Genomic DNA, 42,011 nt, shown 5'->3' on the forward strand with positions numbered 1-42,011 from the left:
AGGACAAACTCGACCGGCTGCACGCCTGGGATCTCGACAGCCGCCTCGAATTGGCGATGGACGCCCTTCGCTGCCCCCCCGGCGACACCCCCGTCGCCATCCTCTCCGGCGGCGAGCGTCGCCGCGTCGCCCTCTGCAGGCTCTTGCTGCAAGAGCCAGACATCCTCCTCCTCGACGAACCCACCAACCACCTCGACGCCGAATCGGTGGAATGGCTGGAGCAGTTCCTGCACCGCTACACCGGCACCGTGGTGGCCGTCACCCACGACCGCTACTTCCTCGACAACGCCGCCGAGTGGATCCTCGAACTCGACCGCGGCCGCGGCATTCCGTGGAAGGGCAACTACACCGACTGGCTCGTGCAGAAGGACGAGCGCCTGAAGCAGGAAGAGTCGTCGGAAAAGGCGCGCCAGAAGGCGATCCAGAAAGAATTGGAGTGGTCGCGGCAGAACGCCAAGGGCGGCCGCAGCAAGGGCAAGGCGCGTCTGGCGCGGCTGGATGAACTGCAGTCGGTCGATTACCAGAAGCGCAACGAGACCAATGAAATCTTCATCCCGCCGGGCGAACGCCTCGGCAACTCGGTGATCGAGTTCAAGAACGTGTCGAAGAAGTTCGGCGACCGCCTGCTGATCGATGATCTGTCGATGATCATCCCGCCGGGCGCCATCGTCGGCATCATCGGCCCGAACGGCGCCGGCAAGTCCACGCTGTTCAAGATGATCACCGGACAGGAGAAGCCGGACTCGGGCGAGATCAACATCGGCCCGACCGTCAACCTCGCCTACGTCGACCAGAGCCGCGGCGCGCTGGAAGGCAATCACACGGTGTTCCAGGAAGTCTCCGGCGGCCTGGACATCCTCAACATCAACGGCGTGGAGATCCAGTCGCGCGCCTACATCGGCCGCTTCAACTTCAAGGGCCAGGACCAGCAGAAGCTGGTGGGCTCGCTGTCCGGCGGCGAACGCGGCCGCCTGCACATGGCCAAGACCCTGCTGCAGGGCGGCAACGTACTGCTGCTCGACGAACCGTCCAACGACCTCGACATCGAGACCCTGCGCGCGCTGGAAGACGCGCTGCTGGAATTCCCCGGCAATACCTTCGTGATCAGCCATGACCGCTGGTTCCTCGACCGCATCGCCACCCACATCCTCGCCTTCGAAGGCGACTCGCACGTGGAGTTCTTCCAGGGCAACTACCGCGAGTACGAGGAAGACAAGAAGCGCCGCATGGGCGACGACGCCGCACCGAAGCGCCTGCGCTTCAAGGCGCTGAAGTAAGTAAACACGATGAAATGCAACAGAACGCCGGGTTTTCCCGGCGTTTTTGTTTCTGTCATTGGCAAGCTCAAAGCTCTCGCAGGCGGCTCCAGCGTACCGCCCTCCTCCGACTTGCACCCTAAAATCAACCGGACTAGACTTAGTCAAACCCGTTTAGAAATAGGTAACGCCCGTGCGTACTGCCATCAACATCCATGAAGCCAAAACCCACCTGTCTCGTCTGGTGGAACAGGCCAGTACTGGCGAGGAAATTATCATCGCCAAAGCGGGCAAGCCCATGGCGCGGCTGGTACCGCTGGCGCCTGCGGTCAAGCCCAAAAAACTGGGGTTGCTGCAAGGGAAAATCGGTATTGCGGCCGATTTCGACGCCCCGCTACCGGCGGACTTCCTACTGACTGGCAGCAAGCCCTGATATGCCTCTGTTGCTGGATACGCATGTCCTACTGTGGGTGCTAAACAATCCCGCCAAGCTGAGCAAAAAGACCCGCAACCTAATCGAACGCTCCGAAGTCCTAGTCAGCGCAGCGTCACTTTGGGAAATCAGCATCAAGGCAGCACTTGGCAAGCTGAAGGCCAACCCACAAGACATCTTCGACGCCATCAAACCTTCCGGTTTCGACATCCTTCCGGTACAGGCGGAGCATGCCATCGCGGTATTCTCCCTAGGCACCGTGCATGGCGACCCCTTCGACCGCCTACTTGTTGCGCAGGCGATGAGCGAGCGCATCAGCCTGCTTACACTCGACGACACCTTGCTCGGCTACGGGCCATCGGTTCGTCTGGCGGAATGAATACTCCTCACCGCATCTACCAAACTCCAGCTGCGCCTATGCGACAATCCCCGCCCATGACCTTCGCCCACAAACTCCGCACCCGCTGGCAGCAGGCCAATACCCTGCTCTGCGTCGGCCTTGATCCCGATCCGGCCAAGTTCCCGGACCGCTTCGTCGATGACGACGATGCGCTGTTCGCGTTTTGCCGCGACATCGCCGATGCCACCGCCGAGTACGCCTGCGCGTTCAAGCCACAGATCGCTTATTTCGCCGCGCACAACGACGGCGAGGCACAGCTGCAGCGCCTGATCGCGCACATCAATGCCGAGCATCCCGACGTGCCGGTGATCCTAGATGCCAAACGCGGCGATATCGGCAGCACCGCCCAGCAATACGCCTGCGAGGCGTTCGAGCGCTTCGGTGCCGACGCGGTGACGCTGAACCCCTACATGGGCAAGGATTCGGCCGACCCGTTCCTGGCCTATAACGACCGCGGCTGCGTGTTCCTCTGCCATACCAGCAACCCCGGCGCGCGTGATTTCCAAGAGCTCCTCATCGACGGCGCGCCGCTATACCAGCACGTGGCGCGCAGCATTGCGCAAGACTGGAATGGCGATGGCAACTGCGCGCTGGTGGTCGGCGCGACCTTCCCGGAAGAGCTCAAAATCATTCGTGGCATCGTGGGCAACATGCCGCTGCTGATCCCCGGCGTGGGCGCACAAGGTGGCGACGTGGAAGCGGTGGTCAAGAATGGCCAAACCACTGACAGCACCGGGCTGATGATCAATTCCTCGCGCGGGATTTTGTACGCCTCACGCGGCGCGGACTATGCCGAAGCCGCGGCCACGGCGGCGCGTGAACTGCGCGACGAAATCAACCGCTACCGCTAAGCGCTCACGCTCTGCACACGTGCGTTGCGCCACGCTGGGCTCCTTCAGTTCAAGGAGCCCCGTATGGACAGCAGCATGTACCCCACGCCTTCCGCCGAGCTTGCGCGCAAACGCCGTGAGCTAGCGCCGAAGCAGCTTGAAGCTTTTCGTAATTTCAGCGCCTCCGTATTTGCCGACGGTGCGCTGCCCAATGTCACCAAACAGCTGATCGCGGTAGCCGTTGCGCACACCACGCAGTGCCCCTACTGCATCAAGGGGCACACAGAAGAAGCGCTCAAGCACGGCGCTACCGAAGCACAAATTATGGAAGCAATTTGGGTAGCGGCAGAAATGCGTGCGGGCGGTGCGTATGCGCACTCCAACTTAGCGCTTGATGTTATGCACCAACATCAACCTTCCGCCTGATGCGCTAACCCTTCATCGCTGCGCGCAGCACCGCAATAGGGAAGCGCCCCCAAATCATGGCAAACACCGCGCAGCGCATGATGACGCTGCATTGCGGCGCTTCAAATTTGCGAAAATAGCGCCAGAGTCCACGGTGTTTATGCCGCTCCACAAACAGCGGCCTGCGCCGCGATGACACACCGCGCACATGCAGTACTTCTACCGTATTAGCCACCGCTACGGCGCTGCCTGCTAAGCGCACGCGACGGCAGAAATCGAGGTCTTCGGCGTGCAGGCGGTAGCCTTCATCAAACCCTTTGATCGCTTCGAATAATGGGCGCGGCAATAGCATCAATGCGCCGGAGATTGCATCGACGCGCTGCAGCGGCTGCGTGGCATCTTCTGGAATGCTCAAATCACGCGCTGCAGAAGAACGTAGCATCGCGACAAAATTCGGATCGCGCCGCCGCGCCGCTGCATCTAACGCACCATCTTCACCGCGCAGTTGGCCGCCCACCAGCGCAGAACCAAGCGATGCTGCCGCAGTGCGCAGACGCGATAAGGTGTCGGCCTCAACAAAGCAGTCTGGGTTGATAAATGCCAGCCACTCGGCTTGGCTTGCATGTGCGCCTTGATTGCACGCTACAGCAAAACCGGGGTTATCGGGGTTTGCAACAAAACGCACGCGTGAATCGGCAACCGCATGGCGCTGTACGATTTCTATCGTTTCATCTTGCGAGTTATTGTCGATGACGCGAATTTCCGCGACCTCCTGCGCCGCACGCAGGCGCTGTAGGCATTCATCGATGGTTTCTTCGCTCGCATACGTCACCACGACGGCGGCGATACCTGCACTCTTCATTGCACTTCAGTAAAAAGATCCTGCTGCGGCGGGCGCTGCTGCAACCGCTGCACCGCAACTGTTAATTGATTGCGCAGCGTCAACAAAGGATCGCGCATGAGCCACTGCGCAATACTCGCGTTCCACGCGGGCCAGCGTGCCGATAGCGCATCCATATCGCCTTCGCTTGGCCGATCTTCATCTTTACGAAAGACAAAAGCCGTGTCGCACAGCACGCTGCGTCCACCCAAACCTGCCATGCGCAGCGATAAATCCATCAGCGCAGCATACCAAGAGCCGAAACTGGCCGCATCCAACCCGCCTGCCTGCACCCGCGCACTGCCGCGCAATAACACCGCATGGCTCACCGCCGCAGGCAGCGCAGGATAATTGGGGCGCAGCTGCGCGCAGGCTTCTGCCAGTAGCGCTAGAGGCTGCTCCATCGGCACCACTTCACCGATGCGCGGCCACGCGACGGTTTCCCCCGCATTGCACCAAGGTATCGCCGCTGCGATGTGTGCATCGCTACGCAAGCAGGCCAGCAAGCGCTCTAGCCAGCCTTGCGTTGGCTGCGTGTTACTGGGCAGAACGGCCACATCGCCACTCCCACACGCACGCAACGCTTCGTCTAAATGCCGACTCTCGCCAATGGGGTTTGCGCGTCGCGTATGTGCGGCATTCAACCGCGTTTGTGCCAGCCAGCGCTCGATAATGGCCACCCCGCGCGGCCCCGCCTGCGCGTCATCGGCAAGCCAGACGCGCGTTCCCACCGGAGTACTTGATTCCAGCGCCGCAAGGCAGGCGTCTAGCGCGTCCTCGTCGGTGCCGATGGGCACGATCACAATGGGCAGGTCTGCCGCGTTCAGGCTCACTTTTCCTTCTTGCGATAAATGGGATCCAGCGCGCGGAAGCGGCTTCCGTACTCATCTGTCAGCGCACGTGCTTCCAGTGGATTACGCACCACAGTGGGGGTGATCAAAACCACTAATTCATCGCGCGACTTGCCGTTGCCTTGCATCCCAAACAACCCACCGATAATGGGAATCCGGCTTAGACCCGGCACACCCGTCGAGTTTTTCGACTGCCCGCTGCTGATTAACCCAGCTAGCATCACCGTTTCCCCGCTTGCGGCCACGGCGCTGGTGGTGACTTTGCTGGTATCAATGCGCACGTTGCCATATTTATCGGCCACACCGGTGGGCTTGCTCACTTCTTGCACGATATCAAGAAACACCAAGCCATCGCGGGTAATGCGCGGCCGCACCTTCAAAATAATGCCCGTATCTAGGTATTGCACTTGGCTATAAGTGCCATCGCCACCACCCGTTGTCGGGTTGAAGCTGACAGACGCCACCGGAATTTTTTGCCCCACATTGAGCGTGGCTTCGCGGTTGTTTTGTGCCATGATCGAAGGCGAAGACAGCGTACGCACATCGGTGACGCTATCCAGCGCATTGATGATCGCGGCCGCGTCTTTGCGCAAGAACGTCCAACTCAACAGGTTCCCAGCGCCTCCGGTTGAAGGGCTGACGCCACCTGCATAACTGCCCCAGCTATTGCGCCCGGTGGGGTACGGCAGGCCGTTTTGTGCCAATGCGTTATCGAAGAACCAGCTCACGCCATATTGCAGGTCACCCTTTAACGCCACGCTGAGTACCTGCGCTTCGATATGTACTTGCGAAGGCAGCACGTCGAGTTGGTCAATGACATCGCGGATGGACTTCCACTGCGCAGCGCTTGCGCGCACTAGCAGCGAATTGGTGTCTTCCACCGCCGAAACACCCACCTCTGTGCCACCAATTTTGAGCACGACACGGCCGTTGCCGCTATTTGCCTGCGGCAGTGCAGCCCCTTCTCCCAGCCCTGTTTGGCTAGAATTGGCTGGGTCACGCGCATCGTTACTGCGCTGTGTATTGGCCGACAATCCTGGCATCAGCGACACGCTGTCGCGCCCACTACTACCACCAAATACTTCGGCTAGGCGGTCGGCCAAGTCACGTGCCTTGATGTATTTCAACTCATACGAGAACAAACGGCCCTCGCCGCTACCGCCTTCGATGCGGTCGATCCATTTGCGGATCTCTTCGAGGTAACTTGGTTGGCTGCAGATCACCATCACCGCATTGGTCGATTCCAGCGGCATAAAGCGGAACATCCCAGCGACGGGGCTATTACCCTGTTCGCCAAACACACGCTCTAGATCTTGCACCACATCCACCGCGCGCCCAGATTGCAGGGGATACACGCCCACCGACATGCTGGCCATCCAATCCACATCAAACACTTGGATGGTGCGTAGATAGTTTTCTAATTCTGCACGTGTCCCTGCGACGGTAATTAAATTACGCGCACCATCCACAGTCACGATGGAGCCTTGCCGCGCATACGGCTTCAGAATTTTTTCCATTTCCGTGGCCGACACGTAGCGCAGCGGCACCACGCGCGACTCAAACCCACGCGCAAGTGCTGGTGACCCGGTGCGCGGCACCACACCGCTTTGCAAGGCTTGGTCGGCAGGTACGATGTTATAGCGGCCATCGCTGTACACCATGCGCGCATTATTCTGCGCGAGCACTTGATCGAGTAGCGCCAGCGCCCCAGCCGAACCCACCGGCTTCTGCGTGGCCACGGTTACCGTGCCCTGCACGCCGGGGGCGATGCTGTAACTTTGCCCCAACATGTCGCCCAGAATCGCCTTCACCACGGCCTGCAGCGATTCGCCTTCAAAATTAAAGCTGGCTTGCCCGCTGCTGGCTAATGCGGGTGGCGGCGTACTCGCCAATTTTTGGTTGAAGGGTTGGCTGCTGGCACGGCGAATCACCGGCTGCGGGCCGTCTTGACCAAGTTCTTGCTGCACTTCACGGCGCACCTCTTCTGCCCGTGTGGCCGCGCTCTCTTGCTCGCCATGCAGTGATTGCGTGCGACGCATTTGCGCCTGCGGTGCGCTGGCGCAGGCAGCAAGCCCACCTACTAATGCGGCGATCGCGAGCAACCGCCAATGCGTCGATGAATTCTTGTGTGTCATGCGTGGCATACCCATCATTATTTTTCTGGCTCCGACACGAGGCGTAGTCCGCCGCTGCCGTTTGATTTTGTTTGCTGCTGAAGCTCAGCGCGGCGCGCTTCGATGCGGCGCCGAATGTCTTCAACGCGTGATTGATCCGTGCTTGCTGCGCTCGATGGCGGCGGTGGAGGTGGGGGCGGTGGTACAGCACCAACGGCGGCCGCTTCAGCATCCATACTCGTTGCCTTCCCTGTTCCACCTTGGGTGCGCAGATCTAGCGTTACTTGCCCGCCCGGCCCCTCGAACACCGCGCGGCGCGGCTGCACTTCAAGCAAGCGCCAGCCCGTTGCACCTTCTGGTTCGGCGCCTTCACGCACGCGCTGCGTATCGCCACCACCACTTGGCTGCAACATGGCGAGGCGTGCATTGGGGCTAATCAACACGCCGGTGAGCATAAAATCTAGCGCAGCGGCCTCACTGTCTGCGCCTTCGCCCATCACCGCTGCAACAAACGCGCGCGGCCGCCGGTTTTCGGTAAACAGCGGCCGTTCAACCGCCTGCGCATATTGCGATAGCGAGCCCACGCGGTTCACTGTTTGCGGCGTGATCTGCGGTAGTGCCTTGCCAGTTTCGGCAGGCAACTCCGGCGCGTGACGTGCAAGCCCCAACAGCGCTGCGAGCCATAGCAGCAGCGCCGCGCCGCAACCGAGTGCGAGCAACTGCGTCACTCCGCTGATCTGCGGCAGCGTGTGTTCATCCTTGCGCTTATTGGCCATTCCTAACTCCCGCGCTGGGGCGTAGATAGCCAAACAAATTGAAGCTCACATCCAGCCCGCCTTCTTGTACTTGCTGCGCGCCGGGGATAGCGAAGTAGCGCTGCGCAGTGATGCCCAGCGCATCCACAAAGAGGAACGGTTGTGCCGACTCCAACGCATGCAGGACGGCCACCGTTTCGGCATTGCCGCAGCGCAGACGCACTTGCACGATGACTTTTTGATAGCGCCCGGCTTGGCTTTCATTCTCCAAAGGCGTGCGGTTGACGATGGCGCAGCCGCGCCCACCGCTCTCGGTCACAATGCCTTCCAGCTGTTGGATCAGCGCCGCCGTGGCTAGTTCAGCAGTAGGTTCGGCCAAGAAGCTCGCACTACTGCCGCGCGTCTGCAGAGCCTGCACGCGTTGTTGCACCTGCGCTTGCTGCAGCAGCAATCCGCGCAGCCTTGCGTCACGTTGCTGCAGATCGGTAATTTTTGCATTCACTGTGTGCAGCGGCGCAATGAACAGCGGCTGCAGCAATAACCCATAGACCGCAGCCAGCACCGCAAGCAGCAGCGCCAGCGCCAGCCAGCGGTCGCGATTAGTGCGTGGCATGGGCGGCCTCCTCTGGTGCAGCGGTTGTGGCCACTTTGAGCTTGGCCACTAGGGTAAACCGATCCATTCTGGTTCTCGGTTCCTGCTGCAGCGGCCCACTCAGCGCAGGCGAGCTCCACTGCGGCGCGCCCTCAAGCTGGCCCACGAGCGCCGCCGCCTGATTGGATAGCCCAATCAAGGTTAACTGGTCACCGTCGATGGACAGTTTTTCCAGATAGGTACCATCCGGCATGCGCTGCGCCAATGCGTCGATCACTTCCACCGCTGAGGCGCGGCCATTGCGCTGTTGGGCCAAGTGCGCGCCTCCTTCAACCGCATCCATGATCTGCTGGCGCTGCGCGCTTACACTGCGCGCCTGCGGCTCACGCTGGCTGATTGTTTTTTGCAGTTCGGCCGCTGCCGCCGCGCGGTTATCCAATAGCTGAGATAGCGCTGCACAGAGAGCGAATACGGCAAGCAGCAGCAAGCCAAGATTCCATAGCCGCCATGGATTTTTTCGCCGCGCACGCTGCGCCTGCGGTAAAAGGTTGACGCCTAGCGGCCTGCCGCTTTCTGCGGCTAGGTCCAACCCAGCCAAGGCTAAATCAACACCCGGCCAGCGCGCGGTGGCCGCCGCCAACTGTGCGCGCGGCAATACCACCAGCTCCGCCTGCAATTGACCGTCCGCACGCGGGTGCAGTACGCGGCCATCGTAGAGGACATCTGCAAGTGCAAACGGCGTTTGCCGCTCTACTTCAAATGTCAGTACATCACGCAGACGCTCGCGGGCAGCGGCAGGCAGGGTGAGTTCTCGGCGCAGCCCGAGTGATGCAGGCAGCGCCAGCCAGCGTGGCAGGTTCGCGACGCGGCCAGATAGCAGGACGGCAAGAGGATCACCGCCTTGCGGCAGCGGCAGCGGTAATTCACCTAATGGGTGTAAGCGCTCTTCACGCTGTAGCACGAGTTGCAGAGTCTCGTTTGGGTGCAGCAGCACGCGGTCTTGGCTCACACCCAGCGTGCGGCGTAGCGAAACCGGCAGCCACTCCAGCAAGCTTCGGCCCCACCATGCAAAAAAACGACGCAGGTAGGTTGTTGGCATCGTGCTCACGACCCCACCCTCGTCTGCTGCCAGTGCAGCGTTGTATAAGTTGACCCCGGCAAACCACTTCCCCCTAATCGAATGACGGCCGAAAGCCGCGTACCGCGTCCATCGGCAAGCCGGGCCACGCTGTCGATACTATACGTGCCGCTGCCCGAAATCGGCGATGCCTGCGTGCTATCTGCCGGGCTTTTTTCTGGCAGCCCCATAGCACGCCGTACCACCGCGTCAGCCCAATCCCCATTGGGCTGCGCCTGCCCAGAATACACGGTCAAATGCGTGGCCGCGGCCGCATACAGCTCGCGCCGCATTCCAAGCACTTGCTGCAACTCCGACACGCTCTCGAACGGAGCATCTTTCGCCCCCCAAGGCAGCCCTTCTGCAGCATAACTAGGATCTTCTGCACCGCCTGCCGGTTGATTTAGGTGGTCGGGATCGCGCCAGTCCAACACCGCACCCGCCAATTGCGTCGCGCCTTCACGCGGCTCACCCAGTGCTATGAAAAACGCCTGCAACAAATCGAACGAGGCGGCATTGAGGTCAATTTTGCTGGCTTCATCATGCAGCCGAATGACAATTGCGGCATCGGCAAACGTCCATTCGTGGACGCGGCCATCGAGACGCCACTGCTGCGCCGGGTCTTGCTCTAAAAGCTTGGAAACGGCCAGCTCAAGCCCCGCGCGCGCCGCCTCTTGGCTCACCAGCGCACGTGCCGCGCCATTGCCCTGCATGGATTCGATACGTGCGGTCAGCGCATAGCCTGCCACCAGCATCGATAGCAGCAAAATGCACCAAAGCACCAATAGCAGGGCGGCTCCACGTATGCGCTGCATTAGGGCGTCCTCTGCATTGCGTTGACGTAATTCCCCGCCAGCGGCAACGTAACCAGCACTTGTGGCCACACCTCTTTTTTGTCTTGAATCCGCACCCGCACCTGCAGCGGCAGCGCTTCTGGAAACGGCCACTGCGCCTGCCACGGCGTGAGTTGACCGTTTTCACCCAGCCCTCGGTATTCAAGCTGCACCGCTTTTGCATTGATCAAAAGCGCCTCAGTAGGGACCGCCGCCGGTAACACTTGCCCACCCGATAGCGCTTGAAACCCGACCTCCAACACCACCGCATTGCTCTGTTTTTTAATGTGAAAGGTTTGCAGATAGGGGCCACCACGACCGAAATAATCTGGCAGTTCGGCGACAAAACGCATTGAGGTCGCATCGCCAACAAAGCGGAGTGAACGCCCGGTTTGTTGATCAAACCCAAACACAATGCCCTGCGTGCTGTGTAGGCGCGCACGCAGCAGCGCCGATACGCTGCGCATCTGTTCATTGTGCTGGCTCAGTGTCTCGCCACGAGCAACGGTGGCTCCTGCTGCGCGCAGCACGCCAAATACCAGCAGCAGCGCCGCCGCCAGCAAGGAGGTGGCCAGCAATACCTCCAACAGAGAAAAGCCGCGCGCCCGCCGCATTACAGCGCCACGCTTTCAGCAGGGGGCAAGGCAAGGCGCAGCGAGCTGATCTGCAACTGCTCGCCGATACCGCCATCGCCCCAATGCACCTGCAACTGGACATGCAGCAAACGCGCCGCAAACGGGTCTTGTATCTGCGGCTGTCGCGGATCGGCCCATGGTTTAACCTCTAGCTGCCAACGGTAGCGGCCATTCTCGAATTGCCCGCTTTCCCGTAACGGCTTTTGTAGCATCAACAGGTGTTCGTCCAGTAGTGACTGCGCGTAAAGTGCCGCGCGCCCGGCATCACCCGCCTGCCGCACCTGCTTGCTGGCACCTGATAGCGTCCCTAGAAGTAGGGTCAACCCTAGCGCCAACAGGCCAAAGGCCACCAAAATCTCAAGCAAGGTAAACCCTGCAGCGCGACGCGGGCTCATGGCATCGCCTGTTGCATACGCTGCACGCGCACTTCGCCAGTAAGCCAAGCCACATTCACGTCCCAGCCGCCACCGTTGGCGGCCAGTCGCACGCGCCCACCACTTGCGGCACCGTCGGGAAAGAAACGCACCTCGCCCTTCACCGTAGAGTGCTGAAGCTCGCGTGCGCTGGTGAAATCGAGCATTCCGATATCGGGCAACTGGCCATGCCGCCCGTTTGCCGCCTGCCAGCGCCGTGTCTGCGTATCCAACACGAAGGATTGCGGCCGCCCGCTGCTAATCGCCAGCGCGCGGGTAAAACGCAACTGCGCCGCCACCTCTTTTGCTGCGGCCTGCAATTGCGCGCCGCGCAGCCCGCCGGTAAACGCCGCCATCGCCAGCAGCGTGGCCGATGCGATTAGCACCAGCACCACCAGCATTTCCAGCAGCGAAAACCCTGCCATTTGGCTGCGCCCACGCACTGCGCTTCCTCAGTGGTTATTCAAACTGGATGTCGGCATTGACGCTATCGCCGCCTGGCTGGCCGTCGGCACCAAGACTTTGCAGCGTAAACGGCTTGCCCTCACCCGGCATTTTGTACTGGAATGGATGCCCCCACGGATCGTTGAGGTCCACCGTTTTAGCGTAAGGCCCCAACCAACCCGCCGCGCCACTGGGTGCGGTGACGAGCCCATTCAAATCGCTTGGCAATGTGCCGGTATCCATTTTGAACTGCTCGATTTTTTCGGCCAATGTTTGTACCTGCGCCTGCGCAAGTTTGACCTTGGCACGATCACCGCCCCCCAAAATTCGCGACGCAGCGAACGCCACGATTCCGCCGATCAGTACCACGACAACGATAATTTCAATCAACGAAAAACCGCGCTGCGCGGCCATCGACGGCAACTGTTTCATTCTGCGATGCTGCATTCCACTCTCCCCAAAAAATTAAAACTGAACTACCCCACTACATTGGTGAGGTCATAAATAGGTACCAATACGGACAAAATTACCACGCCCACGACGGCGGCCAAGAGCAGCGTAATAGCAGGCACCAATGCAGCCAGTAGGCGATCCATTGCGGCCTGGGTTTCTTGCTCAAATGTGTCAGCGGTTTTGAGCAGCATGACATCCAGCGCACCCGACTCCTCGCCCACTTGCATCATTTGCAGCGCCAACCTTGGGAAACGTTTGCCTTTGGCCATTGCCAGAGACAGCCCCATCCCATTTTTAACGTCATCAGCGGCCGCATCCACATCCTCTGCTAACACGCGGTTATCCAGCACATTCCGCGCAATACCCAGCGCCATCAGCAGCGGCACGCCGTTGCGCAGCAGGGTGCCCAAGGTGCGCGTTAGCCGTGCCGTTTCAAGCTTGGCAAGCAGGCTACCAATGCCTTTTTGCTGCAGCAACCACGCATCCACACGCCGCATAAATGCAGCTTCCCGGCGCTTGCGTTCAACCCAAAGCAGCGCCAGCAGCGGCACGGCTAATAGGACGATCCACCAGTTGCGCACAAACTCGCCCGCGCTCAGTACCAGCTTTGAAAACCACGGCAACTGCGCATCGAGGCTTTCATACATCGCACCAAACTGCGGCACTACATAGCCCAGCAAAAATAGCAGCGACAGCCCCACCAAAATCAGCAAGATCACCGGATAGATCAACGCATTGATGACCCGCGTGCGGAGTGCGCCTGCACGCTCCAGATAATCCGCCAGCCGCTGCAGTGTTTCATGCACATTGCCGCCCGCTTCACCCGCACGCACCATGTTCACGTAGAGTCGGCTAAAGCTTCCGTGCTGGCGCTCCAGTGCGGCGGAGAGTGACGCCCCACCGCGCACCGCATCGCGCACTTCGGTGAGTGTGCGCTTGGCCTGCGCATCGTCTGGAAGCTCTAGCAGAATGGTCAGCGCACGATCCAGCGGTTGGCCCGCAGCGAGTAGGGTAGCGAGCTGCTGGGTGAGTAGCACTAGATTCCCACCCGTAAAAGGTTTTGGCTTCCACAGTGCACGCCAGTCAAATGCGGCGTCCGTCGCCGACGCCTCGCGTGTTTCCACCGGCAAATGGCCTTGCTCCTGCAACCGCAGCGCTACCTCGGCACTGCTCGCCGCTTCCATCTGCCCTTGCAGCATTTCACCCTGTGCGTTGAGCGCTTTGTAGTGATACTGCGCCATTGCCTCAGGCGTCCTCGGTCACGCGCAATACTTCTTCGATCGTGGTTTCACCGCGCAGCGCTTTGATGATGCCCACTTCATACATCGTCACCATCCCCGCTTGGCGGGCCAGCGCTTCGATTTCATCCATCCCCGCATGGCGCATGATGGCGCGGCGGATACTGTCATCCATCAACAGCAGTTCCATGATGGTGGTGCGGCCGAGATAACCCGTTGGCGATAGCGCCGATGGCGTGGGGCGGTACAGATAAATTTCACCTTGCGGCTGAAACCGGCGCAGGCCAAATTTTTCGATTTCCTCGGGCGAGGCCAGATATTTTTCTGCGTGTTCTGGCTCTAAACGGCGCACCAAGCGCTGCGCCAAAATACCGTTGATGGTGGAGGTGAGCAGATAGTCTTCCACCCCCATATCCAGCAAGCGCGTCACGCCACCCGCCGCATTATTGGTGTGCAATGTTGAAAGCACTAAATGGCCGGTAAGCGCCGATTGAATGGCGATCCGCGCGGTTTCTAAATCGCGCATTTCACCGATCATGATGATGTCAGGGTCTTGTCGCACAATACTGCGCAGCGCGCTGGCAAAATCCAGCCCAATGGCGGGCTTGGCTTGAATTTGATTGATGCCCTCGATCTGATATTCCACCGGGTCTTCCACGGTGATGATCTTTACTTTGGACGTATTGAGTTTGGACAGCGCAGTATAAAGCGTCGTGGTTTTGCCCGAGCCAGTGGGGCCGGTGGTCAGCAAAATGCCATGTGGAAGATCCAGCACCTTTTGCAAGCGCTGCATAAACGCCTCACCAAACCCGAGTTTGGCGAAATCCAACACCACGGTTTCGCGGTCCAGTAAGCGCATCACCACCGACTCACCGTGCGCAGTGGGCACGGTGCTCACGCGCAGATCAAGCTCTTTGCCCTGCACCCGCACCACGATGCGCCCGTCCTGCGGCAGGCGACGTTCGGCGATATTGAGCTTGGCCATAATCTTGACGCGGCTGATGATCGCGGCAGTGAGATTACTCGGCGGGCTCTCGCCTTCTTCCAACACGCCGTCGATGCGATAGCGCACCTTGAGGCGGGTCTCGAATGGTTCGATATGAATATCCGACGCGCGCAATTCAACGGCGCGTTGAATAATTAGGTTCACCAACCGGATCACCGGCGCTTCTGAAGCCAAGTCACGCAGATGTTCGATGTCGTCGGGTGCCGACTCGGTCTCAGCGCCTTCGACGATGCTGTCCATCGCGCTACGCCCGTGACCATGCCAGCGTTCAATCAACTCATCGATTTCCGAACGCAGCGCAACGGCAGGGCGCAGTGGACGCCCACAGGCAAGCCGTACCGCATCGTGCGTGTACTGTTCCTGCGGATCGGCAAACAGTACATCCACACCCGCGGTATCGGCGGCCACCGGCACCACATGGAACTGCTGCATAAATTTGACGCCCAAGGCGACGTCATCGGGGGGCAGCTCGGCGGCCTCTTTTGCACTGCGCAGCGGAATGGACAGCGCTTCCGCGCAGGCCTCGGCATGATCACGCTCGGAGACAAGGCCAAGCCGCGCCAACAGCAACAGCACGCTGCCGCCGTCTTGCTCTTGCAGTTTACGTACCCGCGTAAGGTCGGCTTCTTTTACTTTGCCGCGTGCAAGCAGCAGCGCGACGATGCGGGCATCGTCGCTGTCTTCAGTGAAATTGTGCTGGCTTACAACGGCGTTCACGCATGCTCCCCATGCCAGTCGGACACCCTAAGGGTGACAACTTTAGCAGGGGGAGACCCGATCAGCCCAGCCACACCCGTGCATTGCGGAACATCCGCTGCCACGGCGCGTCTTCCGGCCATTCGGAAGGCGCCCAGCTGAAGTTGCCGCTGCGTAGAGTGCGCTCGGGATGCGGCATCAAGATGGTCACACGGCCGTCACGGCTGGCCACCCCGGCGATACCGTCGGGCGAGCCGTTCGGGTTGGCCGGGTAGTGGTTCGCCACTTGCCCGCCTTCGCTATAGCGCAGGGCGACATCGACCGCGGCTTGATCCACCGCATTGGCAAACACCGCGCGACCTTCGCCGTGGGCCACGGCCACTGGAATACGTGAACCTTCCATCCCTCGCAAGAAGATCGAAGGCGACTGCGCCACTTCCAGTAGGGCCAAGCGCGCTTCAAACTGTTCACTGGCATTGCGCTGGAAGGTGGGCCAGTGCTCACTGCCCGGAATGATGTCGCGCAGCTGCGCCATCATCTGACAGCCGTTGCAGATGCCCAGCGCGAAGCTCGACTCACGCGCAAAGAACTGGCTGAACATGTCACGCAGTGCTGGGCGTTCCAAAATCGAGGTGGCCCAGCCGCGCCCAGCGCCCAATACGTCGCCGTAACTAAAGCCGCCACAGGCCACAAACCCTTGGAAGTCGTTCAGATCAAAGCGCCCGGCAATGAGGTCGCTCATATGCACGTCATACGCATTAAAGCCCGCACGGTCGAAGGCGTAAGCGGTTTCGATCTGGCTGTTGACGCCCTGCTCGCGCAGGATCGCCACCTTGGGCCGTGCGCCCGTCGCAATGAACGGTGCAGCGATATCTTCGGCGGCATCGAAGCTCAGCGTGGGCTGCAGGCCAGGGGCATCAAAGCGGCGCAGGCTATCGCGCTCACTGTCGGCACAGGCCGGGTTGTCGCGTAGCTTCTGCATGGCATGGGTGACTGTCCACCACGCGTCGAACAATTCATCCCAACGCCACTGCGCCAGCACTTCATCACCATCGGCAATGCGAATGGTGGCGGCCGTGGTGGGCACCGCGATGCGCTGCGCGCATTCAATCAGGCCATGCTGTGCCACAAGGTCGGCAAACGCGGCACGTTCTTCCACCGGCACCTGCACCACCGCGCCCAACTCTTCGTTGAACAGCACGCGCAGTGGGTCATCGATGCGGCTATCACCCCAACCGTTGAGCTGAATATCAAGGCCAAGATGCGAGGCGAACGCCATTTCACACAGCGCAGCAAATACGCCGCCGTCGCTGCGGTCGTGGTAGGCCAGCAGTAGCCCGTCTTCGCGTGCTTCCTGCACCAGCTCAAACAGCGCACGCAGGCGCTGCGGGTCATCTAAATCTGGCGCATCGCCGCCGAATGCAGGCAGCACGTGGCCGTCGTTGGCTTCCGGATAGCATTGCGCCAGAATCGAACCGCCCATGCGCTGGCGACCGCCGCCAAGCCCAATCAGCCACAGGTCCGAGTCAATATCGCGGCGCAGCAGGGGGGTGAGCTGCTTGCGCACATCGAGCACTGGCGCAAATGCGGAGACAATCAGCGACACCGGCGAAACAGACTTCTGCGCGGCCCCGTCGGCCTGCCATTGCGCCTGCATCGACAGCGAATCTTTGCCTACGGGAATCGACAGTTCCAGCTCGGGGCAAAGCTCCATACCCACGGCTTTAACCGCATCGAATAACCGCGCGTCTTCGCCCGCGTGGCCAGCCGCGGCCATCCAGTTGGCGGATAGCTTGATGCGATTGAAGGCTTCCAGTGGCGCGGCCATTAAGTTGGTGATTGCCTCACCCACCGCCATGCGCGCCGAAGCAGCCGCATCCAGCAGCGCCAGCGGGGTGCGCTCACCAATCGCCATCGCTTCACCGGCTTGGCCGTCAAAACCTGCATAGGTGATTGCACAATCGGCGACGGGTATTTGCCACGGCCCGATCATCTGATCGCGCGCGGTGAGCCCGCCCACAAAGCGGTCGCCGATATTGATTAGGAAGGACTTCGCCGCCACCGTAGGATGCGCCAATACGCGCAGCCCGGCCTCGTGCAGTTCGAGGGTATCGGTATCGGCCTGCGGCCACTGCGGCGGCGCTGGATGCGCGGTGTCGCGGTGCATCTTCGGCGGCTTGCCGAACAGCACGTCCATGGGCAGATCAATAGCCGGCGGTTGGCCTGCGTACCCCACACGCAAATGTTCAGTACTGGTGGCCGTACCCACAACAGCGAACGGGCAGCGCTCGCGCACGCACAGCGCCTCAAACTCGGCCAAGCGCGACTGCGCCACGCCGAGCACATAGCGTTCCTGCGATTCGTTGCACCACAGTTGCATCGGCGACAGCGAAGGATCGTCTTTCGGTACTTTGCCTAAATCAATGTCGCCGCCCACGCTGGAATCGTGCAGCAGTTCGGGAATGGCGTTCGACAAACCGCCCGCACCCACGTCGTGGATACACAGAATGGGGTTGTCATCGCCCAGTGCGACGCAGCAGTCGATCACTTCCTGCGCGCGCCGCTCCATTTCTGGGTTTTCGCGCTGCACGGATGCAAAGTCAAGGTCTTCGCTGGTATCACCCGACGCCACCGAGCTGGCCGCGCCACCGCCCAAGCCAATTAGCATGGCCGGGCCGCCGAGTACGATCACCGCATCGCCATGCGATAGGCGCAGCTTTTCCACCTGCACCCGATCCATCGCGCCAAGACCACCGGCCAGCATGATCGGCTTATCGTAAGCGCGGGTCAGGCGGCTTCCATCAGGCAAGCTGCCTTCGTGCAGCTCAAAGCTGCGGAAATAGCCGGTGAGGTTGGGGCGACCAAATTCGTTATTGAATGCCGCGCCGCCCAAGGGGCCATCGCGCATAATTTCAAAGGCGCTGGCCATGCGTGGATTGAGGCTGCGCGCAGCTTCCCACGGCTGTGCCAGCCCCGGTATGCGCAAGTGCGACACCGAAAACCCACACAGCCCCGCCTTCGGGCGGCCACCGCGGCCGGTGGCGCCTTCGTCGCGAATTTCACCACCCGCGCCCGTTGAGGCACCGGGGAACGGAGCAATCGCGGTGGGGTGATTATGGGTTTCCACCTTGATGCAGAACGCCGAATCGGTCACCGCTTCGCTACGGTATTGCTGTGTTACTGGATCCGGGCGCCAGCGCGCACTGGCGTAGCCTTCCACCACCGCCGCGTTATCGCTATACGCCGACAGCGTGTGCTCGGGCGTGGTGGCGTGGGTGTGCTTGATCATTTTGAACAGCGACAGCGGCTGCGTCTGGCCGTTGATCGTCCAACTCGCGTTGAAAATCTTATGCCGACAGTGTTCGGAGTTCGCTTGCGCGAACATCATTAGCTCGACGTCGTGCGGGTCGCGGCCCAGTTCGGCATAGCGCGTGCGCAGGTATTCAATTTCATCATCGGCAAGCGCTAAACCAAGGCGCGCATTGGCTGCCTCCAGCTGCGCCAGCGGAATCACTTCTACCTCACCCGCAGGCTGCGCGGCAAACAGCGCCACGCCGTGCTCGCGTGTGGCCAAGAGCGATTGCGTCATCGGGTCGCAGAGGTGCTTGCTTAGTGCTGCCTGCGCGGCAGCGTCCTGCGGCCAGCCCAGCAGGTCGATGCGCATACCGCGCTCGACGCGCTTGACCGGTTGCCCAGCGCCACGCAGCAGCTCGGTGGACTTGCTGGCCCACGGCGAGAGCGTGCCAAGGCGCGGCACGACAAATAGCGTGAACGCATCGGGTGCAGGAGCGGCAAAGCCTTCCTCCGCCTGCAAGATACGGCGCAATGCGGCCATATCGGGCGCGCTACCGGGTTCGACATCAACCCAGTAACCGTGCCAAGTCCCGGCAATTTTCAAGCCGGGCGCGATGGATTGAAGACGATCTTGTAAACGGTCGCGACGAAATGGCGACAGGGCGGAAGCGCCCTCGAGGACGATCATGTCCGGCAACAGGCAGTGAACGGTCCATTATTGTAGCCGAGCTAGCCGCCTCGGGCGAAAACCGCGCTTAACCGGCGGTTTTTTCCTTCGCTAACGCGTCCAAACGCTCCAGCAAAGCTTCCGGTGGCAAGTAGCCGCCTAACACGCGTCCATCCGAATTCAAGATCATCGGCGTGCCTTCCAGCCCCATCTGCTGACCGGCGTGGTATTGCATATCGACAGGGGTTTTAGCGCAACTGCTGCGGCTTACGACGCGGTCGTTCTTGGCATCGGTCAACGCTTTCTTGCGATCTGGCGCGCACCATACCGCCACCATTTTGCGGTAGTCGTCACTGCCAAGGCCCGCACGCGGGAAGGCGAGGTATTCCACGCGAATACCGAGCTTGTTGTACTGCTCAATTTCCGAATGGAACTTGCGGCAGAACCCGCACTCGACGTCGGTGAGTACCGCCACCGTGTATTTGGTGATGCCTTTGGGCGCAAACACAATGCGATCAGCCTCTGGAATGGTGGCCAGCACCTGCTTGCGCACCTTAGCCATGGCTAGATCACTCAGATTCTGGCGTTTGTCTAAATCAAGCAGGGTGCCTTGCAGCAGATAGTGGCCATCGTCGCTCACATACAACACCTGCCCACCGGCGATTACCTGACGAAACCCCTTCACCGGCGCAGCTTCGATACTGTCCACCTGAATTCGCGCATCCAGCTTACGCAGCGCTTCACGCGCCGCAGCTTCGGGCGTACCCGCCGCAAACGTCGGCTCCTTGGCTGCCGTAGTTTCTGCAGCAGGCACCGCTGCTGTGGGCGCGGTAGTGCTTTGCGCGCAAGCAGAGAGGCTTAAGCTAAGAAGAAGAGGCAGAACAAGACGTTTCATGGAAGCTCCGTGATCAAACGATTGGCCCCAGCAAGGGGTTAGCCAGTCATTGTCGCACGCTTAAATGGCCTGCTTCTGAACGTCACGCACGCGGATGGTGCTGCGCGTGCAGCGCGCGCAGGCGGTCGCGCGCCACCAAGGTGTAGATTTGCGTGGTGGACAGCGAACTATGCCCAAGCAGCAGCTGCAGCGCGCGCAAATCGGCACCGTGGTTCAGCAAATGAGTGGCGAAACTGTGGCGCAACCCGTGCGGGCTAACCCGCGCCGGGTCAATGCCCGCCAGCACCGCGTAGCGTTTCACCAAACGCCAAAACGCTTGACGGCTGAGTGCTGCGCCGCCCGTTTCCACAAACAAATGCACTACTTTTCCCGGTGCTTGCGCACCTGCTAGCAGCGCCGCGCGCGCCTCCTGCTGATAGCGCGTGAGCCAATGCATGGATTCCTCACCCAGCGGCACCAACCGTTCTTTGCTGCCCTTGCCCAGTACGCGCAAGACGCCTTGCCGCAGATTCAGCGCAGTGGCGGGAAGCTCCACCAACTCGCTGACCCGCAGTCCGCAGGCGTACATCAGCTCCAGCATGGCGCGGTCGCGCAGCCCGCATGGCAAGGCGCAGTCTGGTGCTTCCAGCAGCGCCGCCACTTGCGCCTCAGATAGCGCTTTTGGCAACAGCTTCGGCAAACTAGGCGACTGCAAAAGCGCCGCCGGGTCTGTTTCACACTGCCCCGTTCGTACGCCCCACGCGTAAAACGCACGCACGCACGACAGCAGCCGCGCACTGCTGCGTGGGGTATAGCCTTCGCGCGCGCGCAGGGCGAGATAATCGAACAAATCTTGCCGACGCGCCTGCATCAGCAGCGGCTTACTTTCGGTATGCAGCCAGCGCGCTAGGCCGCTCAAGTCACTGTGATACGCGGCCAATGACGCTTTCGCCAGACCGTACTCGGCCCATGCCGCGTCCAAAAAACGCTCCACACAGGCCACATCTTCCGCGCGCGCTTCGGGCAGGTGGTGTGTCCATTGGCGGCGGTCGGCGGTGGTGGTGGTCATTGACGCTATCCTATGCTGATGTCTGATCTTGAACACCCTACCCCGCTCATCGGCTGGCGCCTGCTGGCGCTGCTGTACGACTTCTTCCCGCTGCTCGCGCTATGGTTTGTTACGGCTGCGGGCTTCACCCTACTCCACGGCGATGCGGTACGCGGCGGCTGGTTGGGGGCGCTGGAGTTCTTCACCCTGTGGCTGATCACCGGGTTCTACGCGGTCATCAGCTGGCAGCGCGGCGGCCAAACCATCGGCATGCGCGCATGGCGGTTGCAGCTTCGCACGCATAACAACGCCCCCTTGCAGCGCCGTTTGCTGTGGCTGCGCTACGTTGTGGGAAGTATCTCGTTGCTGGCCTGCGGCCTAGGCTTTTGGTGGGCGTGGATCGACCGCAACCGCCTCACGTGGCATGACCGCATCAGCGCCACCTACCTGCAGCGTCTGCCCAAACGCGGCTAACCGCTGCGGCGATGGAAGAACAGATACGACACACCCAGCATGACGATGGGGGGAATGGCATAGGCCACGCGGAAATCGAAGTGGTAGATGCTCGCCAGCTTGGTAACGATCATCTGCAGCATCCAAAAGCCCAACGCGAAGACAATGCCGATAAACACTCGCTTGCCGTAGCCGCCACTGCGCAATGAGCCAAACGCAAATGGAATGGCCGCAAGGCACAGCGCCAGCACATTGATGGGGTAGAACCAGCGCCCCCAATACACGCGCTCAAAATCACCCGCATCCATGCCGTTGCGTTTGCGGTATTCAATGCTGTCATGCAGCGCCATCGTGCCCATATTGCTCGGGCGGGTCACACTGGACGCCAATGCAGCTTCGTCCAACTGCGACTGCCAGCGCTCTTCGGCCACCTGCGCCTGCTGCACACTCTTTTCACCAAAGCGCACGCGATCCACCTTGCGCAACACCCAGCCTCCGGGGCGGTGCTCCGCCTGTTCTGCGGTAGCAATCGACTTCAAACGGCCGTCGTGTTCAAACTCAAACAGACGCACCCCACGCAGTTCTAACCAGCGGTCATCACCGCGCTGCTTTTGCTCGCCGGTGGCGGCATTAAGAAACACGCCCCCTTCGCGCGCCCAAAGGCCACTGAATTTCGACACCACCATATTGTTGTAACGCACTGTACGTAGTGCACGCGCGTACTCATCACCTTTGGGGGCCAAGGTTTCGCCGTTGATCACCATCAGCGCGGTCAATAGTGAAAGCGAGAGCAGCACCGAGGCGCCGATGCGTCGCCGCGATAGCCCTAGGGCACGCAGCGCGGTTAATTCGGATGAAGCCGCCATCTGCCCTAGCCCCAGCAGCGCGCCAATCAGCGCCGCCGTGGGAAACAAGAGATACGCCTGCGAAGGCAGCGACACGCCAGTGACCACGATGGCATGGCTCAGGGTATAGCCGCCCTTACCGATATCGCCCACCTCTCCGGCAAACGCCAGCACGGTTTGTAGGCCAAGCAACACACCCCACGCCGCCAGCACGCCGGTGAGTACCGAACGCGCGATATAGCTGTCGTGCAGCCGTGGAAAATGCTTCATCGCCGCCACCACGCTTTGCGCACGCGTCCGTCGCGGGCATACAGCCATGCGCCCAAGGCCAACAGCGGCAGCAGCAGCCACCACAGCCCCAGCGCGATCGGCAGCTTGCCCGTGGCCAGCCAACTGGTGCCCAGCATCATCATGAAAATACCGAATAGATACGCGAAAAATGCCAGCAGCAAGGCGCCGTGACGCGACTGCCGTGGCGCACTACGCGCCAGCGGCACCGCCAGCAGCGCGAACGCCAGCGCCAGTAGCGGCGGCGCGATGCGCCAGTGCAGTTCGGCGCGCGCGGGTACCGCCGCATCACTTAGCAGCGCCAATGTGGGCTTCAGCTCCGGCGCTTCGGAAATGCCGCCCTGCTCGGGTGCAGGCAGTAGCAGCTCGTTGCGCGCATAGCGCATCAGCCGGTAATCCAAATCGTGCCCACTGGCCGGGCCTTCCACGCGGAAGCCATCCAGCAGCGCCAGCACGCGCGCGCCGTTATCGCGATACAGCTCGCCGCCGCGTGCGGTGGCGACATCCATTCGGCCATTGCGTTCGCGAAAGACAAACACCTGTTCCAACTGCGTGCCGTCGCTAGACATCTTCCCTGCATAGGCCACGCCGCCATTAGCAATGGGCGTAAACCGGCCCGGCTCAAACCCCGCCACCAGCAAATTGCGATTGGCTTCGGCCACCATCGACTGCCCCACCCGGTTGGCCCACGGCCCCAGCCACAGCGAGCACAGCGCAATGATCAGCAGCACCGGCACCACCACCAGCAGCAACGGCCGCAGCAAGCGGCGCGGGCCCACGCCTACTGCGGTGAGCACATACATTTCTGAATCGCGGTACAGCCGCCCCACCGCCAGCAGCAGGCCCAACAGCAGCGCCAGCGGCAAAATAAGCGGCAAATAATTGAGCAAACGCAGCCCCAGTTGCGACAACAGCAGCGGCGGTGGCAGGCTGCCACGTGCCATCTCGCCCACCAGATCGGCAAACACGCCGCCAAGGCTGACCATGCCCAGCACCACCAGCGCCGCAAACACGGCGCGCGCAAATTCCATACTGAGGTAGCGGTCTAATTTCGGCATCCGGCCTGTCTTGCCTTAGAATTAAGAGTTTACTGCCAACAGCATGGCTGCCTGCCGCAGTCGCATAGTGTAAGCGACGCCAACCAGCCTGCCTGTATGGCCCCCCACCCGCCAGCCCGGATACCTTGTTCGATGAGCCTCGAATTTCACCTGAATCAGTCCTCCCCCGCCACTGCTGCACTTGATTGCGTGATCGCAGGCGTCTTTGCCGACGGCAGCCTAACCCCCGCCGCACAAGCCCTCGACACCGCCTGCGGGGGGCGTATTCAAGCCCTTGTCACGCGCGGCGACGTGTCTGGGAAAACCGGCAAAACCGCCCTACTGCACGATCTTACCGGCATCACCGCACCGCGCGTACTGCTAATTGGTCTTGGCGAAGCGGCCAAATTCGGCGTTCCGCAGTATCTCAAAGCCGTGGGCGATGCCGCGCGCGCATTGAAAACCGGCCCGGTAACAAGCGCCTTGTTCACCCTTACCGATGCCCCGGTAAAAGACCGCGAGAACGCGTGGAGCATCCGTCAGGCCGTGATCGCCGCCGATCATGCCTGCTACCGCTACACCGCAACGCTGGGCGCAAAAAACAAAAAGCGTGACGAAAAAGGCCTGCAGCAACTGCATATCGCGGGCAGTGATGCCACCGCGTTGGCGCAGGGCGTGGCCATTGCGGCGGGCGTGCAGTTCACCCGCGAGCTGGGCAACCTGCCGCCGAACATCTGCAACCCGGCCTATGTGGCGCAACAGGCACAAGATTTTGCTGCAAATAAGCCCGGCGTCACCTGCGACATCTTGGACGACACCGCAATGGAAGCCCTCGGCATGGGCTCGCTGCTGGCGGTGGCACGCGGTAGCGCGCAGCGGCCGCGCCTTGTTGTGCTGAAGTACAACAACGGCGGCGACGCCAAGCCCTATGTGCTGGTGGGCAAGGGCATCACCTTCGACACCGGCGGCGTGAACTTGAAGACGCAGGGCGGCATCGAGGAAATGAAGTACGACATGTGCGGCGCAGGCAGCGTGCTGGGCACCTTCGTGGCCGCAGTGGGCATGGGTCTGCAGCTGAATCTGGTCTGCATTGCCGCGGCGGTGGAAAACGCCATCGACGGCGATAGCTACCGTCCGTCGGATGTCATCACCGCGATGTCGGGCAAGACCATTGAAGTGGGCAATACCGACGCCGAAGGCCGCCTGATCCTGTGCGACGCGCTGACCTATGCGCAGCGCTTCGAGCCCGCCGCATTGGTGGACGTGGCCACCCTTACCGGCGCCTGCATGGTGGCGCTGGGCAAATACGCCACCGGCGTGATGACCAAAACCAGCCACGACTTGGCACGCGAAATTCTGGATGCGGGCGAAACCGTGTTCGACCGCGGCTGGCAGCTGCCGCTATGGGACGAATACCAGCCGATGCTGGATTCGGCGTTTGCCGACGTGTACAACATCGGCGGCCGCTGGGCTGGCGCGATTACCGCCGGCTGCTTCCTGTCGCGCTTCACCGACGGCCAGCGCTGGGTGCACCTAGACATTGCCGGCTCCGCCAGTGACGACGGCAAGATGGGCATGGCCACCGGCCGCCCGGTCGGCATGCTCAGCCAGTGGCTGCTGGATCGCGCGGGCTGATTCCGCCACCATGCAACGCGCCCATTTCTACCTGATCGACAAGCCCCGCTTCCGCGAGCAGCCGCTGCTGCTGGTCTGCGAGCTGGCGAAACGGGCGGTTGCCGCCAATCTCCCCACGCTAATCCTAGCGCGCGATCAGGCGCAGGCCGAAGCCTTGGACGACCTACTCTGGTCGTTCGAGGAAGATGCCTTTATTCCGCACCAAATTGCAGGCATGGATGAAGACGAGGACGAGGCCAACGTCCTTATCGCCACACCCGCGCTCGACGTTGCACTGCGCCCGCTGCTGATCAACCTGCGCGACATCGCACCCAACGGTCAATTCGACCGCGTGCTGGAAGTGGTGCCCGCCGACCCAGCCGCGCGCGGCCCGCTGCGCGAGCGCTGGAAGCATTACCAATCGCTCGGTTTCGAGCTCAAAAAATTCGACATGTGACACGCCTCATGACTTCCCTCGACTCCGGCTTCAACCCGTCCTCCTTCGAATCCCGCCTGTACGCGCAGTGGGAGGCCAGCGGCGCGTTCGCCCCGACCGGCAACGGCCCGGCCTACAACATCCTGCTGCCGCCGCCGAACGTCACCGGCACCTTGCACATGGGCCACGCCTTCCAGCACACGCTGATGGATGCGCTGGTGCGCTACCACCGCATGCGCGGCTACCGCACCCTGTGGCAGATGGGCACCGACCACGCCGGCATCGCGACGGAAATGGTGGTGTCGCGCAACCTCGCCATCGAGGGCAAGGGCGAGACCCGCGATTCCTTGGGCCGCGAGAAATTCATCGAGAAAGTGTGGGAATGGAAGCAGCATTCCGGCAGCACCATCGAGCGCCAGATGCGCCGCCTCGGCGCGTCCGGAGACTGGTCGCGCAGCGTATTCACCATGGATCCGATGCCCTCGACCGCGGTGATCGAAGCCTTCGTGCGCCTGCACGAGCAAGGCCTGATCTACCGCGGCCAGCGTCTGGTCAACTGGGACCCGGTGCTGAAGACCGCGATCTCCGATCTGGAAGTGGTGAGCGAGGAAGAGAACGGCCACCTGTGGGAGATCCGCTACCCGCTGGCCGATGGCGTGACGTATGAGCACGTCGAGCACGATGCCGACGGCGTGGAAACCCTGCGCGAAACCCGCGGCTACGTGGTCGTGGCCACCACCCGCCCGGAAACCATGCTGGGCGATACCGCCGCGATGGTGCACCCGGAAGACCCGCGCTACACCGCGCTTCACGGCAAGTTCGTCGAGCTGCCGCTGACCGGCCGCCGCATCCCGATCATCCTGGACGACTACGTCGATCGCGGCTTCGGCACCGGCGTGGTGAAGGTGACGCCTGCACACGATTTCAACGACTACGCGGTGGGCCAGCGCCACGGGCTTGCGCTGATCAATATCTTCAGCGACACCGCCAAGGTGCTTGGCGATGACTTCATCCCCGCGCCGTATCGCGGCCTCGACCGCTTCGATGCACGCAAGGCCATCGTCGCCGACCTCGACGCCGCCGGCCTGCTGGTCGAGATCAAGCCGCACAAGCTGCAGGTGCCGCGCGGCGACCGCAGCGGCCAGGTGATCGAGCCGTACCTGACCGACCAGTGGTTCGTGAAAATGGACACGCTGGGCCAGCGCGGGCTGGAATTGGTCGAGAACGGTAGCGTCAAGTTCGTGCCGCCGAACTGGGTCAACACCTACCGCCACTGGATGGAGAACTTGCAGGATTGGTGCATCAGCCGCCAGCTGTGGTGGGGCCACCGCATTCCGGCGTGGTTCGATGCCGCAGGCAAGGTCTACGTTGGCCGCAACGAAGCCGAAGTGCGCGCCAAACATGCGCTGGGCGATGCGGTGCTGACGCAGGATTCCGACGTGCTGGAGACCTGGTTCTCCTCGGCGATGTTCCCGTTCTCAACGCAGGGCTGGCCGGATGCCGTCGCGATGGCCAAGCGCGGCTTCGACGACTACATCCCGTCCAGCGTGCTCGTCACCGGCTTCGACATCATCTTCTTCTGGGTGGCGCGGATGGTGATGATGACCGACCACTTCACCGGCAAGGTGCCGTTCCACGACGTCTACATGACCGGCCTAGTGCGCGACAAGAACGGCCAGAAGATGTCCAAATCCAAGGGCAATGTGCTCGACCCGCTGGACATCATCGACGGCATTTCCATCGACGACCTGGTCGCCAAGCGCACATTCGGGCTGATGCAGCCGAAGATGGCCGAGAAGATCGAGAAAGACACCCGCAAGGACTACCCGAACGGCATCAATGCCCACGGCGCCGACGCGCTGCGCTTCACCATGGCCGCACTCGCAGGCCCCGGCCGCGACATCAAGTTCGACCTGGCCCGCGCCGAGGGCTACAAGAATTTCTGCAACAAGCTGTGGAATGCAACGCGCTTTGCGCTGATGAACGTGGGCGAAGCCAGCTTCAGCGGCGTGCCGCAGCCTGCCACCGACGCCGAGCGCTGGATCCTGTCCCAGCTCGACCGGATCAGCCTTGAGGCCGCCGAGCACTTCGCCAGCTACCGCTTCGACCTGCTCGCGCAGTGCCTGCACGAATTCGTCTGGAACCAATTCTGCGACTGGTTCGTGGAGCTGGCCAAGCCGGCCCTGCAGGGCGACGACGCAGCCGCGTCCGCATCCACCCGCCACACCCTGCTGCACGTGCTGGAAGCGCTGCTGCGCCTGCTGCACCCGCTGATCCCGTTCGTCACCGAGGCGCTGTGGCAGGAAGTCGCGCCGCGGCTGGGCAAGTCCGGCAGCCTGATGCTGCAGGCCTATCCGCAGCGCGGTGATCTGGATGTCAATGCATTCGCGCAGGCCGACGCCGATATCGAATGGCTGAAGGCGGTGATCGGCTCGGTGCGCCGCATCCGCAGCGAGCTGGGCGTGTCGCCGGCCAAACAGATATCTCTGCTGCTGCGCGGCGGCGACGCTTCGGATGCCGCGCGCGCGCAGCGCTTCGACGCGCAGCTGCGTTTCCTGTGCAAGCTCGAACGCATCGACACCATCAGCGGTGAGCCGCCTGCCGCCGCCCCGGCCGTGGTTGGCGAGCTGCAACTGTTCGTGCCGCTGGAAGGCTTGGTGGATCTGGACGCCGAACGCGTGCGGCTGGACAAGGAGATCGCCAAGATCGCCGCCGAGAAAGACAAGAGTGAGGCCAAGCTGGCCAAGTTCGGCGCTGGCGTGCCCGAAGCCGTAGTGGCTCAAGAACGCGCGCGTCTGGCCGATTGGAGTACAAAACTTGCCGCACTCTCTATCCAACGCACGCGCCTAGGCTAAACTCACACTCGGAGAAAAGGGGTCTCCAGCGAATGAGCACAGCGGAAAGTAATTCCAATGGAACGATCGCCTATCGGCAGCTGCTCGATACCGTTGGCTCATTCGTGTACACCACAGACCTACAAGGCCGCTACACCTACGCCAACCAACTGGTGCTCAACCTACTGGGCAACGGCCTCACGTTGGATGATGTCCTTGGCAAGATGTTTACCGACTTCGTTGATATTGGCGAAGACGACACCCTGCGCGAAACCGACTGGCGCGTAATTCGCAACGGTGAAACCATCGCGCGCGAAGAAGACAATTACATCCACGCCACCGGCGAAACCCATACGTACTGGTCGATCAAAAAACCACTACGCAATGAGAGCGGCGCTATTGTCGGCTTGATCGGCATCTCCCACGACATCACCGAGAAAAAGCGCCTCGAAAACAAAGTGCGCCAACAAAACGAACTGCTCGATGCCGTGCTCAATAACATCGAAGCGGTGGTGTACATGAAAGATGCCAACCGGCGCTTCATTTATGCCAACAAACACATGGCGAACCTGTTCGGCAAATCTGTGGATGAAATTGTTGGCCGCCTTGATAGTGAGCTCATGCCCCAAGACGTGGCTGATGCGTTCTGGGAAAAAGACATCCAAATTTTTGCCACCGGCCAGCGCTATGCCGGTGAAGAAAGCCTTGTGGATGCAGAAGGCCGCATGCACCACTACTGGTCAATCGTTGTGCCTTGGTCTGGGTTTAACGGCATCCACGCCAATGTGGGTCTTATCACCGACATCACCGAACTGCATGCACTGAAAGAAAAGCTGCAGCACCAAGCGCTTACTGATAGCCTCACCGGCATTGCCAACCGCCGCAGTTTTTTTGAACACGCAGAACAAGAGTTCGCGCGCAGCCGCCGCCACGGCCATGCCCTTGCCCTTGTTGCGCTAGATATAGACCATTTCAAACAGATCAACGACCGCTACGGCCACCCAGTTGGCGATAGCGTATTGCAGCACTTTGCTGCCTGCTGCCAAAAGCAGCTGCGCGAAGGTGATTTTTTTGCCCGTACTGGTGGCGAAGAGTTTTGCATCTTGCTTCCAGAAACCAATATCCACGCCGCGCTAGAAATTGCCGAACGCATGCGTGAAGTCACCAGCTGCCATTGTCTTGAAACAATGCAACCTTCACTGCACATCAGTGCCAGCTTCGGCGTTACTTGCTTAAATGAAATGGATACAGGTTTTGACACCCTGTTCTCGCGCGCCGACCGTGCCCTGTATGCCGCAAAAGAAAAAGGCCGGGATCAGACTGTGACGCTTACCTGACGGCGCGCCTACTGAACTACCACATAGCCTGCTTCGATATTGCGATGAAAGGGCGCAGGTAGATGCGCCCAAAGATGCACATCAACGAGGATCGGCAAGCTGCTCTCTGTTAACGCTTCTTGCAACTCCATCCAACCCGCTACATCTGTAGCTAGATTGGCTTCATTGCGTAGCACTAAATCCAAATCACTCCCCTCATGGGCACCACCAGTAACGCGGCTGCCATAGGCCCAAGCCGTAGCATGGGGAACATGCTTAGCTAGCAACACTTGCAGAGTGCGCAGATGACGCTCAGGCAATTGCAACTGCGCCAAGTCAAACTGAGGCATCAAACACCGCCTGAATTCGTGGAGCCAGCTGCCGCACATCTTCAAGATACTGCGGCAACAGACGCAGCGTTTCATTGGCAAAGCCCTTGCCATAGTCGTGCGCTGTGTTATTGCGGTTCGCACGATAAACCAACCAGCGCTCTACCTCATCCGTGTCTAGCAAGCCATGCTTCCCGGCATGGCGCAAAACATCGTTAAATACAAGCTTGTCAACTTCACGGGGGCTACCTCCGTAGGCCTTCAAAGCCTTGCGCATCAGCTTCCCAGCCGTTTCTAAAGACAATTCAAAACTTTTGATCGCCGCATTTCGATAAAGATCAAATGTAACATCGTCTTGATCCGCCACCTTTTGGATTGCAAGCAACGCCTGTTCAAGCGTGGAAGCCGTACGCAACAAATGCTCTATATTTAATGACACGGTACGTCCTTAGGATTCATGGCACTCAAACGCCATAGTACTCACGGTACCACCGCACAAAATTCGCCACACCCTCTTCAACCGAAACTTTTGGGCGGTAGCCGACGTTAGTAATTAAATCCGAAACATCCGCCTCGGTGTCTGGCACGTCGCCCGCTTGCAAAGGCAGCATCTCCATTTTGGCCTTCTTGCCTAAGCACTCTTCCAACACCTCGATGTAGCGAAGCAAATCCACCATATCTTCATTACCAATATTGTAAAGACGATACGGCGCAACGCCGCTGGTGGCAGGGTCTGGATGGTGCGCATCCCACTGCTGATCTTTGCTAGGTACCTGATCCAGAGCCCGAACAACACCTTCCACGATGTCATCAATATAGGTAAAGCTACGCTTATGCTTTCCGTGGTTGAACACCTTAATTGGCTCATCGGCCAAAATAGCTTTCGTAAAAAGAAACAGCGCCATATCCGGCCTGCCCCACGGGCCATACACGGTAAAAAAGCGCAGCCCCGTACACGGCAAACCATATAAATGCGCATAACTATGCGCCATCATTTCGTTGGCTTTCTTCGTTGCTGCATAAAGCGTCAGCGGATGTTCAGTTGAGCGATGCTCAGAAAAAGGCATGTCACGGTTAGCCCCATACACCGAGCTTGTGGAGGCATATACCAAGTGCTCCACACCATGATGGCGGCAGCCTTCCAGAATATGCAAAAAGCCCGTGACATTGCTTTGAACATACACATGCGGGTTTTCTGCCGCGTAGCGCACGCCCGCCTGCGCGGCCAAATTGATCACCCGATTCGGCTTATGCACCGCAAAAGCCTGCTCCACCGCCGCGCGGTCGGCCAGATCCGCAGCCACATGGGTATAGCCCGGCTTATCCAACAAACGCGCCAAACGCGCCTGCTTGAGACTAACGTCGTAGTAATCGTTGAGGTTGTCGATGCCAACCACCTCATCACCGCGCGCCAGCAGCACTTGCGCTACGTGGGAACCGATAAAACCGGCGGTGCCGGTGATTAAAATTTTCATTGAAATCCAAATAAAGACCGGTGAAACCACAAATTCAATCGTAATGAACGACAAAGTTACAACCGTGGATAGCCAGATCGAAAACAGTTCAATTCACCTATCTTTGCGAACCCATATACCGTTTTCAATCTCGCTCCACTACACCTCATTCAGAGTAAAACAGTGGCCCACCCTGTGCCTTACCGAGAAATTCGGATTCCAGCGTACGCGCTAGGCCTTCTTGCAAGCTGTAGGGCGGCTGAAAGCCGAACGTGCGCGCCGCACTGGCAAATTGGGTTGTGGCGCAAAATTTGCGCACACGGATGCGGCTGACCGGGAAAGTACGCCCTGTGGCCCACGCCACCGCATCCAGCGCGCCGCCAACCGCGTAGCCGACGGCATAAGGCAACCGCGGCATCCATCCGCGCTTTCGTCCCAACGTATCGCGGGCCAATTCGACAAGCTGGTTCATTTCCATATCGGGCTTGTCCACATAATTGGCGACGTGGACCCCTGCGGACATGCCCAACATGTGCGACAGGAACGCCACAACGTTGCCGACATAGGCCATCGATTTGTAATTGCGGCCAGCACCGATCATCACGAACATGCCCGAAGCAATCTGCTTGAGCAGGTTATACACATTGCCTCGGTTGCGCTCGCCGAAGACGACCGTGGGTCGCACGACGACGAGCGAGCGTGTTTCGGCATCGGCCTGCTGCCATGTGCGATAAACAATCTCGGCTTCCGCCTTGGTGCGCCCGTAATCGTTGAACGGCGCAATCGCGCCATCTTCGCCGGTATCGGGTGGTGCGAAACCGTACACTGCCACCGTACTGGTGAACACGATGCGCGAGATGCCAACGGTCTCCGCCGCCTTGCAGACGTTCCTTGCACCGTCCACATTCACTGCGTCGTACAAGCTCAGCGGACGGACATCATCGCGGTGCTCGGCGGCGAGATTGATGACAGCACCGCATCCTTCCAATGCGGAATGCAAGCTATCCAGCTTGGTGACATCGGCAATGATCGTTCTGTCCGGGAACGTCTCAGACATCCGCTTGTCGATGATGCGGAATGCAATACCGGCCTCCTGCAAGACTTGGCACAGACGCGTTCCGATGAAGCCAGAGCCACCAATAACAGCAATGCACGTCATTTCCGCCTCCTGTTACGCGCCAAGCACGTCTCATAAACGTTCAATGTTTTTTCGATCATCGTACTTGCCCTGAAATCCTTTTCGTATCTCTCCCTCCCCTTCGCTCCCATGCTGGAAAGAAGTGCTGGGTTTCCCAGTAAGCGCTTCAACGCCTCCGCCAACGCCGCGGTATCCCCTTGACCAACCAAAATACCGGTCTCCTCATTCACCAGCTCGGATACACCACCCACATTGGATGCGACCACGGGCAGGCCTGCACGCATGGCCTCGAGAATGCTGATAGGCAGCCCTTCGAAGTGAGAAGCCAAAACGAATACATCGGAGTGCGCAAGCAGAGTCGTCACGTCCGTACGAGACCCCATGAACTCCACTTGGTTTTCGATCGCGAGGTCAAACACCAGTGCCTTCGCCTCAGACAACAACGGCCCATCGCCCACGAGACGAAGCCGACACGGCACATCGCCCATCATGGCAATTGCCCGAAGCAAGGTGGCATGATCCTTCTGGGCAGCGAACCGGGCCACCATGGTGATCACGGGTTCCGGATTGGAAGTCAGAAGTGCGCGCTCAGGCGTGTCTCCAATGCCGTTCCAAACAACATGCAGCCGCGTATCCGACGTGATCGCATAGCGACGCGCCAGTTGGCGGTCGTATTGGGAGACACAGATGATGTCTCCACCCGTCCGCGCCGCCAACCATTCGCTTGGCACAGTCATCAACTTACGGGTCATAGTTGCGCCGCTAGTAAAAGCCCAGCCATGCGCAGTAAAAACCGACGGAACAGCAATTATTCTTGCAGCAATACGCCCCAGCAACCCGGCTTTAGAAGAGTGCACATGCAATAGGCTAGGTTGTTCTCGCAAAAGCCATTGCTTGATTTGGCGACAGGCCCGCGAATCTTGAGCTAGGCGTATCGGATGCACCAAATCCGGAATAATGGTGACGGAAACACCCCGAGCACGAACCTGATCTGCTAGCCATCCTTCGTCGCCAACGGCAAAAACAACCTCATGACAGCCTTTAATGCCATCGATTAACTCAAGAACATGAGATTGCGCACCACCCGCTTCTGCTTTTGTAATTAATAAAGCAACCTTCATTTTGAAATTGTGCTCTAAAGTTAGAATAAAATTTTGCGAGCAGCGATCATTTCAATATATGGCCTCACGCTATCGGCTACTGTCTTCCTGCTTGAATATTCGGTCTCATACAAGAAAAGGCATTCATTTTTTCATATCCGTCCTCTTGGGTGACGGATTTTACAGCTTCATGCGGCACGCCTCAGCGGGGGCAAATCGAGTTCGCACTAATCGGTAAGCTTATCTATACAGCTTTTTATAATTATGATACATAGCTTCAAGCGAATAACATGTTAACACGCGTTCACGATTTTTATGACCAATTTGCATCCGTTCTGAAGCGCTTAATCGCAACACTTCTTCTATTTTATTAGCAAGCAATTCCGGTGAATTGATAGGCACTAAGAAACGGCCGTCACCAACCACTTCACGAACTCCGCCACAATCAGTTGCGACAACTGGCAATTCACACGCCATGGCTTCGGCAACCACAAGACCAAATCCTTCCCACGCAGAACTTAAGACAAATAGATCGGCCAAGTTTAATAATTCAGGGACATTGCGCTGAATACCAAGCCAAGTCACGTTAGCATCCAAGGAAAGTTGTCTAGACAGTATAGACAATTCGCTACGCAACTTGCCATCACCAACAATTTTTAGATGAAATGCAACATTTCTTTGCTTCAATATTGCAGCAGCTTTTAATAAATTCGGGTAGTCCTTTTGCACTTCCAATCGACCAACTGCAATCAACACAGGTACTTTGTTATTCTTTTTCCTCATGCAGCGAAAACGCGATGTATCTATACCATTGAGCACCGGAATAATAGTACCAGCTGCCGCAGCACCAGAAGTTTCAAGTATAGCAGCGGCTTCTGCGCTCACGTTTGTGAAATAATCACCCAAATACGCTGTATAACGATATAGCAGCATGCGCAGCCAGCCCCCTTCACTACTATTATGGGCCGAGCAAATCAGACGAGGAATCTTCACCCAAAAGCGAGAAAAACGCGCCATGATGTTAGCGTGAAACATATGTGCATGAACCACATCAGGCTTAAAATTTTTAATCACACTTCGAAGTCGAATTAAAGCGGTAAAAAAAGATCTTGCACCCGTCATGCCAATAGGAATGATCTCGACATTCTTATTCTGAGGATGCACAAGCATCCCGCCCGTTAAATAGGCAACTTTAACCACATTACCTTCGGATGCAGCTTTATCAGCAAGAGCAACGACAACGTGCTCTGCGCCCCCCATACCCAGCCCAGTAATAATATAGAGGATACTTTTCATCGAATTCTCGATTCTTTTTGATTAATCTTTGAGCTTGCCATAGCCATACCCAACAACATTGCAAAAAAGTATGCCGAAAAAAAGGACGGGATAAACTGAAACCCCAATAGACATAAATAAATGCTCTGTGAAATATCCCCATCTGAACTTCTTGCCAAGTACAAAGCAACTACCAAAAAAGCCATGAAAAACGAAAAATATACCACCCCCCCCATTATCAGTGGATATAGAAATAAATTATGAGGGATAATAGCAATATTTTGACCATAATAGAGTTTATCTAAAAATGCACCAAACCAAAAATTATCCCGAAAAAAATCTAATCCAACTAAAAATCCATCAAGTCTACCTGACGAAGCAATCGTTAGCTCACGACCGGTAAAAAATGGAAGACCCACGAATAACACGAATAAAACAACTGGAGAGACTATAACAATAGCAAAATAATGGGCTCTCATCTTGCCCGTTTTTAGCATCTTTAATGAAAGAAGAATAAATTTAAGTATAGTAAAGACTAAAATCGCAACAATACCGGTTCTAGCTGATGTTACTATCGTCGCTGTAATGAGCAAAAAACTGATAGCTATTGCTAACTTTCGACCATACATACTCAATACAATTGGTATGCAACTCACAACCACCAATGAAGCAAAACTAAAATCCTCCCAGATAAAACTATAAGCATGCCTCCCCCCTCCGAATAAAATATTCCTGAAGATGGAGATACCGAAAAATATTTCTAGGAACCACTGCACATACACGCCAACCGCAATAAAAACACACGCCACTACATACAAATTTTTATTATATTCAACCCTCTTAACCCCTCCCATATATGTAATCAAATACGAACAATACAAGATAAAATAAAAAGAAATTAAGGACAACAATGATTCATAAGCCCCAGTAATCAGGGCATAAATAGCAGTAATCAATAGAACGAAAGAAAAACAATAAATGGAACCATCGCGTAATACTATTTTACGTTCAAAAATTATCTTTAAAACTAAAATAAATCCGACAACTAACTGTACAACTATAAATCTAACGTCATATAGTGTTATATAAGAAAACGGCATCAGTAAAAAAAAAAGACTAGTCATTAGCTTTCAAGAATACCGTGCCATGAGAAAGTTTTTTTATTGCCAACCGAACAAAATTTCCTAACAATTCATTCCGCTCGACCAAAGAAATCGAAAACCTCAATAAGCAAGCCAATGGCCAACCAACTGAAAGCCCAATAAATATTTCTGCTTTCTTATATTCTTTCAAAAAAATAAACTTAATTATCGTTTTGTAAAAAGCCACTTTATCCTTAAGGCCAAATGAGTAAAGTAGTAAAGCCAAGCCACCAAATTCCTCAATGGGGTCAATATTAAACGATAGATTATGCTTATAACATCTATTCGCCAACGTAACAAACATAGCCTGTTCAAGACTTCTTTCAGGAGTAGTCGCTACACCATCCGGAAAGACATTCGTTTGATACAAAACTTTATCCAGATTGTAGCATTTACCTATTCGGCTAATTCGCAGAAAAAGGTCATAATCTTGTGCATATTTAAAAATCGATCTATAACCACCAATTTTCAGGTACTCTTCCTTCTTGAACATCACTGACCCGTGCACAAAAGGATGCCTTTTTCTCTCTGGATCCATCTCTATCTCTCCGCAAATAGGCTGGACCTCCTTCAGATGCACATCTGGCTCGCCAACTTTCTTTACGACATTAGTTGATAGACATCCAACAAAGCAGTACCTCTCATTATCATTAAGAAATTGGTATTGCACAGCAATACGGTTTGCATATGAGACATCCCCTGCCCCTTGGATCGCCACATAGGGAGCTTTTGCTTTTTCTGCCAGCATTTTTATGGTTTTGGTAAACCCTTCATTTTCTTTATGAATAACCGTCAACCTTGGGTCATCGTAACCATCTAAAATAACTTTTACATTAGGGTCAGTACTGCCATCATTAGCAATAATTATCTCATAATCGTCAAAGTCTTGACTCAGCAGACCATCAACCGTGTCCTTTATATAGTCCGCACGATTATACCAAGCGCAGATAATTGAAACTTTTGGCGCACTTATTTCATTCATTTTAAATCTCTTGAATATTTCCGAACCTATCTATATATTTTGGCTCTACCTTCATTATGCAACCTGTTTTCTTATAAACCTCATTTCGTACTACATGAATCAAATACAATATATCCGAAGCTGTTGCAGTCCCAGTATTAACAATGAAATTGGCGTGATCTTTGGAGATTTGCGCCCCTCCTTTGATAACTCCTTTCAAACCACATTCCTCGATTACTTTACCTGGCGCCCCAGATTGCTTATAAATCGCAGGATTACTCACAAATACTGAGCCGCAATTTGGTATTTTGCGTGGAAACTTGGCGCTGCGAGATCGCAATATGGCAAGCATTTCATTATGCATTATTTTTTTGTTAGCCACTGACTCTAATTGCAACTTGACTTCAACAATAACCTCATCCAATTTCTGAAAAATAGAGCTTCTATAATCAAAGCGGCATTCTTCCCTGCTATAAATTTTTGTATTCCCGTTTGCGTCAATCGTTTTTACATAAACAATGCTGTCTCCAATACCCTTACGCTGACTGCCTCCATTCATAACAACTAGGCCTCCCAACGTACCGGGGATTCCGCAGGTATGTTCTATTCCCGTTAACCCGGCCTGTAAAGCAAGGCGAGCTAGCTTTGGAACCCACACCCCAGCTTTTGCCAAAATAGTACTTCCGCTGAGTTTCACCTGCGAAAACCCGCTTCCAATTTGCATAAAGATTGCATCTATATTGCAGTCAGCAAACAACAAATTTGTTGTATTCCCTATTATTAGACTAGGAAGCTGATGTTTGGAAATATATTTTCTAAGCGCAATGACTTCCTCTTCCGTTTGCGGTTTAACTAAGATTTTCGCTCTTCCGCCAACTCGCCAACTACTGACTGCCGTTAACGGCACGTTGCTTTGAACTGGCACACCACAAATTGATAATAGATCTACTGCAACATTAGGGTTAATTATTATCATGGCTCTTTAATTTCACCGGAACAAGCAGCACCCAAAGATTTTAATTTTGGAATTAAATCTACATAACCACGACCAATTTGCCATGCATCATAAATGATGGTTTCACCTTCTGCCGACAAACCACATAGCGTTAAAGCTATGCCTGCACGAAGGTCAAGCGCTTTCACCTTCGCGCCATTCAACTTACCACCTTTACCGTCTATTTTGAGCATGTCTCCATTGATCTGATAATTCAATCCCATTTTCTTCATTTCCTCTGCGTAGCCATAACGGCCAGGAAAGCGTAAGTCTACGATACGTGATTCACCTCGCGCTTGCGCGGCCCATGCAGCTAGAATGGGTTGTACGTCGGAGTTAATGCCAGGATGCGGGCCTGTACTAATTTCGAGAGGGTAGCAGGTGCCGCCACGTACTAATAAAGAATTGTCGCCTCGATAAAACTTTGCCCCAGAGGATTTAAGATTCGCCATCACTACTTGTAAATCATCATAGGGGAAATCAACAATTTCTATATCCCCCTTTGTGATAACTGCAGCAGCGAGCCATGTAATTGCTTCCATATTATCGGGCATGACACTATGCTTAACACCAGAGAGATGGTCCACGCCTTGCACTTCTATGCGCTCTTGGCCAAATACTTTGATATTTGCCCCCATCGCATTCAGCATATTGATAAGGTCAAAAATCTCAGGGCGCACGTGCGGCCCCCATATGTTTGTTGTGCCTTGTGCCAAACTTGAGGCCAGCACCGCATTTTCGGTGGCCCCTGTTGAACGTATCGGCAAATAGATATCGGCGCCTTGTAACCTTTTATTTGATGTCTCCGCACATAGGTAATCCCCCTCCTCCCATATATGTGCACCCAACTTTTCAAGCAGCATAACGTGTATTTCGTACTTTCGCTCACCTAGCTTACAACCACCTGGCAACGGCACCTTTGCTTCACCGAAGCGGGCAACCATGGCACCGAGCATTAGCAGAGTGTTACGAATAGAACGCCCATCCCATATAAGCCGAGTGCCCAATTTATTATTTTCTTTAATAATGATCTCTTTGTTACTAACCAGATCGCAGCTCTTACCCAGCGCTTCAAGCATGCCAACATGTACTTTGGCATCTAGCAGGCTGGAGGGGTAATTCGCAAGCGTAACGGTTTCTTCTGTCAGCAAACTAGCTGTTAACAGCTTCAAGGCAGAATTTTTTGCGCCGTTAAGTGTGATTACACCTTCTAAACGGCTTTTCGAGATTTTTAAAAGTGATTGTTTAGTCATCGTTCTTACTTTTCAAAATAATACGGGCTGGCACTCCTACCGCCACAGCACCATCTGGGACATCTTTTGTTACAACTGCATTAGCGCCGACAATACAATTCGCCCCTACTTTTATCTTCCCTATAATTACAGCACCCGCAAAAATTATCGTATTATCACCAACTTCAGGATAATTATTTACCTTGGCATCACCCAACCGCCCTCCACCCAAGGTAACATTTTGATATATGATGACGGCCTTACCAATTTTCACCCCTTCACCGATCACAACTCCAACAGGATGACTTAATGAAAGTGATGCATCAAAACTTGCTTTCGGAGATATAAATATACCTTGTTTTTTTTGCAATCTATTGGCAAAATAATTGGATAAAAATAAAACACTGTTCTGCTTAAATAACAGTATAAGTCTAATATATAACTTGGTACGATAGTTTGCGCCGCCGCATACGTACATAAACGGAAATTTAATTATTTTTTTCAACATTTCCTATATGCCCCATTTCATAAAATATAAGCCAACTCATAATTAGATAAAACAAGAACAAATATAAACTTAAAACAAATACAAACTGACTACTATTCGGCAAAACGTATAGAGTACAGCCCCATATAATGCACAACCCAATTATTCTAACCACGTTGATTGCCAGAAATAAAAACTGCGACCCAACAATGTTTAGAACTTGTACGAGCGGATTAGAAGTAAATTGCAATAGCATAAATGGTGATAACATGGCGGCATATTTTCCAGCCAAAGACCACTTTACTCCAAAAAAAAGTACAAACAGAGGTTGCGCAAAAAAAATAGCACCTATTGTTATTGGTACACCAATTACAAATAATTTCTTTTGTACTGAATAAGTAATGCGCCTTATCTTAGGCAAATCACTTTTCCCGATAGCAGCTATCTCCGCATAATAGGCCTTACTCATGGCACTGCCAACCAAACTAACGGGAAAACTTAATGCCATAAACGCCAAGCTCAATTGCCCCGTTGCCCCCTTATCATACAGTGTCGCCATCATCAATATGGGTGCCTGCATAGATAACACCATCAAAAATTGGGAAGGCAGGCGATACTTAGGGAAGTCCCGATAGAAACTAGCTATTATTTTTTGCCTATTTTTACTTACTAATGGACATAATTTTTTAAAATCTTTTCGTGCGTTTTTTAAATAACTACCAGTGCCAGCACTTTGCGAGAAAACTTGCCCAAACACCAGACCAAGTGGTCTTATGCTTAACAAGCCTAAACTTATTTTCACTAATTCACCAAGTAGCGACTGACTAAGCTGTGTTTTGGCAATTACTCTGTAATCTTTTTTTCGAGTTGCCCAAGCACTAAATAATTCATAAGTAGCAGCCCCCATTGTACCAATGGCTATTAGCCACCAATAGGGGGCCAGATTTCCCATTGAAAACCAACCTAAAACTATATGCCCAAATAGACCCAATATTAGTGCTATTAACAGGCCACCTAGTGCTATTAGCTTGGCACATATTATGAACAAATTAAATGCCATGACATCAGTTTTTGGCAATGGAATAGCGGTGACATAGCGAAGCGTCAGAATGGGCACCAGTAATGTGACAATAGAAGTATATACTGCTAACACGCCATAATCATCAGGCGAGTACATGCGAGTTAATATTGGAATGCTGGCAATGCCCACAATGCGTGCCCCCCCCGCACCCATTACAAGCGTAAGCATGCCGCGAAAAACGTCACCGGCTTCGCCTTTAAATTGACGGATAAATAAGTTTTGCAGACGTTTAATAATCACAACTGATCTGCATTTATTGCGCCTGACCAAGTTGGAGAGTATCCAACGACATATGTTCTACCTGCATCTTAAAGAACCCAAGTTTCGGTTTAACCATCACCGAGATAACCTCCACTAATAAGAGTTGCGAGTTCATGCGCTCTTGTAACTGACGCGCTTGGGGCACCAAGGCGCTGACGCGGTGGCTGCATCGGCCAGGGGTTGGCCTAGTGCGGTGGCGGGTATGGCGTGACGAGGCGAATGGGCAGTCATTGTGCTGTGCGCTTGGCTTGCATCTGGCGGCCAGCTTCCGTGAGGCGGTATTTTTGCAGGCGGCTACGTGGTGTTTCAGGCAGGGTCATTTCAATCACGCCCAGCGCGATGGCAGCTTGCTGGTAATGCTGGCGAAAATGCTTTTCATCGCGCAGCCCCAGGCGTTGCATTAACTCTTGTCGCCCCATTTCACCTTGCAACACTGCGAGCAGACGCATCACTTCGGGGGTGACTTCGGGGGTGACTTCGGGGGTGACTTCGGGGGTGAC

41 protein-coding genes are annotated in these 42,011 nt (G+C 56.7%); 10 read left to right on the forward strand and 31 right to left on the reverse strand.

Annotation, left to right across the window (positions count from 1 at the left end; genetic code table 11):
- From ettA to KUL77_RS09240, 5 genes are all read left to right on the forward strand, one after another.
- A partial coding sequence (ettA, locus tag KUL77_RS09220; RefSeq protein ID WP_297146106.1) for an energy-dependent translational throttle protein EttA occupies positions 1-1,277 on the forward strand: 1,277 nt, incomplete at its 5' end.
- 172 nt (positions 1,278-1,449) lie between these two features.
- Positions 1,450-1,689 carry a type II toxin-antitoxin system Phd/YefM family antitoxin gene (locus KUL77_RS09225; protein ID WP_297146109.1) on the forward strand — a complete coding sequence of 80 codons (240 nt, stop codon included), beginning with the start codon at positions 1,450-1,452 and terminating at the stop codon, positions 1,687-1,689.
- Between the two features lies 1 nt (position 1,690).
- On the forward strand, positions 1,691-2,068 hold the full coding sequence (locus KUL77_RS09230; protein WP_297146112.1) for a type II toxin-antitoxin system VapC family toxin: 378 nt from the start codon (positions 1,691-1,693) through the stop codon (positions 2,066-2,068).
- A gap of 56 nt (positions 2,069-2,124) precedes the next feature.
- On the forward strand, positions 2,125-2,940 hold the full coding sequence (pyrF, locus tag KUL77_RS09235; RefSeq protein ID WP_297146115.1) for an orotidine-5'-phosphate decarboxylase: 816 nt from the start codon (positions 2,125-2,127) through the stop codon (positions 2,938-2,940).
- Between the two features lie 63 nt (positions 2,941-3,003).
- Complete coding sequence (locus KUL77_RS09240; protein WP_297146116.1) at positions 3,004-3,345, forward strand: carboxymuconolactone decarboxylase family protein; 342 nt, start codon at positions 3,004-3,006, stop codon at positions 3,343-3,345.
- A 4-nt stretch (positions 3,346-3,349) separates the two neighbouring features.
- Here the strand turns inward: KUL77_RS09240 and KUL77_RS09245 are convergent, their stop codons facing one another.
- The 16 genes from KUL77_RS09245 to xerD all read right to left on the reverse strand — a co-directional run bounded on the left by KUL77_RS09245 (position 3,350) and on the right by xerD (position 21,255).
- Positions 3,350-4,186, reverse strand: coding sequence for a glycosyltransferase family 2 protein (locus KUL77_RS09245; protein WP_297146119.1), 837 nt, complete (start codon positions 4,184-4,186; stop codon positions 3,350-3,352).
- On the reverse strand, positions 4,183-5,037 hold the full coding sequence (locus KUL77_RS09250; RefSeq protein ID WP_297146122.1) for a glycosyltransferase family 2 protein: 855 nt from the start codon (positions 5,035-5,037) through the stop codon (positions 4,183-4,185). Before KUL77_RS09250 ends, KUL77_RS09245 begins: the two co-directional genes overlap by 4 nt.
- Positions 5,034-7,190 (reverse strand): type II secretion system secretin GspD, encoded by a 2,157-nt coding sequence (gene gspD / locus KUL77_RS09255; RefSeq protein WP_297146125.1) that lies wholly within the window; start codon positions 7,188-7,190, stop codon positions 5,034-5,036. The genes KUL77_RS09250 and gspD overlap by 4 nt, the downstream gene beginning before the upstream one ends.
- Positions 7,191-7,207: 17 nt before the next feature.
- Positions 7,208-7,945: a hypothetical protein gene (locus KUL77_RS09260; RefSeq protein WP_297146127.1), complete on the reverse strand. Its 738-nt coding sequence runs from the start codon at positions 7,943-7,945 to the stop codon at positions 7,208-7,210.
- On the reverse strand, positions 7,935-8,537 hold the full coding sequence (gene gspM / locus KUL77_RS09265; protein WP_297146130.1) for a type II secretion system protein GspM: 603 nt from the start codon (positions 8,535-8,537) through the stop codon (positions 7,935-7,937). The genes KUL77_RS09260 and gspM overlap by 11 nt, the downstream gene beginning before the upstream one ends.
- The gene (locus KUL77_RS09270; RefSeq protein WP_297146214.1) at positions 8,524-9,615 is read right to left on the reverse strand and encodes a PilN domain-containing protein; all 1,092 of its coding nucleotides are present in this window, start codon (positions 9,613-9,615) and stop codon (positions 8,524-8,526) included. The genes gspM and KUL77_RS09270 overlap by 14 nt, the downstream gene beginning before the upstream one ends.
- A 5-nt stretch (positions 9,616-9,620) precedes the next feature.
- The gene (locus KUL77_RS09275) at positions 9,621-10,448 is read right to left on the reverse strand and encodes a type II secretion system protein GspK (protein ID WP_297146133.1); all 828 of its coding nucleotides are present in this window, start codon (positions 10,446-10,448) and stop codon (positions 9,621-9,623) included.
- Positions 10,448-11,080: a prepilin-type N-terminal cleavage/methylation domain-containing protein gene (locus KUL77_RS09280; RefSeq protein ID WP_297146136.1), complete on the reverse strand. Its 633-nt coding sequence runs from the start codon at positions 11,078-11,080 to the stop codon at positions 10,448-10,450. The genes KUL77_RS09275 and KUL77_RS09280 overlap by 1 nt, the downstream gene beginning before the upstream one ends.
- A complete protein-coding gene (locus KUL77_RS09285) occupies positions 11,080-11,496 on the reverse strand; it encodes a prepilin-type N-terminal cleavage/methylation domain-containing protein (RefSeq protein ID WP_297146138.1) in 417 nt (138 codons plus the stop codon). Before KUL77_RS09285 ends, KUL77_RS09280 begins: the two co-directional genes overlap by 1 nt.
- Positions 11,493-11,939, reverse strand: coding sequence for a GspH/FimT family pseudopilin (locus KUL77_RS09290; protein WP_297146140.1), 447 nt, complete (start codon positions 11,937-11,939; stop codon positions 11,493-11,495). Before KUL77_RS09290 ends, KUL77_RS09285 begins: the two co-directional genes overlap by 4 nt.
- 34 nt (positions 11,940-11,973) lie before the next feature.
- Entirely contained in the window at positions 11,974-12,405 is a 432-nt protein-coding gene (gspG, locus tag KUL77_RS09295; protein ID WP_297146143.1) for a type II secretion system major pseudopilin GspG, read from the reverse strand.
- Positions 12,406-12,434: 29 nt separating this feature from the next.
- A complete protein-coding gene (locus KUL77_RS09300; RefSeq protein ID WP_297146145.1) occupies positions 12,435-13,652 on the reverse strand; it encodes a type II secretion system F family protein in 1,218 nt (405 codons plus the stop codon).
- Between the two features lie 4 nt (positions 13,653-13,656).
- A complete protein-coding gene (gene gspE / locus KUL77_RS09305; protein ID WP_297146148.1) occupies positions 13,657-15,372 on the reverse strand; it encodes a type II secretion system ATPase GspE in 1,716 nt (571 codons plus the stop codon).
- Positions 15,373-15,433: 61 nt separating this feature from the next.
- Positions 15,434-19,333 carry a phosphoribosylformylglycinamidine synthase gene (purL, locus tag KUL77_RS09310; protein WP_297146151.1) on the reverse strand — a complete coding sequence of 1,300 codons (3,900 nt, stop codon included), beginning with the start codon at positions 19,331-19,333 and terminating at the stop codon, positions 15,434-15,436.
- A 67-nt stretch (positions 19,334-19,400) separates the two neighbouring features.
- Complete coding sequence (locus tag KUL77_RS09315; protein ID WP_297146154.1) at positions 19,401-20,207, reverse strand: DsbC family protein; 807 nt, start codon at positions 20,205-20,207, stop codon at positions 19,401-19,403.
- An 82-nt stretch (positions 20,208-20,289) separates the two neighbouring features.
- Positions 20,290-21,255 (reverse strand): site-specific tyrosine recombinase XerD, encoded by a 966-nt coding sequence (gene xerD / locus KUL77_RS09320; protein WP_297146157.1) that lies wholly within the window; start codon positions 21,253-21,255, stop codon positions 20,290-20,292.
- Positions 21,256-21,273: 18 nt separating this feature from the next.
- On the opposite strand from xerD, the gene KUL77_RS09325 reads away from it, so the two are divergent.
- Positions 21,274-21,708 (forward strand): RDD family protein, encoded by a 435-nt coding sequence (locus KUL77_RS09325; RefSeq protein ID WP_297146159.1) that lies wholly within the window; start codon positions 21,274-21,276, stop codon positions 21,706-21,708.
- Here KUL77_RS09325 and lptG read toward each other — a convergent pair.
- Positions 21,705-22,850, reverse strand: coding sequence for an LPS export ABC transporter permease LptG (gene lptG, locus KUL77_RS09330; RefSeq protein ID WP_297146216.1), 1,146 nt, complete (start codon positions 22,848-22,850; stop codon positions 21,705-21,707). The two genes, KUL77_RS09325 and lptG, sit on opposite strands and share 4 nt — an antisense overlap.
- The gene (gene lptF, locus KUL77_RS09335; RefSeq protein WP_297146162.1) at positions 22,799-23,878 is read right to left on the reverse strand and encodes an LPS export ABC transporter permease LptF; all 1,080 of its coding nucleotides are present in this window, start codon (positions 23,876-23,878) and stop codon (positions 22,799-22,801) included. Before lptF ends, lptG begins: the two co-directional genes overlap by 52 nt.
- A 132-nt stretch (positions 23,879-24,010) precedes the next feature.
- Between lptF and KUL77_RS09340 the strand changes: the two genes are divergently transcribed.
- Genes KUL77_RS09340 through KUL77_RS09355 form a run of 4 tightly spaced genes read left to right on the forward strand, consistent with a single transcriptional unit; the run spans position 24,011 to position 30,078 of the window.
- On the forward strand, positions 24,011-25,492 hold the full coding sequence (locus KUL77_RS09340; RefSeq protein ID WP_297146165.1) for a leucyl aminopeptidase: 1,482 nt from the start codon (positions 24,011-24,013) through the stop codon (positions 25,490-25,492).
- 10 nt (positions 25,493-25,502) lie between these two features.
- A complete protein-coding gene (locus KUL77_RS09345) occupies positions 25,503-25,928 on the forward strand; it encodes a DNA polymerase III subunit chi (protein WP_297146168.1) in 426 nt (141 codons plus the stop codon).
- An 8-nt stretch (positions 25,929-25,936) separates the two neighbouring features.
- Complete coding sequence (locus KUL77_RS09350) at positions 25,937-28,762, forward strand: valine--tRNA ligase (RefSeq protein ID WP_297146172.1); 2,826 nt, start codon at positions 25,937-25,939, stop codon at positions 28,760-28,762.
- A 32-nt stretch (positions 28,763-28,794) separates the two neighbouring features.
- On the forward strand, positions 28,795-30,078 hold the full coding sequence (locus tag KUL77_RS09355; protein ID WP_297146176.1) for a sensor domain-containing diguanylate cyclase: 1,284 nt from the start codon (positions 28,795-28,797) through the stop codon (positions 30,076-30,078).
- A gap of 8 nt (positions 30,079-30,086) precedes the next feature.
- Here the strand turns inward: KUL77_RS09355 and KUL77_RS09360 are convergent, their stop codons facing one another.
- The 13 genes from KUL77_RS09360 to KUL77_RS09420 form a co-directional block, all read right to left on the reverse strand.
- The gene (locus KUL77_RS09360; protein ID WP_297146179.1) at positions 30,087-30,407 is read right to left on the reverse strand and encodes a nucleotidyltransferase domain-containing protein; all 321 of its coding nucleotides are present in this window, start codon (positions 30,405-30,407) and stop codon (positions 30,087-30,089) included.
- Positions 30,394-30,825, reverse strand: coding sequence for a nucleotidyltransferase substrate binding protein (locus KUL77_RS09365; RefSeq protein ID WP_297146182.1), 432 nt, complete (start codon positions 30,823-30,825; stop codon positions 30,394-30,396). Before KUL77_RS09365 ends, KUL77_RS09360 begins: the two co-directional genes overlap by 14 nt.
- Positions 30,826-30,850: 25 nt before the next feature.
- Positions 30,851-31,861, reverse strand: coding sequence for an NAD-dependent epimerase (locus tag KUL77_RS09370; protein ID WP_297146184.1), 1,011 nt, complete (start codon positions 31,859-31,861; stop codon positions 30,851-30,853).
- A gap of 145 nt (positions 31,862-32,006) precedes the next feature.
- Positions 32,007-32,999 (reverse strand): NAD-dependent epimerase/dehydratase family protein, encoded by a 993-nt coding sequence (locus KUL77_RS09375; protein WP_297146187.1) that lies wholly within the window; start codon positions 32,997-32,999, stop codon positions 32,007-32,009.
- Positions 32,996-34,099: a glycosyltransferase family 4 protein gene (locus tag KUL77_RS09380; RefSeq protein WP_297146190.1), complete on the reverse strand. Its 1,104-nt coding sequence runs from the start codon at positions 34,097-34,099 to the stop codon at positions 32,996-32,998. Before KUL77_RS09380 ends, KUL77_RS09375 begins: the two co-directional genes overlap by 4 nt.
- A gap of 219 nt (positions 34,100-34,318) precedes the next feature.
- Positions 34,319-35,374 (reverse strand): glycosyltransferase, encoded by a 1,056-nt coding sequence (locus KUL77_RS09385; RefSeq protein WP_297146193.1) that lies wholly within the window; start codon positions 35,372-35,374, stop codon positions 34,319-34,321.
- The gene (locus tag KUL77_RS09390) at positions 35,371-36,477 is read right to left on the reverse strand and encodes a hypothetical protein (protein ID WP_297146196.1); all 1,107 of its coding nucleotides are present in this window, start codon (positions 36,475-36,477) and stop codon (positions 35,371-35,373) included. The genes KUL77_RS09385 and KUL77_RS09390 overlap by 4 nt, the downstream gene beginning before the upstream one ends.
- Positions 36,470-37,477 (reverse strand): glycosyltransferase family 2 protein, encoded by a 1,008-nt coding sequence (locus tag KUL77_RS09395; RefSeq protein WP_297146198.1) that lies wholly within the window; start codon positions 37,475-37,477, stop codon positions 36,470-36,472. Before KUL77_RS09395 ends, KUL77_RS09390 begins: the two co-directional genes overlap by 8 nt.
- A gap of 1 nt (position 37,478) precedes the next feature.
- A complete protein-coding gene (murB, locus tag KUL77_RS09400) occupies positions 37,479-38,432 on the reverse strand; it encodes a UDP-N-acetylmuramate dehydrogenase (protein WP_297146201.1) in 954 nt (317 codons plus the stop codon).
- Complete coding sequence (locus KUL77_RS09405) at positions 38,429-39,703, reverse strand: UDP-N-acetylglucosamine 1-carboxyvinyltransferase (protein WP_297146204.1); 1,275 nt, start codon at positions 39,701-39,703, stop codon at positions 38,429-38,431. Before KUL77_RS09405 ends, murB begins: the two co-directional genes overlap by 4 nt.
- Positions 39,696-40,190, reverse strand: a complete 495-nt coding sequence (locus KUL77_RS09410; protein ID WP_297146206.1) for a serine acetyltransferase — start codon at positions 40,188-40,190, stop codon at positions 39,696-39,698. The genes KUL77_RS09405 and KUL77_RS09410 overlap by 8 nt, the downstream gene beginning before the upstream one ends.
- Positions 40,171-41,490 (reverse strand): oligosaccharide flippase family protein, encoded by a 1,320-nt coding sequence (locus tag KUL77_RS09415; protein ID WP_297146209.1) that lies wholly within the window; start codon positions 41,488-41,490, stop codon positions 40,171-40,173. The genes KUL77_RS09410 and KUL77_RS09415 overlap by 20 nt, the downstream gene beginning before the upstream one ends.
- A gap of 248 nt (positions 41,491-41,738) precedes the next feature.
- The coding region (locus KUL77_RS09420; RefSeq protein WP_297146212.1) for a Fic family protein at positions 41,739-42,011 on the reverse strand (273 nt) is incomplete at its 5' end.

It is taken from the genome of Thermomonas sp. (assembly GCF_019104945.1).
Lineage (GTDB): Bacteria > Pseudomonadota > Gammaproteobacteria > Xanthomonadales > Xanthomonadaceae > Thermomonas.

What these genes read in the sequence shown, in the direction of transcription:
- KUL77_RS09275 (WP_297146133.1), bottom strand. Translation starts at nt 10,448, where the DNA reads ATGCAGCGCATACGTGGAGCCGCCCTGCTATTGGTGCTTTGGTGCATT.
- murB (WP_297146201.1), bottom strand. Translation starts at nt 38,432, where the DNA reads ATGATAATAATTAACCCTAATGTTGCAGTAGATCTATTATCAATTTGT.
- KUL77_RS09300 (WP_297146145.1), bottom strand. Translation starts at nt 13,652, where the DNA reads ATGGCGCAGTATCACTACAAAGCGCTCAACGCACAGGGTGAAATGCTG.
- KUL77_RS09410 (WP_297146206.1), bottom strand. Translation starts at nt 40,190, where the DNA reads ATGTTGAAAAAAATAATTAAATTTCCGTTTATGTACGTATGCGGCGGC.
- KUL77_RS09280 (WP_297146136.1), bottom strand. Translation starts at nt 11,080, where the DNA reads ATGCGGCGGGCGCGCGGCTTTTCTCTGTTGGAGGTATTGCTGGCCACC.
- KUL77_RS09290 (WP_297146140.1), bottom strand. Translation starts at nt 11,939, where the DNA reads ATGGCAGGGTTTTCGCTGCTGGAAATGCTGGTGGTGCTGGTGCTAATC.
- KUL77_RS09355 (WP_297146176.1), top strand. Translation starts at nt 28,795, where the DNA reads ATGAGCACAGCGGAAAGTAATTCCAATGGAACGATCGCCTATCGGCAG.
- KUL77_RS09325 (WP_297146159.1), top strand. Translation starts at nt 21,274, where the DNA reads ATGTCTGATCTTGAACACCCTACCCCGCTCATCGGCTGGCGCCTGCTG.
- KUL77_RS09285 (WP_297146138.1), bottom strand. Translation starts at nt 11,496, where the DNA reads ATGAGCCCGCGTCGCGCTGCAGGGTTTACCTTGCTTGAGATTTTGGTG.
- gspM (WP_297146130.1), bottom strand. Translation starts at nt 8,537, where the DNA reads ATGCCACGCACTAATCGCGACCGCTGGCTGGCGCTGGCGCTGCTGCTT.
- KUL77_RS09230 (WP_297146112.1), top strand. Translation starts at nt 1,691, where the DNA reads ATGCCTCTGTTGCTGGATACGCATGTCCTACTGTGGGTGCTAAACAAT.
- lptF (WP_297146162.1), bottom strand. Translation starts at nt 23,878, where the DNA reads ATGCCGAAATTAGACCGCTACCTCAGTATGGAATTTGCGCGCGCCGTG.
- KUL77_RS09390 (WP_297146196.1), bottom strand. Translation starts at nt 36,477, where the DNA reads ATGACTAGTCTTTTTTTTTTACTGATGCCGTTTTCTTATATAACACTA.
- KUL77_RS09345 (WP_297146168.1), top strand. Translation starts at nt 25,503, where the DNA reads ATGCAACGCGCCCATTTCTACCTGATCGACAAGCCCCGCTTCCGCGAG.
- lptG (WP_297146216.1), bottom strand. Translation starts at nt 22,850, where the DNA reads ATGGCTGTATGCCCGCGACGGACGCGTGCGCAAAGCGTGGTGGCGGCG.
- KUL77_RS09395 (WP_297146198.1), bottom strand. Translation starts at nt 37,477, where the DNA reads ATGAATGAAATAAGTGCGCCAAAAGTTTCAATTATCTGCGCTTGGTAT.
- KUL77_RS09350 (WP_297146172.1), top strand. Translation starts at nt 25,937, where the DNA reads ATGACTTCCCTCGACTCCGGCTTCAACCCGTCCTCCTTCGAATCCCGC.
- pyrF (WP_297146115.1), top strand. Translation starts at nt 2,125, where the DNA reads ATGACCTTCGCCCACAAACTCCGCACCCGCTGGCAGCAGGCCAATACC.
- gspG (WP_297146143.1), bottom strand. Translation starts at nt 12,405, where the DNA reads ATGCAGCATCGCAGAATGAAACAGTTGCCGTCGATGGCCGCGCAGCGC.
- KUL77_RS09240 (WP_297146116.1), top strand. Translation starts at nt 3,004, where the DNA reads ATGGACAGCAGCATGTACCCCACGCCTTCCGCCGAGCTTGCGCGCAAA.
- KUL77_RS09385 (WP_297146193.1), bottom strand. Translation starts at nt 35,374, where the DNA reads ATGAAAAGTATCCTCTATATTATTACTGGGCTGGGTATGGGGGGCGCA.
- KUL77_RS09370 (WP_297146184.1), bottom strand. Translation starts at nt 31,861, where the DNA reads ATGAAAATTTTAATCACCGGCACCGCCGGTTTTATCGGTTCCCACGTA.
- KUL77_RS09260 (WP_297146127.1), bottom strand. Translation starts at nt 7,945, where the DNA reads ATGGCCAATAAGCGCAAGGATGAACACACGCTGCCGCAGATCAGCGGA.
- KUL77_RS09405 (WP_297146204.1), bottom strand. Translation starts at nt 39,703, where the DNA reads ATGACTAAACAATCACTTTTAAAAATCTCGAAAAGCCGTTTAGAAGGT.
- KUL77_RS09315 (WP_297146154.1), bottom strand. Translation starts at nt 20,207, where the DNA reads ATGAAACGTCTTGTTCTGCCTCTTCTTCTTAGCTTAAGCCTCTCTGCT.
- KUL77_RS09380 (WP_297146190.1), bottom strand. Translation starts at nt 34,099, where the DNA reads ATGAAGGTTGCTTTATTAATTACAAAAGCAGAAGCGGGTGGTGCGCAA.
- purL (WP_297146151.1), bottom strand. Translation starts at nt 19,333, where the DNA reads ATGATCGTCCTCGAGGGCGCTTCCGCCCTGTCGCCATTTCGTCGCGAC.
- KUL77_RS09245 (WP_297146119.1), bottom strand. Translation starts at nt 4,186, where the DNA reads ATGAAGAGTGCAGGTATCGCCGCCGTCGTGGTGACGTATGCGAGCGAA.
- KUL77_RS09270 (WP_297146214.1), bottom strand. Translation starts at nt 9,615, where the DNA reads ATGCCAACAACCTACCTGCGTCGTTTTTTTGCATGGTGGGGCCGAAGC.
- KUL77_RS09360 (WP_297146179.1), bottom strand. Translation starts at nt 30,407, where the DNA reads ATGCCTCAGTTTGACTTGGCGCAGTTGCAATTGCCTGAGCGTCATCTG.
- KUL77_RS09340 (WP_297146165.1), top strand. Translation starts at nt 24,011, where the DNA reads ATGAGCCTCGAATTTCACCTGAATCAGTCCTCCCCCGCCACTGCTGCA.
- xerD (WP_297146157.1), bottom strand. Translation starts at nt 21,255, where the DNA reads ATGACCACCACCACCGCCGACCGCCGCCAATGGACACACCACCTGCCC.
- gspD (WP_297146125.1), bottom strand. Translation starts at nt 7,190, where the DNA reads ATGACACACAAGAATTCATCGACGCATTGGCGGTTGCTCGCGATCGCC.
- KUL77_RS09375 (WP_297146187.1), bottom strand. Translation starts at nt 32,999, where the DNA reads ATGACGTGCATTGCTGTTATTGGTGGCTCTGGCTTCATCGGAACGCGT.